Consider the following 54604-nt stretch of genomic DNA (forward strand, 5'->3'; position numbering starts at 1 on the left):
TAGCGCAGGGGTCCCACCTCTTCCCATCCCGAACAGAGAAGTTAAGCCCTGCAGCGCCGATGGTACTGGGGTTACTCCCGGGAGAGTAGGTCGCCGCCACATTATTCAAAGCCTTCAGATCATACCTGAAGGCTTTTTTGTTTTAAGGACCTTTTCGTTTTATGGTTTATGATAGCGTACATAAGCTATCCAATTGCCCTCAGGACTCCAACTATGGACATTAATCGTGCCTTGGCCACCATAAAAAACACGTGTAAGATCTTTTATTTCTTTCGTGGCCATATCCATAATTCTTAGCTTTACATCTTTCCCAAAAGGATGAGCCCCCTTTTGATCTTCCAGATAGGAGATGTATACTATTGATCGATTGTCTGGTGATGGATGAGGGAACCAATTGTCGTATTCATCAAAAGTCAGCTGTTCTTGGCCACTTCCATCTGGTTTCATTCGATAGACTTGCATTCGGCCTGTTCGGTGTGAATTAAAATAAATCCATTGGCCATCATAGGAATATTCGGGTCCGTCATCAAGGCCATCTGAATTGGTTAGTCTTATTTCTTCACCGCCCGTGCTAGGTATGATGTACACATCCCATTGATCATTCCTTTCGGCACAATAGGCTAGAAATTTCCCATCTGGACTTATCCCATGCCAGTAGCTTGGGTAAAGAGGCGTAATAAGTTCCGGTTTTCCTCCTTCTATTGGAATAGTATAAATTCTTGAGCCTAAGCCTTTGTCGTTTTTGCTAAAAATGAGTGTTTTTCCATCCAAGCTTATTCCGTGATCATTGTTGACAGAGGTGATTAACTCTGGATGTAATTGTCCGAGGTTATTGCCGGCTAGATCAATCTTTTCGAGTAATCCACTGGAATTAATTAATAGGTATTTGCCGTCTCGGGACCAGTTTGGTGCTTCGAAATGTCGTTTCTCCTTCAGGATAGATTTCTCTTCTCCTGTCTTAACATTAAGGATAACGAGCTCGCTAGTCACGTTTTCGGGTGTTTGTGACCATGCCGAATAGCTTATCAAAATGGATAAGCAAGGCATGAAGAGTTTTTTGAAATTCATGGCTTTGGGGGATTGGTTATACCCAATTTACCTTGATTTTCAGCTATTAAGAAACCACCTCTACTACAAACTGGCCTCTAGTGAAAAATTTTCCAATCTCCCAAACAGGCTGCCTGTGTTTCGACATAGTCGTTTCAAACCATTCTTTATTTTCTGGAGAAACGGAAATCAACAGTCCTCCGCTGGTTTGGGGATCACAAAGTTTGACTAGATCCATACCTTTTACTCCAGTGACTTTGGAGTTAAAGGCATTCCAATTACGGTACGTATTGTCAGGGAATATGAACTGATTGATGTAATCCTGGATGCCTTCGATTAAGGGTAATTTGGCTAAGTCAACTTGAGCGGAAAGATTTGCACCTTCTGCCATTTCTATTAAATGACCCAAAAGGCCAAAACCTGTCACGTCGGTCATGGCATGAACTTCCTCATGGTTCCCAAGAATCTCACCAATGGAATTAAGGCTACAAGTGGTATCCAGCAAATTCACATAATCCTTTTCTGAAATTTTCTGACGCTTGAGTGCAGTGGCTAATACTCCAATCCCAATTGGCTTGGTGATATACAATAGATCACCCTCTTTACTTTCTTGGTTGGTCTTTATTTTTTTAGGATGAATTATCCCATTAACCGAAAGTCCAAAAATCGGATCTTTTGCTGCAATAGAATGCCCGCCTGCTAATTCAATTCCCGCCTGTTTGCAGATGCGTTTTGCTCCTTCCAGGACTTTTGCAGCCAATTCTGGTGCTATTTTTTCCACTGGCCAACTCAATATGGCATTTGCGAAAATGGGTTTACCACCCATTGCATACACATCCGAGATTGCATTGGCAGCCGATATTCTTCCAAAATCAAAAGGATCGTCAACGATTGGTGTAAAAAAATCTACTGTATTAATGAATGCCATATCCTCCGAAACCTGATACACTGCGGCATCATCTTTTTGGGAGTTACCAACCAAAAGGTTTGGGTCAATCTGAGAAAATGAACCACTGCCAGATAGTATTTGATCCAAGATAGCAGGAGCAATTTTGCAACCGCAGCCTGAACCTTCGCTCCACTCGGTGAGTCTAATTTGTGGGGATTCCATAAAATTTATTCTTAGTATTCAATAAAAGTTGAACTTGGTTGCCTATCGGGAGACCTGACAGGTCCATATGAACTGTTTTGCTTGCTTCATGTCTATGCAAATCGAAATCATAGGTTTTGTCGTAGTAAACCAACAGATTTGAGATCCAAGAGGAATGATTTTTAGCCTGTATATCCAAAATGGCTTGTTGGGTTCTTAGTCCCCCCAATCGCTTTTGGAGGCGTTTTACTGCAGCGATCAATTCAGATTCAGGAAGCTGTCCGTACTCCTCTGCGATATGTTCGATCCGTTCGTTTTCTGTTTTATGGATTTCCAACAAAGGGGAGTTGATCATTTGCTCATAGAAGCGGTCAGGAATGATTACTCTGCCTATTTTTCTGCTTTCATTTTCTACCCAGATCGGAATGCTTGAGTCGATGATCCGTAATTCCTCAGCCAATAGATTTTCAAATTGCTCCACACTGGGTTGAGGTAATTGGCCGATAGATCCAAAAGAGGAGCCTTTGTGATGGGCTAGATCCTCCAAGTCAATTACCTGTTCTCCGGATTCTTTTAGCTTTTTTAGAAGTATGGTTTTTCCTGTTCCTGTTTTTCCACCCAAAACCAACAAAGGATATATTTCCCTCACTTTTTCAAAGGTGTAGGTTCGATAAGTTTTATATCCACCTTTAAGTCTGAAAATTTCAAAGCCCACCATAGAAAGTAGCCAAGATAGGATCTGACTCCGCATTCCTCCTCTCCAGCAATAAACCATCGCTTTCCGCTCAGGGGATCTTTCCAAGGCTTCTTTTTGAATTTGGTGAAACCTGGGGCCCACAAGTTCAAATCCTTTTAAAGTAGCTTCAAGGGAGCCTTCTTCCTTGTACAAGGTTCCCACTTTTATTCGCTCCTCATTGGTAAGAATGGGTAGGTTGAACGAGCCGGGAATATGACTTTGAGAAAATTCTCCTTCGCTCCTTGCATCGATCAAGGGGAGTTGGTTGCGTAGCTTCCAAAATTCGTCCAGGGAAATAAGTTTCTCAGCCATTTCGGCAGTGAAGATAAAAAAAGCCGCAAAGAGTTCTTTACGGCTTTCGATCTAGGTGTAATTAAGAATTAAAGTTGTGCGTCTAGCTTTTGTGCCAAGACGGCTTTTGGAACAGCGCCCACTTGCTTGTCGACGATTTTTCCATCTTTGAAGAATAGCAAGGTCGGGATAGAGCGGATACCAAATGCCTGCGCAACAGATGGATTGGAATCTACATCTACTTTACCAATTACTGCTTTTCCTTCGTATTCTGCTGCCATTTGCTCTACCACCGGGCCGATCATTTTGCAAGGACCGCACCACTCCGCCCAAAAGTCCACCAATACAGGCTTATCTCCTGATACGATTTCTTCAAAGTTGGCGTCAGTTATTTCAATTGCTTTTCCCATTGTATTCTTGAATTAATAAGGTTCTGTTTTCAAATATATCAGCAAAAGCCGATTGATTTAGAATAAGTTCCTATCCAAATCAATAAATTCTCAATGACTCATCGACTAAATCAATAACTTATCTATCGCTAATTACCGGTCGACCACTTTGTAGACCACCTCAGGCAGCAGCTTGAGTTCTTGGATCATTTCGGCGCTCGGATCTATGGTGTATTTTTTGGAGAACAGCTCCAGCGTGATGTTCTCCCTTTGATCAATTACCTCAATATACAATTTCGCATCTCCTTTATACTTTGTGGTAATGGCTTCCAGCTTTTCCATCAGGTCATAAGTCAAATCGTCCAGATTGATATTGACCTTGAGCCCTTTGATCATCTTTCCTCTGACCTCACTGAGTAGGGAAATGCTGTTGATCTTGAATTCCACCTCGTTTTCATTCCCCCATTTTTTTTGCTCGACTTTTCCTGTTAGAAACAAAAACCATCCAGTCATGAAGTATTGCTTAAACTTCACATAGTCGTCGCCGAAAATGAAAAATGTAAATGACCCATGGTAATCCTCCAAGGTGAGGGTGCCAAAAGGTTTCCCGTTTTTGGTGGTACGATGGGCAAAACTTGAAACCGAACCTGCCATTCTTAATTCATTTCTGCCTTTCAGGCTATCCAAGTCTGCCAAGGCCGTCAGCGGAGTGTTAGTAAATGACTCGATCTCCAACTTGTATTGATCCAAAGGGTGTCCGGAGATGAAAAGTCCTACCACCTCTTTTTCAATATTCAGTTGCTGGATTTGTGAAAAAGGCTCCATTGGAGCTACGGAAGGCAAAGGGATTTCGGCATTTCCACCGCCGCCTCCAAAAAGACTTACCTGTGCGCTTTCTTCTTCCTGCTGAACTTTTTGAGCGTATTTGGTAGCTTTCTCGATCAATGTGACATCGCCTTCCGGTGCTTCCAAATATTGTCTTCGGTGATGCTCTTTGAAGCAGTCAAAACTACCTGCCATGGCCAAGGCTTCCATGGTCTTTTTGTTCAGCGCACGGGAATTAACTCGCTTGGCAAAGTCGAAAATGTTTTTGTAAGGGCCGTTTTTCTCTCTTTCCTTGATGATTTCATCAACTGCAGCGGCTCCAGCACCTTTAATTGCAGCCATTCCAAATCGGATTTCTCCGGCAGCATTTACCGTAAAACCACTTTTGGATTCGTTGACATCCGGTCCCAAAACCGGAATGCCCATTCGCTTACATTCTTCCATGAAAAAGGTCACCTGAGTGATGTCATTCATGTTGTTACTTAGCACAGAGGCCATGTATTCGGCTGGGTAATGTGCCTTCAGATAGGCCGTCTGGTAAGCAATCCAGGCATAGCAAGTAGAGTGGGACTTGTTGAAGGCATACGAAGCAAAGGCTTCCCAGTCGGTCCAGATTTTCTCCAGCTTTTTGGGATCATGGCCTTTGGCAGCTGCCTGATCGACAAACTTAGGCTTCATTTTGTCCAGCACGTCCTTTTGCTTTTTACCCATAGCTTTTCTCAGGACGTCCGCTTCTCCCTTGGTGAATCCCGCCAATTTTTGAGACAAAAGCATCACCTGTTCTTGGTAGACTGTGATCCCATAGGTTTCCTCGAGATACTCTTTCATATCTTCCAAGTCATAGGTAATGGGTTCTTGGCCGTGCTTTCGCTTGATGAAAGAAGGGATGTATGCCAAAGGTCCCGGACGATAAAGGGCGTTCATGGCAATTAAATCTGCAAAAACCGTCGGCTTCAGTTCCCTCATGTATTTCTGCATCCCGGGACTTTCATACTGGAAGATCCCGACCGTTTCGCCGCGCTGGAAGAGTTCGTAGGTCTTGACATCATCGATTGGGAAAACATCCGCATCCAGCAGAATGCCATGCCTCTCTTTGACAATCTTGATCGCATCCTTGATGAGTGTAAGTGTCTTTAAACCCAAAAAGTCCATTTTCAACAGGCCTGCAGATTCCACCACGGAGTTGTCAAATTGGGTACACACCATATCTGAGTCCTTGGCCAATGCTACAGGAACAAAATTGGTGATGTCGGCCGGAGTGATGATAACCCCACAGGCATGAATCCCGGTGTTTCTCACCGATCCTTCCAAAACGGCTGCTTGATTGACTGTTTTGGCAGATTCATCCTGGCCTTGAGCTACTCGAATGAGTTCCTCTGCTTTTTGGAGCAGTTCCCCTTGGCCTTTGAGTTTGTCATGAAGCGCTGGTCGGTTTTTAGCAAGATCAAAAAGCGTTTTGAGCTTGATGTCAGGTACCAAATTAGCTAGTCTGCCGGCCTCGGCGAGAGGTAAATTCAGAACACGTGCCGTATCCCGAATCGCCGATTTGGCCGCCATAGTGCCATAAGTGATGATCTGGGCTACCTGATTGGAACCGTATTTTTTGATCACATAATCGATTACATCCTGACGTCCTTCATCGTCAAAGTCAATGTCAATATCGGGAAGAGAAACCCTGTCCGGATTGAGGAATCTTTCGAAGAGGAGATCGTATTCGATCGGATCTACATTGGTTATTCCTACACAATAGGCTACCGCCGAACCGGCTGCCGAACCACGTCCCGGACCCACCGATACGCCCATATCCCGTGCTGCGCGGGTGAAGTCTTGGACAATCAAAAAGTAACCCGGATAGCCAGTCTTTTCAATGGTAGCCAATTCAAAATCCAATCGCTCTTGGATCTCGGGTGTGATTTCTTTGTATCGTTTTTTGGCTCCCTCGTAGGTCAGGAAGCGTAGATAGGCATTTTCCCCGCGCTTTCCTCCATCCACCTCATCTTCCGGATGCTTGAATTCTTCTGGAATGTCAAATTTGGGAAGAAGTACTTCCCTTGCTAATTTATAAGCCTCGCATTTGTCGACGATCTCCTGGGTACAGATGATGGCTTCGGGCAAATCCGCAAAAAGCTGTTTCATCTCCTCCGGACTTTTGAGGTAGAACTCGTCATTCGGAAAACCAAAACGGAATTCACGTCCACGCTTTCCTATGTATTTCTTGGGCTTTTCTACCAGTTCGCCGTCTTTCACACAGAGCAAAATGTCATGAGCCTTCGCGTCGCCTTTGTCATTGTAGTAGGTGTTATTTGCCGCGAAATATTTAACTCCATATTTGTGGGCAAACTCGAGGAGAACTTCGTTTACTTTTTCTTCTTCAGGGATTCCGTGGCGGTTGAGCTCGACATAAAAGTCGTCTCCAAACTGCTCTTTCCACCATACAAAAGCCTCCTCAGCCTGAGTTTCGCCTACGTTTAGGATTAAATAGGGGATCTCTCCCCAAAGTCCTCCCGTAGTGGCAATCAAGTCACCCTTGTATTGGACAAGGACTTCTTTATCTATTCTGGGTACGTAATAAAAGCCTTCAATATTGGCATAAGAGGCCAATTTGGCTAGATTGTGGTAGCCAGCTTTGTTTTTGGCAATCAAAACGGTTTGATATCCGTCATCCTTATTGGCTTTGTTTTTTCGGTCTCTGCAGAGATAAAACTCACATCCCAAAATGGGTTTGAGTTCTTTTCCCATCGCTTCTTTCACAAAGTGAAAAGCTCCCATCATGTTGCCATGATCTGTCATAGCGATAGCTGACATTCCCAAGGCCTTTGCTCTGGATACAATTGCAGGGATTTCCGAAGTAGCCTGCAAAACGGAATATTGGGTATGGACATGTAGATGGGTGAAAGGGACTTCTGCCAGATCGGAAATGTCTGCCTTCCCTGCTTGCTTGAGTACTTCCTTGGCGGCAGCTTTTTGAATGTCCTTGGCTTGGACAAAATTAGCCTCTGCCAGCTTCGGGGCTTCATAGATGACCTCTTCGAGCAAAATTCCCGGTTCCGGTTTTTGAACTCCCTGAGTGATCAAGCCAAAGAAGCAGCGTGCAGTAGCATCCACGTCATAGGCCGCATCGTGCGCGTCATCAAAGCCGATCCCGAAAAGTTTTTGATGGAGTTCGGTCAGGGTAGGCCACTTGTATTTTCCTCCTTTTCCCCCAGGAAGGGCACAGAAATCCGTAGAAATATCCTTGGTGTCGAGTTCGGCCTTGCCATCAAGTGGCATCACCAGTTCGGCTCGCAAATATTCTGAACCCACCACATTGATATCAAAACCGATGTTGTGACCCACCAGGAATTTGGCCTGAATCACATCTTCACGGAAAACCTGCAGGATTTCTTTCAGGTCGTGACCTTCTGCCAAGGCACGCTTGGTAGAAATACCGTGTACTTTTTCGGCATTATAAGGAATGGTAAATCCCTCTGGGCGGATGATGTAATTGTGGTTGGAGAGCAGTTTGCCTCTGGCGTCATGCAGCTGCCAGGCAATCTGAACCAGTCTCGGCCAATTGTCCACATCAGACATGGGTGCATTGTAATCCCGGGGCAAACCGGTAGTCTCTGTATCAAAAATGATGTACATACTTCTAGGGGAAATGAGGCTTCAAATTAGGGGATTATGCCCAAGCAAAAAATTGATTGGCGGGAATTGTCGCAAATAAAAATCTAAGCCCCTGAGCTTCTTTTGATTGTGTTTAATTTATTAAAAATCAATGATTTACAATATTTGTTTTTGAAATTTTACGAAATTTCGAGGTGATTGATGAGGCTGAAATCCCAGAAAAAATCGGGCCTCGGCTAAGCTAAATTTAAAATTGAGTGAAGGATAGGGAGTGATGAAGTGCATATTGAAAAGTACATTTTTCAACCTTAACTGCACCTTCAAAAATTCAATCTCCTACCTTTGATCCTCCCAAGGCATATAGACCACTTTTTTGGTTTCAAAAAATTCTTCCTTGAAATAATCGCTCAGGTGATAGGTGACATAAGATTTGTCGAGTTCTTCCATTTCCTCATCCACATCTCCGCCTTTTAAGTAAAGAATACCGTTTTGGAATTCGTTGAAGTCCTCGCGCTTTATTTTGCCTTTGACCCAAGGATAAAAATTGATCATACGGGTTACCGCACGGCTGATTACGAAGTCATATTTTCTCACCAAAGATTCTGCTCGAGCTTGCTGTGCTTCCACATTGCTCAACTTGAGTGCTTTGGCGACTTCTTTCACCACAGTGATTTTTTTGCCAATAGAATCTACCAAGTGGAAATGTGTATGGGGAAAGAGAATAGCCAAGGGAATGCCCGGAAAACCACCACCTGTTCCGATGTCCAGTACTTTGGTGCCTGGCTGAAATCGGAGCACTTTTGCAATTCCTAATGAATGAAGGACGTGATGTACATAAAAGTGATCCATGTCTTTACGGCTGATCACATTGATTTTGGCATTCCAGTCCTCATATAGTTCTTGCAAACGGTCAAACTGCTCGATCTGCTTTTCGGTAAGGTCAGGGAAATAGGATAAAATCAACTCGGTGCCGGGATTCATCAGATGTGATTTTCTTTGCCAGAGGCGATTTCAAAAAGAAGTTCCCGCGACCGGTGAAGTTGTGCTTTCACGGTACCGAGAGGTTTGTCAAGTTCTTGGGCTATTTCTTCATAGGAAAGCTCATCAAAGTACCTTAGCTGAACCAGTTTACGGTATTTGGCAGGGAGCTTATCCACAAAGACACGCACCATCTCTATCCGTTGGGATTTGATATACTCGTCTTGTGGATTGTTGTCATCGTCTTCTACGTCGATATTCACCGAATTTCCGCTGTCATCCGAGAGTGTATTGTTCAAGCTCATGGTTTTGAGCTTTTTCTTACGGATAAAGTCAATCGTGTTATTGGTTGCAATCCGGAAAAGCCAAGTAGAAAAAGTGTAGTCTTTTTTGAAGCGCTCCAGATTTCTAAAAGCTTTGGCAAAAGCCTCCATGGTCAGATCTTCGGCATCATCTGCATCTCGGATCATTTTGAGGATCATGAAATAAACGGCCTTTTTGTACCTCTTCATCAGGGTAGCATAGGCTGATTGGTCCTTTTCGTGGACGGCTTTGTCAATTAAGTCAAAGTCTTCCAGAGCTTTATTTGAAAAACCGCGTTCGTTTATTTCCATTGGATGTCTTTTGCCTGATAGGATACAGAGCCCAAAACCCAGAAATAACCTAAATAAAAGAGGTCATTCAGGACAGGATTCATTTTAGGAGCTTTTCCCTGAACGGTTTTGGCAGCAGATCTGAAAATCCCCATCACCAAAAACGATCTCAATAGGATAATACCCAAAACCGCGGAAAATTGTTCCCATTGAAGACTAATTCCGAAATAAATCAACAATCCCAATCCACCAACCCAAAACAAGGCATGTGACATCGAATAAAGACCGATCTTTCTTTTGTCTTCTCCCCGGTAATATTTTCCAGCATGGAGGTGGCGTTTTTTCTGCACCAGGTATTCTTTCCAAGTTTCCTTAGGAACAGAAATAGTGGTGGCATCCGGATCTATCACAATGGAAGAATTTTTTCCAGTCGCGTAGTTATTTACAAAGAGGTCATCGTCTCCACCTTCCAAATGCCAAAGTCCCTTGAAGGCCTTCACGTCCATGAAGAAGCTTTTTCGGTAGCAGAGGTTTCTGCCGATTCCCATAAAAGGAGCCTTCCAAAGAGCAAAAGACAAATAAAACAAGGCCGTCAGAATAGTCTCAAACTGAATCCAGCGGTTTAACGCCCCAGGTTTCTCCTGGTATCCTGAGTATCCAATGGCGAATGTTTTACCTTCCTGTCTTACGGGTGCTGTCATTTTTCTTATCCACTGATCAGAATTTGGAATACAATCCGCATCTGTCAAGAGTATGACGTCATTTTTGGCTACTTTGATACCAAGGGTAATGGCAAATTTTTTGGAAGTAACGTGATTGGGCGTGTATTTAATGGTGACTGACCTCAGTTTTGGGTATTTGGCCATCATTTCTTCCAGCAAACGCTTGGTTCGATCGGTACTCCGATCATTTACGATCATCACGTCAAATTTTGGATAATCCTGTTCAAAAAGCTTGGGGATCAGCACCTTGAGGTTTTGAAATTCGTTATGGGCAGCTACAAGTACAGTCACTCCCTCTTCAGGTTGCTGAGTAGATGAAGACTTGGAAAGAGATTTAAACCAGGCCGTTCGTCCGAAGATCATCAAGAGATAAATTCCCTGAATGATGACGCCGATACCAAAGAAAAACCAGAGTAAAAATAGGCCCATAGGTCGATTTTGCTGGGCAAATATAAAATCAATTTCAGCAAGTCATTTAAGAATAAGTGGATATTTTTGCAGGCTAAACCGGACAGGTTGTAGATCATCTCTACAGCTTCATCATGTAGAAGAATGAAATTCACTTTAGAGAAAAAAGATACCCAAACCAAAGCCAGAACTGGCACTTTGACCACCGATCACGGAGTAATTCAAACTCCGATTTTTATGCCGGTGGGAACAGCAGGCACGGTGAAAGCAGTTCATCAGCGGGAATTAAAAGAAGATGTCAAAGCCCAAATCATTTTGGGCAATACCTACCACCTGTATCTGAGACCTGGCTTGGAAATCTTGGAAAAAGCTGGGGGCCTTCATCAGTTTAATGGTTGGGATCGACCGATTTTGACGGATTCGGGGGGTTATCAGGTGTTTTCTTTGGCAGGTACCCGTAAAATCAATGAAGAAGGAGTAACATTTAAGTCGCATATCGACGGATCCAAACACGTTTTTTCTCCGGAAGGTGTAATGGATATTCAGCGGACCATCGGTGCAGATATTATTATGGCCTTTGATGAATGCACTCCCTATCCGTGCGAATATGGATATGCCAGAAAGTCTATGGAGATGACTCATCGCTGGCTGAAGCGATGCATAGATCGCTTTGACTCTACGGAAGGAAAATATGGATACACTCAGACGCTTTTTCCGATCGTTCAGGGTTCGGTATACAAGGATTTGCGGAAGCAAAGTGCGGAGTTTATCGCCGAACAAGGTCGTGAGGGAAATGCTATAGGAGGACTTTCTGTAGGAGAACCGGCCGAGATGATGTACGAAATGACCGAATTGGTAACGGATATTTTGCCTTCAGACAAGCCACGTTACCTCATGGGGGTAGGCACTCCGGCCAATATTTTGGAATGCATTGCCTTAGGAGTGGATATGTTTGATTGTGTGATGCCGACCCGAAATGCAAGAAATGGGATGCTTTTTACTTCCGAGGGGATCATCAACATCCGTAATGAAAAATGGAAGGAGGATTTTAGTCCCATTGATCCTGCTATCGGAAATTACGTCAGCTCATTTTATTCAAAGGCCTACTTGAGGCATTTGACTATTTCCAAGGAGATCCTTGCAGCTCAAATTGCCAGCATCCACAATCTTTCCTTCTACCTTTGGCTCGTGGGTCAGGCTCGGGAGCATATCCAAGCAGGGGATTTTGCCTTTTGGAAGGATCAAATGGTAAAGAAAGTAAGTGCTAGACTCTAAGTATGAAGATTCTCGACAAACTGATCATTAAGGAATTTTTGAAGACCTACTTTTTCGTAGTGGTCATGCTTATTCTTATTGTATTGGTTTTGGACTTTACCGAAAAAAACGACACCTACATCCGAAATCAGGTGCCTGCCAAGGATATCCTCAAGTATATGGGGAACTATGGCCTCTATCTGAATAATCTGCTTACACCCATTACAGTTTTTATTGCGGTTATTTTCATTACCTCAAAAATGGCAGGCCGCACAGAAATCGTCGCGATTTTGAGTTCGGGAGTAAGCTTTGTCAGGATGCTTCGTCCATTTCTTTTTGGGGCAGCGATGATAGGTGCGGTGAGTTTTTTGTTGAATGGTTGGGTGTTGCCAGGGGCTACTGCAGGAGTTAGTGAATTTAAAATTCGATATCTTGAAAAAGGACAAGCTTCCACTGATCCTAACATTCATATTAAAGTAGGCCCCAATGCCTATGCCTATATGAATCGGTTTTACCGAACCAGCAATACAGGCTATTATTTTACACTCGAGGAAATTCGTGACGGGCAGCTTTGGTCTAAACTCTCTTCCGATCGCATCCAATGGGACACCGCAAAAAACGTTTGGAGATTGGAAAATTGGCGACTTAGGGTGCTGAAGGAATATGGGGAGGAATATACTGTTGGGTCTGAGTTGGACACCATACTTTCAATCTCCCCGGCCGATTTTGATCTTCCAGAGAATCACCACGAAACACTAAAACTGCCCGAATTGAGCAGACAAATTAAAATTTTAGAGGACCGAGGGGCTGACAACGTGAGCTATTATCGTATCGAGCGGTATGTCCGGTTTATGTCTCCTTTCGCTGCCCTTATTTTGACCTTTATTGGAGTCATTATGTCAGCCAGAAAGACCCGCGGTGGTTCAGGATTTCAAATCGCCATGGGATTTTTATTGGCGTTTATCTATATCCTCTTGTTCATTTTATCTAGGACTTTTGCAGAGGCAGGAACACAGTTTCCCATTTTGGCGGTATGGCTTCCCAATATTGTTTTTGCATTGACTGGCCTGATACTTTACAAAACTGTCCCTAGATAGAATGCATTCAGGATCTATCAAAGATTATTTGCTCCTCCATTTTATTGTGCTGATTTGGGGATTTACAGCCATTCTAGGTTTGCTGGTCAGCTTGCCCTCGCTTGAGTTAGTTTTTTACCGAACACTCATAGCCGCTGTGGGAGTGGCAATTCTGATATTTTTCAAAAACGAGTCACTCAGTATTTCCATTCCACAAGTTTTGAAGATTATGGGGGTAGGTATTTTAATCTCCATGCATTGGATTTCCTTTTTTTGGTCTGCAAGATTATCCACGGCTTCAGTTTGTTTGGCAGGAATGGCAACCACTTCGCTTTGGACGGCTTTTATCGAACCTTTGGTCAAGAAGACGAAGGTCAAATGGTATGAAGTACTCTTGGGAGTGGTAGTTATTTCCGGATTGTTAGTCATTTTTCAGTTTGAATCCGGGTATTGGCTGGGTCTTTCTGTGGCCCTGGGTTCGGCGTTTTTAGCGGCTTTGTTTTCGGTGCTCAACGGTCGGCTTTCTCAGAGGTATACCCCATACCAAATCACGTTTTATGAGATGCTTGCTGCCAGTCTTTTTGCCCTTGTAATGTTGCCATTTTACAATGGATTGATGACAGAGGAGCAGGTCATTCAATGGGTATGGACCGATCTGGATTGGCTTTGGCTTTTTATTTTGGGAGTAGTCTGCACGGTCTTTCCTTTTTCACTGACCGTTGACTTGATGAAGCGACTTCCTGTCTTTTCGATCAATCTAACCATGAATTTGGAGCCGGTTTATGGGATTTTGCTGGCAGTGATGGTTTTTGGAGAAAAAGAAAAAATGACCCCGCAATTCTATTTGGGCACTTTGATCATTCTGATCTCAGTACTGATTTATCCTTTATTGAATTACTGGAACAAGCGGAGAAAAAACACCAAAGTGATTAGTTGAACATCAAAGCGTCGTGATATCTTGCAGCGTGGCAAGTGCAGTCTTCAATTCCTCTTTTGAGATTTCTCCGATTTTTTCGATCAAGCGATCTTTGGAAATGGATCGGATATGAAAAACCATCAGTTCAGACTCCAGCTTTAGCCCATTTGAATTTGATGGTTTCAAAACGGGATTTCCCTGATAGTTTTTGATTTTGGAAGTAAGAGGTGCTGTAATCACCACTTGCAGAAATTTATTCATCAAGTTGCCGCTCAGGATGACTACTGGTCCTCTGCCAGCTTGTTCTGATCCGATGACAGGATTCAGATCTGACATCCAGATTTCACCCTGCCTCATCTTCGATCTGCTTCAAGTAGTCGCCCATTCCTTCTTCAGCTACCATCAGGATGTCTTCATCCTGTGCTGCCTGTCGATAAGATTTGGCATACTCGGCCCTCTTGAGGTGATCCAGATAGAGGTTCAGTGCATTCTCCATCAATTTGTTTTTGGGCAGAGAAAGCTTCTTGGCGTATTCAGCAAGTCGCTGAAGGAGATCGTCGGGAAGTGTGCTAGTGAAGGTTGCCATTGTGTTTTATATTTATGATTTACAAATATAATAGTCAATTATCATATCAATTTACCACTAAACTTGAGAAAAAAAATATAATAAAATATATTTTTAATATAAATAAATATGGTTTAATTGAATTAATTTGATTTTAAAAATTATTTTACATTAAAATTTGAAAATGGATTTATTTTAATTAATGTTATAGTGTAACTTTTAAACGAAATTTTTATGAAAACAAATGATCTATTATCAAAATCTCTCTCTCTATTTCTCCTAATTTTTCTTATTGGGATAACTTCTTGTCAAGAAATTCCTGAGGCCCGTCAGATATTTGATGACCAAGGAGAAGAGCTGTTTTTTTCAAAGAATCCTGAATATGAATCTAAATTAAAAAGCTTATCAATTTACATGGGGCAAGTATTTCAAGATCCAAATGCAAGAACTGAATTGTTTGAATTCTCGAAAATTGAAGGCAATCAGGGTGAAATTTCTATTGATTTGTCCAAGCTTTTTGAAACAGAAGTTGATCCTGTCGCAAAAAAAAAATCAGCCATTGTGGACTCATTTAGTAGGCTAAGGACTTCGAAAACCTCTTCGGTACCACTTTATTCGATAGAAGAACTTATTTCGTTTATTAAGGAGAATAAAATAGGGATAGTTGCTCCATACCTTGCAGAAAATCAAATTCAATTGTAATGAAAAAGTCTAAAATTTTTTCATCCCTAATCGTTGTCTGTATTTTTCACTTAAAAGGATTTGCTCAAGAAAATAAATTTGAATTTCAGCTGTCAGGTGGATATTTAAGCCAAATCAATACTCCAAAATCAGCTAGCCCAGTACAACGAGGCGGATTCATGGGGATTGGTGTTTTCAAAGAATTAAAATTAGGGAAACTTAACTTTGATTTAGATCTCAATTATCTTAGTAAAGAATCTACTAAAGATTTAATCATTAATAATTATCAGAGATTTAGTATAAAAGGACAAGCTAATTATTTGGTTAAGACTTTCGTGATTGGAGAAAGCTTTTTGTATTTAGGTCCAGGTGCTGCTATTCATCAACCTTTAAATGCAAACGGGGATTATAATGGACCAAGTTTGGGGGCTAATTTCAAAGTTTTATTCCCCATCAAAATTTCTGATTTTCCCTTTTTTCTAAGCTATGATTTCGATTATATCATCAGCCAAGGATATATCCGAAATGGAATTGGAATAAGCTTTTGGCCCTAAATTTAAAATTTAGAAAGTCAATAGGTAGCCATGAGTCTTGTGGCTACCTCTTATTTTGTTAAAAGAAGATGTTTTATGTTTTTGAATTGGCGATCAAAGTTTGTCTTCAAACACAAAATAACTCTCCGGCAATTCCATCCATTCCGGCTTTTCCTCAAACAGCCCAAACACGCTCGATCCCGATCCGGACATGGCTGCATAATATGCTCCGGCGGAATACATTTTTTGCTTGATCTCGGCGATTTCCGGATGGTTTTTGAAAATGCTGGGCTCAAAGTCATTCACCAGTTCAGCTTTCCAGCGACTTCGGTCTGCCAAAACTTCTTCCAGCTTGACTTTGGGTAGAGCAGGAGTGACGCCGGAGTAGGCTTCTTTGGTGCCGACATGGATCCCCGGATTGATCAAAACGAGATAGCTTCCCTTTAAGGAAAGGTCGATGGGTTCCAGGATTTCCCCTCGGCCTCGGGCGATTTTTGGCGTATTTTCGATGAAAAAAGGACAGTCGCTCCCAAGTTCTGCCGCATATTCTTCCAAAAAGAAATCATCCAAGTGCAAATCAAAGAGATTGTTCATCAGCTTTAAGGCAAAAGCACCATCAGCCGAGCCTCCTCCGAGTCCTGCGCCCATGGGGATGTTTTTGTGCAGATGGATGTTGAGATTAGGCAATCCTTGAAAGTCTTTCTTCATCAACTTTTCAGCCTTTAGAATAAGGTTGTCCTTGGGATCGCCGGGAATGGCAAGTCCTGACGAAGTCCAACTCGATTTTTTGTCGATTATCATTTCCAAGGCATCATACAAAGGAATGGGTACCATACAGGTTTCGATCTCGTGGTATCCGTCTTTTCTTTTGGATGTGATATGAAGGCCCAGGTTGATTTTGGCGTTGGGAAAGCTGATCATAAGAGAGGACTGTTTTGACAAAAGTAAGGCAAAACTTAACAGAAGGTAGAGTGTTGAGTCTGGATTGAATTATTGCTAATCTTTCAATGGAAATTTAGATTTTTGGCATTGTATCATTTTTTTTCTTAAAAAAAAGAAAGTGTTTTCTCGAAAATTTTGAATTTAAGTAAAATCGATACAAAATTTTGGGATTCTCAATAATATGGGGATTTTTTGAAAAATTGATTCTGTAAAATGTTTAAAAAAGAATTAAAATTCTGAAAAAAATATTTTAACCCAATTTTATTATCTGTTCTGTCTGTAAAATGAAGAATTAAATATTGTAAGTCTCAGAATAGAGTTTTAATATTGAAGCGTGATTCGACAACGAAGCATCTATTCTCAAACCACGCTATGTATCCATTGGTCGTCCTGCTAAGCTTTATTATTCTCATCGGATTTTCGAAGTGAGGCACTAGACCATATATAATCCAGCATATAAAATCTAAAGTGCCTCACTGAACTGAGGCACTTTTTTTATTTACCAGACCCATGACCCAGAACAATCTCAAAAAGTACAGTTGGGAAATCAGCGACAACGACGAGCATCCTGCAGGAAAAGCCATGCTTTATGCCACTGGCTTGTCGGACAAAAAAATGAAACAGCCCTTTGTAGGGATAGCGAGCTGCGGCTACGAAAGCAATCCCTGCAATATGCACCTCAATGACTTTGCCGGTCTGATCAAAGCGTCCTCTCAGGAATATGATCTGACCGGTTTGGTTTTTAATACCATCGGCATATCTGACGGCACCTCCATGGGTACGCTTGGGATGCGGTATTCGTTGGTTTCCAGAGATATTATTGCTGACTCGATCGAGTCATTTATTCTGGGACACTCTTTCGACGGATGCGTAGCAGTGGCGGGTTGCGATAAAAATATGCCCGGCGCAGTAATGGGGATGTTGAGAATTAACCGTCCGGCCATTATGGTCTATGGGGGGACCATTGCTTCGGGTAATTACAAGGGAGAAAAGCTCAATATCGTTTCCGCCTTTGAAGCCTTTGGCAAGAAGATCCAAGGGACCATTTCTGATGAAGATTATGACGGAGTAATTCGAAATGCCTGTCCGGGCAAAGGTGCATGCGGCGGGATGTATACCGCCAATACCATGTCCTCCGCGATCGAAGCCATGGGAATGTCTCTACCTTATTCATCCTCCAATCCTGCAAACTCTGCTGAAAAATTGAAGGAGTGTCAGGATGTCAATAAGTACATGCGTATCCTTCTGGAAAAAGACATCAAACCAAAAGATATCGTCACTCGCAAAAGCATCGAAAATGCGGTAACGGTTGCGATTGCCCTTGGTGGAAGTACCAATGCCGTGCTTCATATTTTGGCAATTGCGAGGACAGCGGGTGTAGAATTCACCCTGGAAGATTTCAAAGCAATCAATGCTAAAACTCCCCTTATCGGCGATTTCAAGCCCTCTGGGAAATTCATGATGGAGGACCTATATGAGCAGGGTGGGCTTCCGGCATTTATGAAATACATGCTCAATAATGGATTTCTCCATGGGGATTGCATCACTGTGACCGGCAAGACCTTGGCAGAAAACCTAGAAAACATTGACCCCATCGTTCCATCGGTGGTCAATGTGATTCATCCCCTGGAGACTCCTATCAAAAAGTCAGGTCACCTCTGCATTCTGAAAGGAAATCTCGCCCCAGAAGGTGCGGTATCCAAAATCACAGGAAAAGAGGGGACAGCTTTCACAGGTCCTGCGGTGGTTTTTGATTCCGAATTGGAAGCGAATGAAGCCATACGAGATCATAAAGTAAAAGCGGGCGATGTGGTGGTTATCCGAAATGTCGGTCCAAAAGGAGCGCCGGGGATGCCGGAAATGCTAAAGCCTACTTCGATGATCATTGGTGCAGGGTTGGGTTCGGACGTGGCCTTGATCACAGATGGGCGATTTTCTGGAGGTACTCACGGATTTGTCGTCGGCCACGTGACGCCCGAAGCTTGGTGTGGTGGGCCGATCGGGTTGCTCAAGGACGGTGACATCATCACCATCGATGCGGATAATTTCAATTTATCTGTGAATGTCTCCGAAGAGGAGTTTGCAGAACGCAAAAAATCCTGGTCACCGAAGCCTATTGAAGGACTTCAGGGAACCCTCAAAAAATACAATAAACTCGTCGCTACAGCATCCGAAGGGTGCGTTACCGATAAATTCTAAAGCCTATGAAGGACATGATGAGAGGTGCCGACATCGTCGTGCGCTCGCTGATCGCCGAACAAGCCGAGCTGATCTTCGGATATCCCGGAGGAGCTATTATGCCGGTTTATGATGCCTTATATGACTATCATGAGCAGATCAAACATGTATTGACCCGCCACGAGCAGGGAGCCATTCATGCAGCTCAAGGATATGCACGGGTCTCCGGAAAAGTCGGTGTCTGCCTTGCTACCTCGGGTCCTGGTGCCACCAACCTGATCACTGGATTGGCAGATGCGCAGATTGACAGCACACCTTTGGTTTGCATCACCGGTCAGGTGGCTGCACACTTATTGGGCACCGATGCATTCCAGGAAACGGATGTAGTGGGGATCTCAATGCCCGGAACCAAATGGAATATCCAAGTACGAAGAGTGGAAGATATCGCTCCGGCAATTGCCAAAGGATTTTACATTGCCAGATCCGGTCGTCCCGGACCTGTATTGATCGATATTACCAAAAACGCCCAAGTCGATTTTGGAGAATTTAATTATGTGCCTTGTTTGGGCTTTAGATCGTATAAAACTCATCATCCTATAGATCAATCAGCCATTAAAGAAGCTGCCGAACTGATCAATCAGGCGGAAAGACCTTACCTGCTTTTTGGGCAAGGGGTGGTGTTGGGAAAGGCAGAAACGGAATTGAAGTTCTTTTTGGATAAATCCGGAATTCCAGCTGCTTCTACCCTTTTAGGTTCTGGAGCTCTTTCTGAAGATCACCCTAATTTCGTCGGAAAGCTGGGGATGCATGGCAATTACGCGCCCAATCTTTTAACCAATCAGTGCGATGTATTAATCGCCGTGGGAATGCGGTTTGATGATCGCGTAACCGGTGATTTAAAACGATATGCCAAGCAGGCCAAAGTCATTCACTTAGAACTTGATCCGGCAGAAATCAATAAAAATGTAAAGACTACAGTAGCTGTTCAGGGAGATTGCCGGGAAAGTTTAGCCATGCTGACTGAGGCCATCACTGCCAAAAAGCATGAGGCTTGGATGGGAAAATTCCGTGAACTCGAGCAGCAGGAAAAAGCGGCTGTTGTTCAGCATGATCTTACCCCTACCAAAGTGGGATTGACTATGGGAGAAGTCATCCATCAGATTAATCAGTACAAAGCAGATGATGCAGTGTTAGTAACAGATGTGGGTCAGCATCAGATGATTGCTTGGAGGTATTTCCATTACAAAAAGCCCAGAACTCAGGTGACTTCCGGGGGATTGGGTACGATGGGTTTTGCTTTGCCGGCGGCGCTGGGAGCTCAGATGTACGATTATTCCCGACAGGTGATTTGCGTAGTCGGAGATGGGGGAATCCAGATGACCATTCAAGAGCTCGGTACCATCATGCAGACCAAGGCACCTGTCAAAATCGTCCTGCTCAATAATAATTACCTCGGCATGGTTCGGCAGTGGCAGCAGTTGTTTTTTGACAAGCGCTATTCTTTCACCGAGCTGGATAATCCTGAATTCGTCAAGATCGCTGAGGCCTATCATATCAAGTCTCAAAAAGTCACTGAACGTCAGGATCTTCAGGAAGCCATCGAAGATATGCTGATCCATGATGGCCCATTTTTCCTCGAAGTGGTCGTAGAAAAAGAAGACAATGTATTCCCTATGATCGCCACCGGATGTTCCGTGGAGGAAGTCAGACTTAGCTAATCCAACCCTATGAAGAGATATACTATTTTCGTCATCACTGAGAATTTTATCGGAATTCTTAACCGCATCACGATCATTTTTACCCGTCGTGGAATCAATATCGATGCACTCACGGCCTCTGAAAGTCGAATCCCGGGAATTCACCGGATCACCATCGAGGTAACGGTCAACGAAGACACGGTCATCCAGCTTGTCAATCAGATCGAGAAAATCATCGATGTAATCAAGGCATTTTATCACGAAGATGAAGGCGTGGTTTATCAGGAAATCGCGCTTTACAAGATTCCGGTTTCCCGATTGGATGGAGGCTTGGAAAAAATCATCCGGCAGCACAATGCCAAGATCATCGCGGCTGAGCCGGATTTTGTGGTGCTCGAACTCACCGGACACAAAGAACAAACACAAGAACTACTCGAAATTCTCAAAGGCTATGGTCTGCTGGAATTTGCCCGTTCGGGTCGTGTGGCCGTGGCCAAGCGAATGCTCACCATAGAATCGTTTATTAAATAATTATCTCAAACCTGTTTATACAATCTAATAATCCAACACTATGAAATCGAACCTGTCGAAGTTTTCAGCCGCTAGGTTGATCTTTTGCTAGGCGAGATTCCATAAGGCCTTTAAAAATCAAACTACAGACTTATGAAATTGAAATTTGGAAACGTTGAAGAAAACGTAGTTACACGGGAAGAATTTCCTTTGGAAAAAGCAAGAGAAGTGCTCAAAGACGAAGTCATTGCTGTCATTGGTTACGGTGTACAGGGACCTGGACAAGCACTTAATCTGAAAGACAACGGCTTCAACGTCATCGTGGGACAGCGCAGCGGTTCCAAGACTTGGGACAAAGCTATTGCCGATGGCTGGGTTCCCGGTGAGACGCTTTTTGAAATCGAAGAAGCTTGTCAAAAAGGTACAATTCTTCAGTTTTTGCTCTCTGATGCAGGTCAGATTGCCCTTTGGCCAACGGTAAAAAAACACCTGACTCCAGGCAAAGCACTTTATTTCTCTCACGGTTTTGGAGTGACTTACAAAGAAAAAACAGGCATTATTCCCCCTGCTGATGTGGACGTGATCTTGGTCGCTCCAAAAGGTTCAGGTACTTCATTGAGAAGAATGTTTGTGGAAGGTAGAGGATTGAACTCTTCTTATGCCATCTATCAGGATGCTACCGGCAAAGCCAAAGACCGCGTAGTTGCCTTGGGTATTGGCGTAGGTTCTGGCTACCTATTCGAAACGGATTTCTACCGTGAAGTAACATCGGATTTGACTGGAGAAAGAGGAACCTTGATGGGCGCAATCCAGGGCATTTTCGCAGCTCAATACGAAGTGTTGAGATCAAACGGACATACTCCTTCCGAAGCATTCAATGAGACCGTAGAAGAATTGACCCAGTCTTTGATGCCTTTGGTGGCAGAAAATGGAATGGACTGGATGTATGCCAACTGTTCTACTACCGCGCAGCGTGGTGCGTTGGACTGGTGGAAGCCTTTCCGTGATGCGACCAAGCCGGTTTTCGAAGCACTTTACAATTCGGTAAAAACTGGAGTTGAGGCACAAAAATCCATTGATTCCAACTCCAAGCCGGATTACAGAGAGAAGCTCGAAGCTGAATTGAAAGAATTGCGTGAGTCTGAAATGTGGCAGGCCGGAGCGGTCGTCCGTCAGTTGAGACCAGAGAATAATTAAAACCCCAAACCCGAAAGATTATGAGTGATAAGCTGTGGATATTCGATACGACCCTGCGTGACGGGGAGCAAGTGCCCGGGTGCCAGCTCAATACCCAGGAAAAGATCATCGTAGCCAAAGCCCTCGAGGAGCTGGGCGTGGATATTATCGAGGCAGGATTTCCAATTTCCAGTCCGGGAGATTTCAATTCCGTTCAGGAAATTTCGAAGGCTGTTTCCAATCCGATCATTTGTGCCCTTTCCAGAGCTGTAGAAAAGGACATCGAAGTAGCCGCTGCTGCACTCAAATATGCCAAAAAAGGCCGGATTCACACAGGAATCGGGGTTTCTCCTTATCATATTCAATACAAACTGCGATCTACGCCAGATGAAATTATCCGACGAGGAGTGGCCGCAGTGAAATTTGCCAAGCGCTTTGTGGAGGATGTGGAGTTTTATGCGGAAGATGCCGGACGATCCGAACCCGATTTCCTTTGCAAAATCATCGAGGAAGTCATCAAAGCCGGCGCCACGGTTGTCAATATCCCAGATACCACGGGCTATTGCCTTCCCGAGCAATATGGTGCGATCATCGCTAGTCTGAAAAACAATGTGCCAAACATTGACAAGGCCATCATCGCTACTCACTGCCACAATGACCTCGGAATGGCTACTGCCAATACCGTAGCCGGCGTACAGCATGGGGCCCGCCAGGTCGAAGTGACCATCAACGGAATCGGAGAAAGAGCGGGAAATACTTCCATGGAAGAAGTGGTCATGGCGATCAAATGTCATAAATCAATACCCGTGCATACAGACATCGTCACTCAGAAAATCTATCAAACGAGCCGTTTGGTTTCTAAGCTCATGAACATGCCTGTTCAGCCTAATAAGGCAATCGTAGGACGAAATGCGTTTGCCCACTCTTCCGGTATCCATCAGGATGGCGTATTGAAACATCGAGAAAACTACGAGATCATCGACCCTAAAGAGGTTGGTGTGGAGGAGTCATCCATCGTATTGACAGCGAGATCAGGACGTGCGGCTCTCAAGCATCACTTGGACGCATTGGGAGTAGAATTGGAAGGTGAAGAGCTTCGCAAGGTATATGAGGATTTTCTGGTTTTGGCGGACTCTAAGCGGGATATCGGAAGAAAGGATCTTTTGGAACTCGTTGGAAAGTATCTCGAGGAATCCAATTTTATCGAGTTGGAGGAGGTGACTTATTCATCCAATGGTCAAATCAAAGCCAATGTCAAACTGAAAATCGGCAATGAGTCCCATGAGGCTTCTTCTACAGGTGTTGGACCAGTGGATGCGGTTTTGACTGCTATCGAAAAGATGGTTCAGCCTCAGGTAGAATTGGAAGAATTTCTGATTCAGGCAATGACCCACGGATCCAATGATGTGGCAAAAGTTCACATGCGGGTTATCAAATCAAACAAACCTTATTATGGCTTTGCCTCCAATCAAGACATTGTCTTGGCTTCAGCGCAAGCCTTTGTCGATGCACTCAACAAAATTCCAGTCAAAGAATACGCGACTGCTTAATTATGGAAAAGACAACATTATTTGATAAAATCTGGGATTCCCACGTGGTCAGATCTGTGCCAGCGGGCCCTGATGTATTCTTCATCGATAAGCATTTTATCCATGAGGTGACCTCCCCAGTGGCTTTTCTTAACTTGGAGAAAAGAGGAATTGGCGTAAAATATCCTCACCGAACGATCGCTACCCCTGACCACAATGTGCCTACGGTCGATCAGGATCAGACGATCAAGGACAAGCTTTCCCGCATGCAGGTGGAAAAGCTCCGCGAAAACTGCAAGAAATACGGCATCGAGCTTCACGATTTAGGTACCGCACATCATGGAATCGTGCATGTGATCGGTCCTGAACTGGGAGTAACCCAACCGGGGATGACCATCGTATGCGGCGACTCTCATACTTCTACCCACGGGGCCTTTGGAGCGATTGCCTTCGGAATCGGTACTTCTGAAGTGGAAATGGTGCTTGCGACCCAGTGCATCATGCAGTCCAAGCCCAAGAAAATGAGGATCTCCGTCGAAGGCCAGCTTGGAAAAGGAGTGACTTCCAAAGACATCATCCTGTACATCATTTCCAAAATCTCTGCGGCCGGTGCCACGGGATATTTTGTGGAGTATGCAGGATCTGCTATAAGAAACCTGTCCATGGAAGCCCGGATGACGATCTGCAATATGTCCATCGAAATGGGCGCCCGTGGAGGATTGATCGCTCCGGATGAGACGACTTTTGCTTTCCTGAAAGGAAAACAATACGCTCCGAAAGGAGAGGATTGGGACAAAGCAGTGGCTTATTGGAAAACGCTTAAAACCGACGAGGGAGCAGTTTTTGACAAAGAATTAGTATTCGATGCAGCGGATATCGAGCCGATGATCACTTACGGTACCAACCCTGGAATGGGCATCAAAGTCAAGGATCGTATTCCTACCACAGAGGGTATGGAGGGGTCCAACAAGACTTCCTATCTCAAATCACTCGAATATATGGGCTTCCAACCAGGGGAACCTGTAAAGGGGAAATTGGTGGATTATGTGTTCGTGGGCTCTTGTACCAACGGCCGAATTGAGGATATCCGTGCGGTAGCCAATTTTGTGAAGGGAAAGAAAAAAGCTGATAATATCACCGCCTGGATCGTACCAGGGTCCAGAGAAGTGGAAAAACTGGCACATGAAGAAGGCTTGGTGAAGATCCTTGAGGAGGCGGGTTTCGAACTCCGTCAACCGGGCTGCTCAGCTTGTCTGGCAATGAATGACGATAAGATTCCTTCCGGAAAATATGCAGTCTCTACGTCCAACCGAAACTTCGAAGGCCGTCAAGGTCCCGGAGCGAGAACGATGCTTGCATCGCCATTGACCGTTGCGGCGGTTGCTGTCACCGGAAGAATCACCGACCCAAGGGAAGTCTTTAACAATTAAGAAATCTGAAATCAGAAGGCTGAAAAGGGATGATTGAATATTTCATAGCAATTCAGAAACCAACAAAATCTCAATTGGGCGTCGGAGTTTTCTAATCTTTCAATCCGCCACGGCGGACAAGTCTTTCCAATCTTTCAATCTTTCAATCTGAAAAACCATGGCTTACGATAAATTTACCGTCCTACGCAGTACCGCAGTTCCTTTGCCAACTGAAAATGTGGACACCGATCAGATCATCCCTGCAAGATTCCTGAAGGCAACCGAGCGGGAAGGATTTGGAGACAACCTTTTCCGCGACTGGAGATACGATGTAGAGGGAAATCCCAAAAAGGATTTTGTCCTTAACGATCCCACCTATTCTGGTAAAATACTGGTAGCAGGAAAGAATTTCGGTTCAGGTTCCAGCCGAGAACACGCAGTTTGGGCGATCTATGATTATGGTTTCCGATGTGTGGTGTCCAGCTTTTTCGCAGACATCTTCAAAAATAACTGTCTGAATATCGGAGTTCTTCCTGTGACGGTTTCCCCTGAATTTGCCGAAAAACTCTTCGCTGCCATCGAGGCCGATCCTAAGACCGAAATTGAAGTCAATCTTCCCGAGCAAAAGATCAAGCTCCTCGCTACCGGAGAATCTGAATCTTTTGACATCAATGAATACAAAAAAGACAACATGCAAAATGGCTTCGATGACATCGATTACCTGTTGAACATGTCGTCTGAAATCGATGCATTTGCTGCATCCAGATAAATCAAAAATGGAGGCGAAAAGAAATCATACTGCCCAACCCTCCAAGGGTTCTGAACCCTTGGAGGGTTTCAACCGCCGGCGTATCGAAATCATGGATACCACGCTGAGGGATGGCGAACAGACCTCAGGGGTTTCCTTTTTGCCTTCGGAAAAGCTCCAGATTGCCAAATTACTTCTCGAGGAGCTGAAGGTGGACCGTATTGAGGTTGCCTCGGCCCGTGTATCCGAAGGAGAACTGGAAGGAGTTCAGAAAATCACTACCTGGGCAGCACAAAAAGGATATCTCGACCGCGTGGAGGTATTGGGCTTTGTGGATACCCCGGTCTCAGTCAATTGGATCGTAGAGTCGGGTGCCAAAGTGCTTAACTTGCTGACCAAAGGTTCCCTGAACCATCTGGTTCATCAGCTCAAAAAAACGCCGAAACAACACTTCGCCGAAATTGCCCAAAGCATTGCCTATGCCCAGGAAAAGGGAATCGCAGTCAATGTGTACCTTGAAGACTGGTCCAATGGCATGCGTAATTCTCCGGAATACACACTCAGCCTGATCGAGTTTCTCACTCAGCAGCCCGTGAAGCGAATCATGCTTCCAGACACTTTGGGATTGCTTTCTCCTGAAGAAGTAAAAACTTTCCTGACGCAGATCACGGAAAAATTTCAAGGAGTTCATTTCGATTTCCATGCGCACAATGACTATGATCTATCCGTGGCCAATGTGCTGGAAGCCGTAAATCATGGTGCCGCGGGCATTCACACCACAGTCAACGGCTTGGGTGAGCGGGCAGGAAATGCGCCTTTGGAATCGGTTGTGGCGGTGATCAAGGATTTTACCGATTTGGAAATAGGGATTCAGGAACAGAAAATTTTCCGGGTTTCCAAGCTGGTAGAGCAGTTTTCCGGTCATCATATTCCTTCCAACAAGCCCGTTGTGGGCGAAAACGTCTTTACCCAAACTGCCGGAATTCACGCCGACGGGGATAATAAAAAGAACCTGTATTTCAACGATTTGATGCCGGAGCGATTTGGGCGTCAGCGAAAATATGCCTTGGGCAAAACTTCCGGAAAGGCTAATATCCTTAAGAACTTGGAGGAATTGGGGATTTCTTTGGAAAAAGAAGAACTCACCCGTGTAACCCAGCGAATTATCGAATTAGGAGATAAAAAGGAGCGAGTCACCACAGAGGATTTGCCATACATCATTTCCGATGTGCTCCAAAATAACTCCATAGAAAAAACGATCAGCATCGAAGGCTATCACATGACCCATTCCAAAGGTTTGAAACCGACTGTACAACTTCGGATGAATATCCACGGGAAATTTTATGATGAAAGCGCCACGGGAGACGGGCAGTATGATTCTTTTATGCGAGCACTGAAAAAGATCTACAAATCACTCGGTCGGGAACTTCCCAAATTGACCGATTACCATGTGTCTATTCCTCCGGGAGGTAAAACCGACGCCTTTGTAGAGACGGTAATTACTTGGGATTATGGCAAAATCTTCAAAACCAAAGGGCTTGACCCTGACCAAACCGTGGCGGCGATGATGGCCACTGAGAAAATGCTCAACATCATCGAAAACATGACTTACCAACCAGAAAAAGAAGAATCCACCTATTATGGAAATGAATATCGCGTTATTGCCGGGTGACGGCATAGGTCCTGAGGTCATCGCCCAGGCGGTCAAAGTAGTGAAAGCTGTAGGACAAAAGTTTGGTCATACGATTACTTTCAAAGAAGGACTAGTCGGCGCCTGTGCCATCGATGCCACGGGAGATCCCTACCCGGATGCTACCCATGAGATTTGCGCAGGGTCGGATGCGGTCCTTTTTGGAGCGATAGGTGACCCGAAATATGACAATGACCCAAAAGCCAAAGTCCGACCGGAGCAAGGTTTGCTCAGAATGAGACAAAAATTGGGTCTTTTCGCCAATGTTCGTCCGACCTTTACTTTTCCCTCTCTGGTGCATAAGTCCCCATTGAAGCTCGACCGTGTGGATGGCGTGGATTTGGTGTTTTTTAGAGAGTTGACCGGAGGAGTGTATTTTGGGGAACCCAGAGGCCGAAATGAGCAGGGTACCAAAGCCTTCGATACCAATGTCTATAGCAAGGAAGAGATCGTCCGCTTGGCGAGAATGGGCTTTGAAGCTGCGCAAAAAAGAAGAAAACTCCTGACTTGTGTGGATAAGGCCAACGTGATGGCTACATCCAGACTATGGAGAGAAACTGTGCAGGAATTGGCGCCGGAATATCCTGATGTCAAAGTGGAATATGAATTTGTGGATGCAGTTGCGATGCGACTGATCCAATGGCCAAAGGCATACGATGTCCTCATTACCGAAAACCTGTTTGGAGATATCTTGACAGATGAAGCCTCCGTGATTTCAGGATCTATGGGCTTAATGCCTTCCGCATCCTTGGGTTCCAAAGTGAAGCTCTTCGAACCCATCCACGGTTCCTATCCTCAGGCAGCAGGAAAAGACATCGCCAATCCGCTTGGAACGGTTCTTTCGGCTTCCATGATGTTTGATTATGCCTTTGGATTGGCTGAGGAAGCCAAATTGATCAGTGATGTGGTTAATCTTTCATTGGCAGAAGGAGTGGTGACAGAAGATATCGCAGAAGGCGGCAAAGCTTACAAGACTTCTGAGGTGGGAGACTGGCTGGCAGCGAAGATTTTGGGATAATATTTCCTGTTATAAAAATGAAACCACCTCAGGAATGGGGTGGTTTTTTTATTGATTTGATGATCGTTTCAATTTGCATTAATCGATCATTAGAATATCTCGTTCGCTTAGCTTTCTTTATTAAATAGTAGACATAGATTCCAATTATCAAGCAAAAAATTATATAAAAAAATAAACCACCTGTGGAACACCTTCAACATGATGAGGACGAGATGCCCAGCTTTTGCTGGGATTTAAGTTACTTATTAGGATCATTCTCCTTTTGTATAAATCCTTTTATAGACAAATCCTCATCGATCAGTGGCCAATGAATTCCATAGCCTGAAGGAGAAATTTTGTATGAAGCTCTTTCTACGTCAGATGCTAAAAGAAGCTTGGAAGAAACTTCCTTTAAATTTACTTCTAACTCCCTGTCATCCAGTATAATAATCATTTTGTCTTCTTCAAACTTTATTTCGGAAATTTGATGCAAATCCACCATATTTTTCAGCTTTTAAAGTATTCTTTCCAGGATTGAACGATTAAATCGAAGTTTTGGAAGATGATTTTTCTAATTTCTTTTCTGGCCTTTGGTGTCAAATTATAACCAAAATCCTCACTAATATCCATAATTTCTTCATCAATCCAGAACTTACATTCCATATCACCTTTTTCTGCGTGAATATGGATTGGCTCATTTCCCTCATTTGAATAGAAGAAAAGTCTCCAGCCGAGGATGTAAAGTATGGTAGGCATCAATCCCTCGCCGGATTGATCATGATATGCGCCCGATGTGTACCCGGATCCATAATCCAAGGTAAACCGGGACCGGCTGGTTTCAGTGGCAATCCGGTGCTTTCGGCCGTGGCCCATGGGATATAGACGACCGAGCGGGTGTAGGTGTTTTTGGCTTCACCGGTAGTCCAGTTGACATCGGTCTCCTCAGCAGTCAAGGCATTGAGCAAGCTTCCCTGATCGGGGAGTTTGAGTTTGCCAGCTTTGGATTCCGCTTCCCGAATCTTGAAAATCTCATCCGCAGTTTTCCCTTCTTTACGAAGCGCCCAACCTCGCTCCATAAAGGGCTGTGCGCTGCTATGGTAGCAGGAAACCGAAAGACCTTCCCGATTGGGGTCATCTCCCAAGCATACTGTCTGATTAGTTCCTTTTCGAAGCAAGGTGCCGTCAAAAGCATACACTGTGGCACTGGCCCGCTGATCTTCCGGAGCTGCCAGGACAGCCAGTTTGATTTGGATTTCTTTACTTGAGGTGGTTTGAGTAAAAGCTGAAAAACCGATAAAAAGGAGCAGGAGGCTGATAAATGTTTTCATAGCGCGTATTTTTGGGTTTGTTCCAAGTTACCCAAGATCAGGGGGAAATAAAATTCTCCACCCAAATCATCTCATTATCTCAAATGCTTTCTCGTCCTTTATCCTACCTTTTTTCCATTTCGTACTACGGTGCCCGATTCAAGGGGTGGACCAAGCAGAAAGGGCAGCCTACAGTGGAGGGGAAATTGGAGCGGGTTTTCCGCTTTGTGTTGGGTCATGAGGATTTCCGCTTGATCGGATCGAGTCGGACCGATTCAGGAGTGAGTTGTCGGCAGGGTTTTGTTCAGATTTTCCTTCGGGAAGAGGTGGACTTTGAATCGATCTTGGAAGCCTTAAACCTGAATTTGAATGGAGAAATCCGACTCAATTCAGTTCGGCCAATTCCCAGAGACTTCAATCTGATCAACTCGGTCAAACAGAAAACGTATCGTTACTTTTTCTCAGATTCTGAATCTTTTCATCCATTTGCATCGGCTTTTTTGACTTCGGTTTCCCAGATCAATTCGTTGGAACAAATGAAGGAAAATGCTTTGATTTTTGTGGGAAGGCATGATTTCAGAGCTTTTTGCAGGATATCGGGCAATAAGACCGATTTCACCAGAGAAATCTTAGAAGCTAAATTCTTCGAGACCGAAGCCTTTTCTACTGAGTTTTCACCCGAAAAAACCTATTGCTTTGAAGTGACTGGAACGGGTTTTCTGTATCACCAAGTCCGAAAAATGGTCCATGCGATTTGGTACTTTTCCCCTGAACAAATCAAGGAAAGGCTGGAAAATCCCATCCACGAATGGGAGACGGTTCCTACTGCTTCCGCGAATGGTTTGGTGCTTTGGGAGACGGTATTGGATTTGGATAGTTAAAGATTCAATTTAGGGGGATCATTTTCCCAAAATAACCTTCAGAATTTATGCTTTCATGGATCAGAAAAAGCTTGTCTCCTGCTCTTATTTTTTTCTTTATTCTAGTCATCCAAACTAATGCCCAGCAAAAACCAAACATTGTGTTGATCTACCTCGACGACCTTGGCTATGGCGATGTCAGCGCCTATGGAGTAGGCACACTTCAAACTCCTAATATGGACCGCTTGGCTAATGGAGGGGTGAGATTTACCAATGGCTATGCTTCATCCGCAACCTGTACGCCCAGCCGTTATGCGCTGCTGACTGGCACTTATCCATGGAGAAATCAAAATGCCAAAATTCTCCCCGGAACAGCCCCTTTGATCATCGATACGGCTCAGATGACTCTTCCAAAAATGCTAAAAGAACAGGGCTATGAAACTGCTGTGATCGGAAAGTGGCACTTGGGTTTGGGGACTGGTTTTGTGAATTGGAACCAGGAGATCGCTCCAAATCCGAATCATGTTGGATTTAACCATTCCCATATTTTGGCAGCGACTCAGGATCGGGTTCCTACCGTGTATATCGAAAATGGGCATGTGGTCAATCTCGACCCTAATGATCCGATTCAGGTAGATTACGACAAAAATTTTGAAGGCGAGCCAACTGCCATCTCCAATCCAGAAATGCTTACCATGAAGTGGCATCATGGGCATAACAACAGCATCGTGAATGGTATCCCAAGAATCGGATTTATGAAAGGAGGCAAAAGTGCCCTTTGGAGCGATGTGGACATGGCGGACCATTTTCTTGAAAAAGGAAAGACATATATCCAAGAAAAGTCAAAGTCAGACAAACCGTTTTTCCTGTTTTTCCCGATGCAGCAGCCACATGTACCACGTACGCCGCATCCGAGATTTGAAGGTAAATCAGGCATGGGACCTAGAGGGGATGCATTGTTGGAGGCAGATTGGGTGATCGGAGAGATACTGAAGACGCTGGAAGAAGAAGGGATTCTGGAAAATACGCTCATCTTTTTCTCCAGCGACAATGGGCCTGTATTGAATGACGGGTACTATGACGATGCCGTGGAAAAATTGGGCGACCATACTCCTGCAGGGCCACTTCGGGGCGGAAAATATTCTCTGTTTGAAGCAGGTACTAAAGTACCTTTTGTGACGTATTGGAAAGGCAAAATCCAGCCAGGAGTATCGGATGCTTTGGTCACTCAGATTGATTTGCTGAGCTCTTTAGCAGCTTTGGTCGGGAGTTCTGTAACCGGACCCGATAGCGAAAACTTGCTGGATGCTTTCTTGGGGAAGAGTCAGAAAGGTCGGGAAACAGTGATTTTGGAGGCAAGTACGAAAACAGCCCTTCGAGCAGGAGATTGGGCCATGATTCCACCCTACCCAGGTCCTGCAGTACAAAATCAAGTAAATATTGAGTTGGGCAATTCTTCCGAATATCAATTGTATAATCTGAAGGATGATCCGGGTCAACGGAATAATTTGGCAGCTTCCAATCCTGAAAAGCTGGAAGAAATGAAAAAAATCTATCTGGAGCTCAGAGGAAGTGGAAGTAAAATCGAGCAGCTGGAGTTGAAGTAAAAATGCAAAAGCCCGAGAGTTGAAGTTCTCGGGCTATTTTTTCCTAAATGCACTGTTTTGGTTTTTTGCCCACGTGAGTTTCCTCACTCACGTGAAAAGGTTGTTTTTGGCCGACCTGCTTCTGGATAATCAGGACTTAGCCTAAGATTCCATTGGCTATTTATTACAGATCGTGCCTTCAGCACTCCAAATAACTTTGAAAATTCTTTCAAACCTAGGATTGAATTCTGAGCTTGTAAAAATTGTGCCGTTGGCACTTGATTGTCATCTATCGATACTTGCACTGAAGGTGCAAAATGTAAAAGCCCCAAATTGAATTTGGGGCTTTTACGTTCATAACAAACAATTTAGCCCTGAAGGGGCGATCTGTAAAGTGATGAAGTTTAATGGGTTTTGATTATCAATAGGTTGATGTTTGTTGTGTGAAAAATGCTGCTTTCGGAAAAGCAGCATAACTAAGTGCCTTAAAGATCAAGCTCCATCACCACATCGTCCATGACGTAGCCGTTTCCAATGTCGATGACCTCCTTGTAGATCTCCTGAAAACCCATTTTCAAGTAAAAATCAATGGCTTTTTGATTGTATTTATTGACATTAAGCAGAAGGCTTTTTTGATTGGCCTTTTTGGCTCGGTCGGCAACTTCGAGGATCAAGGCTTTTCCAACACCTTTTCCCTGAGCTTCAGGCAAAAGGTAGATTTTATGCAGTTTCGCTTTTGGACCTTCGGAATAATTCAGTTCAAATCCTGCAAATCCAAGCTCTTTCCCGTTTTCTTCAGCTAACAAAAATGTATGCCCTTTTTCTAGTTGTGATTCCAGCATCCTGAGATCATACATCCAATTGAGCATGTACTCGATTTGCTCCGGACTCAGGATATTGGCAAACGTGGATGGCCAAGTTCGATGAGCAATGGATTGAACTTTGTTGAGTTCTTCTTTGGCGAGCTGTCTGATTATCATGTACGATTTTTGATTTACGATTTACGAGCTGACTGTGCCTGAAAATGGTTGTCACCAATCTGTCAATTATCGAGTTTGAATTTCTGTTTTGAATGTATTCTTTTTCTTTGGTTGTTCTGGTATTCTAGGTTTCAATTCCAATGTATAACCGGTGAAGTGCTTTTCTTTTTGCAGCATTGTCCTAAACTGTATCGGTGAGATATTCCCCAAAGCTACTTTCCTTCTATTGGTGTTGTGATCCCTGACGGCTTTGCTTTGACACGCTTTCAATTCGTTGAGCGTTCTTGGCTTCCAACTGTTCAGGTAACCATTATTGACCAGATCATTTGTCTTTTCTGCATAGGGGTTTTCATAGGAGTACATGCACATGCTTTGCTGGATTTTATTCTTCGCACAAAGAGATCTATAGATATCACTCTCATACTGTTTTCCCCCGTCACTGTGGTGGATCAATCCTTTTAGGCTTTTACCTCGCTTTGATTTACTGATAGCCTGCTCCAGTACTTCTGCGTAATTCTCGGCAATGTTTGAATCATAAGCTCCGAATCCTACAATTTCCTGGCTGTACACATCAGTGATGTAAATCGTATAAAGCTTGCTGTCACCATAGAGATAATGGTCCATATCCGCTTGCCAGACTTGATTGACCCCGTTGACATCTTTATGCTCCAACAGGTTTGAAAACGCTCTGGTCCCCGACTGAGTGGCTTTGCCGTACCGCTTGGGATACTTGACCCTAAAACCCAGATCCATGAACAGCTCAATGCTTTTATCCCTGCCTATGGGCAACTGATCCCCAAAATCACCATACATGCTCCTACAGCCCAAGGTGGGACAACGCTTACGCGAGGTAACCAATTTATCGGTTACAAAAGCGATCAACTGATTATCCAGCTCCGGCTTTTCTTTCCGCTTCTTATAATACGCCTGACGGGTAAAGCCCAGGATCTCACAGGCCGATTCGACCGTGAATGGATAAGGATGCCTCATTTCACCGGTGAGTTGGACGCTTGATCGCCAAAAGTTTTTTTTAGATCCGTTTTGTACTCCTCCGAGGCCAGATCCACAATCACACGAAACAGATCCGCTTCCAATGATTTTCTGCCTAATGCCGCTTCCAGCTCCTTGATCCGCTTTTTTAGCTCCTGGGTACTCTTTTCTTGACTGTCTTTTTCCATAACCATTCGTGTTCCCTTCTTCAAGGTAGTGGAATATCGATAGAGCCAGCTATAAATCGCCGTCCTGGATACTTCATATTCCCGACATATTTGCGAAATACTGAACTCTTTCCGCTCTATCTGACCCACGATCTGTCTGCGAAGCTCTTCACTGAAAGAACGACTACGCCTAAATTTCTCACTGCTTTTCATCTTTTATTGGGTTTGGGATAACCAACAAAATGTAACAACTTTATTTAGGCATTATCAAGCGGCAGATGAGCTTAGATCGGGTTTTCAGATGGATAACTTTTTTGAAACATCTATTCATCCAAGCTTCCAAACTTCCCCGCCTCCAAATCCAATCTTCCAATTTTCAAATCTTTCGATATTTCAATCAAGAATTAGAAATCAATCAGCTCCTTCAACTTCCCCTTAAATCGCTCCGCCGGCAAAAACTGCTTTTCCAAACTCGGTGCAAAAGGAACCGGTGTATCCAAACTACCTTCCCGCATCACAGGCGCGTCTAGGTCTTTGAAGCAATGCTCGGAAATCCAGGCGCAGATCTCCGCGCCGATCCCTCCGGTCAGCGTATCCTCGTGGAGGAAAATGACTTTCCCAGTTTTTTTCACCGTCGCTGCCACTGCTTCTTGATCCCAAGGCAGGAGGGTTCTCAAGTCAAGAATATCTGCTGAAATCCCGAGTTCCTCGACGGCCTTGATCGCCCAATGTACGCCCATGCCATAGGTGATGATGGAGACTTGGGTGCCCTCTTGTGCCAAAGCTGCCTTTCCTACTTCCACGGTGTAGTAGCTGTCTGGCACAGGGCCCGAGATGGAACGATAAAGCAATTTGTTCTCGAAGTAGAGGTAGGGGTTGGGATCTTCCAAAGCAGCGTTTAGCAGGCCTTTCGCATCATGGGGATTGGATGGATAGACGATTTTCAGGCCCGGAGTATGGAAAAACCAAGCCTCGTTCGACTGGGAGTGAAATGGTCCTGCCGCTGTTCCGGCACCGGTTGGCATCCGAACCACAACATCCGCATTTTGGCCCCAACGGTAGTGGATTTTGGCCAGGTTGTTCACGATTTGGTTGAAACCCACGCTCACAAAGTCTGCAAACTGCATCTCGACCATGGCTTTGTAGCCTTTGATCGAGAGCCCGAGTCCTGCACCGATAATGGCGCTTTCGCAAAGTGGGGTATTGCGCACCCGATCGCCTCCGAATTGGGCTTTGAAGCCATCGGTAATTTTGAAAACTCCTCCATATTCTCCGATGTCCTGACCCATGAGGATCAGATTGGGATATTTTTCCATGGATTGACGAAGTCCGTCGCTGATGGCGTCGATAAAACGCTTTTCGGTACGCTGTCCCTCCGGAGCGATGACTTTTTGGGAAAATGGGGCATAGACGTCTGCCAGTTCTTCTTCCAAATTTGGAGTGATGGCTTCTTCAGCAAAAGCGATTTCCAAGCCATCGTTGATCGCCGTTTTGACTTTTTTGTTGAGTTTTTCTTTGGTCGCCGCATCGAGAACCCCGATGGATTCCAAATAGGCTTCGTAATTGTCCACAGGATCGAGTTGAGCCCATTCTTCCATGAGGTGCTTGGGAACGTACTTGGTGCCTGATGCTTCTTCATGACCCCGCATTCGGAAGGTAATCGCTTCTACCAAAACAGGTCTTGGGTTTTCGCGGATATCTTCGGCTAGTCTCAGAATGGTGTCATATACATCCAGGACATTGTTTCCCTGCACCCGAACTGCTTCCATACCGTAGCCGGGTCCTTTTTCGGTGAAATATTTGAAGGCAAACTGCTCTTCACTCGGCGTTGAAAGTCCATAGCCATTGTGCTCGACGACAAAAATCACCGGCAATTTCCAGACTGCCGCCACATTCAATCCTTCGTGAAAATCTCCCTCCGAACTCGCTCCGTCTCCGGAGAAAACCAACGTTACTTTCTTCTCCTCGGAAAGTTTATGCGCCAAACCGATCCCATCTGCTATAGCCAGTTGAGGACCAAGGTGAGAGATCATGCCGACAATGTGGTGCTCGATACTTCCGAAGTGGAACGAGCGATCCCGGCCTTTGGTGAAGCCGGACTTTTTCCCCTGAAACTGGGCGAAGAGTCGCTCCAAAGGCATATCCCGACCCGTGAAAATTCCTAAGTTTCGGTGCATGGGCAGGATAAATTCATCCGGGGCTAAGGCATTGACCGCCCCGATTGAGATGGCTTCCTGTCCCCATCCGCTAAACCACTTACTTATTCTTCCCTGACGGAGGAGAATAAGCATTTTCTCCTCGATCCGACGGGGCATAATCAGCGATTCGTAGAGCTTGAGGAGGGTTTGATCGGAGTAGTTTTTTCTGTCAAAAGTTAATGTTTGGGCATTTGGGGCGGTGAATTCCATACGATTCGATTTGGGAATCTAAGGTACAGGAAGCCCCGAAATCGGCAAAAGATTTTTCGAAGTGAAGAAAATGGAAGGGTTGATTTAGCCAATATTCAAGTTCCCACAGAAATTCGCAGAAAAAGTCGCAGAGAGACGCTGATTTAAATTTGATCGACAGGCTTTTGAGAAAATCCGAAATCTGAAATCTAAAATCCGAAATCCAAACTCCCTTGCATAGCGCCCCGATTCACATCGGGGCAAAAAGTAAATGCAAGGAGTTAAAAAGTATTTGCTGTACGATTCAAAATTAGACAAAGCTTTTCCCCGAGTACGACATCTTGCGTTAAGCTTGTTTTATCAAAGTGTTAAGTGGGAGGATTTGAAGATTGAAAAATTGAAATATTGGAAAATTGCTATGCTCTGAGGACGAAGCAACTTCAGAACTTTTGAACCAGCGAACCTTTTCAACCCTTTTTTAATTACCTTTGCCCACCCAATTCGAAGCGAATTCTGTGAAAGCGAGAACATTAAAGAAAGACAAAGTCAATATCATCACCATGGGTTGCTCCAAAAATCTGGTGGATTCCGAAGTCCTGCTGACCCAACTCAGAGGAAACGGCATCAACGCCAGCCACGAGTCCAACTCCGATGACAACAACATCATTATTATCAACACCTGCGGATTCATCGACAATGCCAAGCAGGAGTCGATCGATACCATCCTCCAGTATGTGGATGCCAAGGAGCAGGGTTTGGTGGACAAGGTATATGTGACCGGCTGTCTTTCCCAGCGCTACAAGGACGATTTGGAAAAGGAAATCCCTCAAGTGGATGCATTTTTTGGTACTCGGGACTTGCCTGCGATTTTGAAAAAATTCAAAGCTGACTACAAACATGAGTTGGTCGGGGAGCGTCTGCTGACGCACTCAGCCCACTATGCGTATATGAAGATTTCCGAGGGCTGCGATCGGCCGTGTTCCTTCTGTGCGATTCCGCTTATGCGTGGAGGCCATATCTCCAGACCGATTGAAGAATTAGTCAAAGAAGCCCAGCACAAAGCCGCCAACGGAACCAAAGAATTGCTTTTGATCGCCCAGGATTCGACCTATTACGGGTTGGATATCTATAAAAAGCGTAACCTTGCTGAGCTACTTCGCAACCTCTCCGACGTGGAGGGAATCGACTGGATTCGATTGCATTACGCTTATCCGACCGGTTTCCCAATGGACGTGATCGAGGTGATGAAGGAGCGTCCGAATATCTGCAAGTACTTGGATATTCCTCTACAGCACGGTTCGACCGATGTGCTGAAGGCTATGCGTCGAGGCACCACCCGTGAGAAGCAGGAAGAACTCATCCACAGCATCCGCGAGATGATTCCTGAGATTGCGATCCGGACTACCCTGATCGCTGGACACCCTGGTGAGGGTGAAAAAGAATTCCAGGAAATGGTGGACTTTATGGAGCGGATGAAATTTGAGCGCTTGGGTGTGTTTACTTATTCTCATGAGGAAAATACCCATGCCTTCACGATGGAAGACAAACTATCTCAGGAAGAAAAGCAGGACCGAGCCAATCACCTGATGGAAGTGCAGGAGCAGATAAGCTATGACCTCAATCAGGAGAAAATCGGCAAAACCTACAAAGTGATGATCGATAAGAAAGAAGGAGGGTACTTCGTGGGCCGAACTGAATTTGACTCAGTAGAAGTAGACAATGAAGTGCTGATCGATGCCTCCAAGTTTTACTGCCGAGTGGGGGATTTTGTTCAGGCCAAGGTCTTTGACGCGACGGAGTTTGATTTGTATGCGACTGTGGAAGAATAATAAAAAAGAAAAGGGAGAATTGGGAGATGAATTCTCCCTTTTTTCGTTTTAGGACTATAAAGCAAAATTGCTAACTTTCATTATGCTGACTATCAATCCAAAATATATCACTGACCAAAAAGGCAAAAAGCTTTCCGTAGTTTTGTCTATCGAAGAGTTTGAGTCTATGCTAGAGCATCTTGAAGAATTGGAAGATGTTCGACTTTACGATCAGGTGAAGGAATCCAATGAACCTTCCATTCCAATAGATGAGGCATTTGAATTAATTGAATCACTTCGTAAAGGGAGATAATGGCATATCGAATTGCCATTAAAAACTCAGCCATAAAATCGCTAGCAAAGATTCCTGAGCCTTATTTTTCTGCTTTGAAAAAATCAATCTATGCTTTAGCGGATAATCCTCGGCCGACAGGATGTAAAAAACTAAAAGGGAGAGACTCATATCGCATTCGTGTAGCTGATTACCGAGTGATCTACGAAATCGTAGACAGCATTCTTTTCATCGAGGTAATTGCAATTGGACATCGAAAGGATATTTATGAATGATCTTTCTGTTTTTTAAAAATTTTAATTGGATTAGTTCTTTTCGGCTTGGGTTATTATCGGTATCAAAGGGTCATAAAGCCCGATAAAGTAGGATTTCACAAGTTTAATTTTGAATGGAAATTTAAAAGGAATGCTTTTATCTATGCATTGATGGTGTGTGGTGTGATTATGGTATTGAGAGAATTGGTTATTTTGATTTGGTTTTAGAACTCAGTCGGATCGTTGATTTTTTTGAAGCCCGATGAATACTTTTTCAGTTCAGCGAGGAATTTTGCAGGTAAGAAAGGACTCGTGAAGGTCGAGATTTATTGAAATGGGGTGATCCTGCTTCTGAAGAAGCAGGATAACAAAGGCAGTCTTTTTTGCTGCTTTTCCGAAAGCAGCACTGTCCGATTCCTGAATGGTCCAGCTTCAGGAGAAGTAGGACAACTCTGTGGGTTATGCTGCTTTTCCAAAATCAGCTCAGTCCAATCTCGGAATGTTCCGGCTTCTGGAGAAGCAGGACAACAAAAATCCATCATAACCATTCCTTCTTATTTCCATAAGAAAATTATATCTAAACTATTAGAAGATCAGCCCGTTTTGATCACAAGAAACCACAAGGTTTTCTTCTAATCTCCACTAAATCAATATTTATGAAAGCGTTATTGATTATCCTGCTTGGACTGGGTCTCACTCAGTATGCACCTGAAAATGACACTCAGGAGTACTTCTATTTTGGAAATACCAATCTGGTTGGTTTTGGACCAATTGAGGAAGGAAAGAAGTCTGGAACTTGGAAGATTTATAAGCGGGTAAATGAGCTAAAAGATCCACAAGTCAGTTTGGATGCCGTGAGGGGAGTGGAGATTGAAGAGACGTTTGATTTGTCGATTCCTGTTTTTCAGATTGCTTTCAAGGACAATGTGCCTGATGGATTGATGGAGGAGTTTTACCCTACCGGAGCGATCAAAAAGCTGGTTAATTTTTCAAGTGGCAGGCTTAACGGAGAGTTTTTTGAATTCAGCGAAAGTGGAGAAGTGTTGCTGTCGGGTAGTTACCTAGATGATTTAAAAGAAGGCGATTGGAACTCCTACTACCGTGACGGGTCTAAAAAATCCGAATATTCCTACTCCAAAAATCTGCTTCAAGGCACTACAAAAAATTACTTTCCCAATGGAAATCTTGCTGAAATCATTCCTTTTGAAGCAGGCAAACTCGAGGGTACTTACCAGGCTTTTTTTCCAAATGGAAATCTTCAAAAATCAATTGAATTCGCCAATGACCAAGAAAATGGGGCTTACGAGCGATTCTATGAGGATGGTCAGCAGGAGATCAGAGGTTCATTTGCCAATGGTGAATTAGATGGGATTTGGGAAAATTTTGACAATCTCGGAACTCTGATCAGTAAAGGAGAATACCAAGCTGGAATCCGCGTTGGAACTTGGCAGGAGCAAATTGCAGAAGTACAGGGATTTTACCGACTGGGAGAATACAAGGATGGAAGTAAAGAAGGAATGTGGAAGGTGATAGATGAAAAAGGGGTTGTATTTCAAGAGGAGCAGTTTGTCCTAGGTAGATTGGTAGCCATAGGTGAGTTTAAGACTTCAGGCGGAAGAGTTTTAGATGCTGGAAAACTAGTCAATGGGACAGGAAAAAGACTTGTCTATGACCGGGAAGGAAATTTGCTCGAAAAGGGACGCTATACCAAAGGAGTCCGAACCGGCGTTTGGTTGACCTATTATCCAAAAAGTACAGCAGTAGCTAGCTCGGGATCATATAGTGGAGGAGAGAAGATCGGAATTTGGAGATATTTTGGTCTGAATGGAGAATCCCTTGGTGAGGAAATTTTTGATCCTCATAGTCCCACTGGATCAAGAGAGGAAGATCCAATAGAGAAACATAATTTGGCGCGTCGCGACTTTGGAAGAAATCTTGCCGCAGAACCTACAAGTTCGAATGATATGCGGTTTTTGGAGCGATATCACATGAGGAATTTCCAAAGTTTGGAAAACTGGTAAGGTATTAAGAGGCTATTTTTGTTATGCTGCTTCTTCGGAGGCAGCATTTTCTGTATTGTGGTGCTTTTCCGAAAGCAGCACTATGATTAGAGTAAAGTCCAGCTTCTGGAGAAGCAGGACAGCCAACCGTTGGAGTTATGCTGCTTTTCCGAAAGCAGCACTAAAACTTTGGAAGGGCCCAACTTCAAGAAAAGTAGGGTGGATAAAAAAGATTTTGAAATCGTTTTCGTTACCTCAACCGATAAGCAAGCCCAAAAGAATACCTTCCAACAGGGCCGTAACCAAGTTCTGTAAATACCCCCAGATTTTTGGCAGGGAAATATCGGATGACCGCATTCAAACCAGCGACGTAATTCATGTCTTCTTCCACAGGGTACTCCGAATCGTCATAAACTTTCCCAGGTACTCGGGGAGTTTTAATTTCTAAAGATTGAACGGTCACGCCTCCATAGCCCAAGAGAAGAATTTCCCATTTTGATTCATTTTTGACCCAGCCTAATTGGCTAGAAAAAAATGAGCTTAGGTCAAACCCAAAGCGAATTCCTAAAGGAACATATTGCTTCTCAAAGTCAATCTCTGCGAATTCGGACGGTGCCGCTATATTCCTAGCCTGGTAACTTGATCTTCTGTTTTGAGTACCCAGGTAGCCTCCCAGGATCAAATATTCGGTCAAATGTCGGTCAAATGAAAATTGATAGTAAAGACCGTTTTGTTTTGCCTGTGCATAGCGATAGCTGTCAGGGGAAATAGATAGCCCGATGGTCCAATTAGACAATTCATTTTTGATTTGACCGAATGAGGTGAGAGTTACTCCGAGTAAAAGGAAAAGGGTTAGTAGCTTTCTCATAAAAGTATGATTTAGTCGCTCCTAATATTAAAAGATTAATCGAAGTTGTCAATAGTGCAAAAGTTTCAAGAACAAATTTCAATTCTTTGGGATGAGCGAAACTTCAACTATTCAACGACTTTTTGCCCTTTCCCCCCGATCCCCTAATTTAGCCGACTAAAATCTCCCGAATGAAGCTGATTGAAGTCACCACTCCTGCCCATCAGAAAGAATTTATTGAGATGGCGGTCCGGCTGTATAAAAATGAAAAAAACTGGATCCGACCGCTCGATAAAGACATCGAGGGACTTTTTCACCCTGATACTAACAAACTTTTCCGAAACGGGGCAAAAGCCAAGCGATGGTTACTTCAGGATGACAAAGGAAAAACCATAGGAAGAATTGCAGCCTTTATCAATCCTAAAATGAAAGAGAAGCAACCTACTGGAGGGGTAGGTTTTTTTGAATGCATCGATAATAAAGAGGCAGCATTCAAGCTGTTCGATGTCGCAAAGGAATGGCTCCAAAGTGAAGGAATGGAGGCTATGGACGGTCCCATCAACTTCGGCGAGCGGGATAAGTGGTGGGGGCTGTTGGTCGATGGATTTTCCGAGCCGAACTACAACATGCCCTGGAACTTTAAATATTACCAGAAGTTCTTCGAGGACTATGGGTTTCAGCTCTATTTCAAACAGTACACCTACATGCGTCCGGTGCAGGATTTGGGTTTTGATGAGAAAATGATCCAGCGGGCCAATGCCATCATCGCTAATCCGGATTACTCCTTTCGGTACATCCAAGGCAAAGAACTTCAGGAAAAGGCTCCGGAGTACTTCATGACGGTGTACAACAAAGCCTGGGCCCGTCATATGGGCAAGTCCATTGCTTTGAAGGAAGCCCAACTCATGTTTGGCAAAATGAAGCCGATCATCGATCCGAGGTTGATTTATTTCACGTTTTACAAGGGAGAGCCTGTTGGATTTTTCATCCAAATCCCAGAAATCAATCAGATCTTCAAGCATGTGAATGGAAAAATGGATCTGATCGGTAAGTTGAAATTTCTATGGTACAAGACCTTCTTTCCACCCAATAAAATGCTCGGGTTGGTCTTTGGTGTAGTGCCGGAGCATCAGGGTAAGGGGGTAGAAAGCGCCATGATCATCAGCTATGACAAGATGAGCGGGAAACCATCATTCCCATATAAAACCATCGAGATGAACTGGATCGGGGACTTCAATCCGAAGATGATGCGGGTGTGTGAGCAGCTGCTGGCAACGATTTATAAAACACACCATACGTATCGCTACCTGTTTGACCGGGAAAAACCATTCGAGAGACATCCTATTTTCGATTGACGAGTTACGAACGACGATTTACGACACAATTTCGAATCTCAAACCTGATTCTCCCAATTGAGCTTACCAAGATTAATGTCGAATACCGATCATCGAATTTCGAATAATGAAGTAAAACCCAGCTTTCTGACCAATCTTCCAATTTTGAAATCTTTCAATTTTCCAATAATTCATAAATGAAAAAATACGACGTAACAGGCATCGGAAATGCCCTAGTAGATATTGAATTCAAAGTAACCGATCAGTTCTTCTTTGACAATGGAGTGGAAAAAGGCCTGATGACCTTGGTAGATGAAGACCGTCAAAACCATCTGATGAGAGTGATCAATCATTCGGAGGCGAAAAAACAGGCAGGTGGTTCGGCGGCCAACTCGGTAGTAGCGGTCAGTCAATTTGGAGGGAAATCGTTTTATTGTTTCAGAGTTGCCAATGACGAACTCGGGCATTTCTATCTGAAAGACTTGAATGATTCAGGAGTTGACATTGCGCTTGTTCCAGAAATCTTGGAGAACGGTGTGACCGGGAAATGTTTGGTAATGGTGACGGAAGACTCTGAGCGTACCATGAATACTTTTCTAGGGATTACCCAAAATTTTTCCGTGAAGGATATTCATGAATCAGCCATCAAGGATTCCAAATACCTCTTCATCGAAGGGTACTTGGTGACATCTCCCAATGGAAAAGATGCCATGCTTCACGCCAAAAAAGTGGCCGAAGAGGCAGGGACCAAAGTAGCCTTGACATTCTCTGATCCTGCCATGGTGAAGTATTTCAAAGCCAACTTTGATGATGTAATTGGCCCAAGTGTAGATCTGCTTTTTGCCAATGAGGAAGAAGCCATGCTTTATACTGGAAAAGATAACTTGGCAGAAGCTCGAGAGGAAATGAAAAAAGCCGCACAGCACTTTGTGATCACCATGGGCAAAAATGGAGCAATGATTTTCGATGGGGACACCTTCATCGATATAGAGCCATACAAGACCACTGCCATTGACAGCAATGGTGCCGGCGATATGTTCGCAGGAGCCTTTCTTTATGGAATTACGAATGGACATAGCTACGCTTCTAGCGGGAAGTTGGCATCTATGGCAAGTTCTAAAATTGTCAGCCAGTTTGGTCCAAGACTTAAATGGCACGAGGCCAAAGAGATTTTGGCCCGTTTGAATCCTTGATTTTCTGAGGCTGCCCTGACAAAGCAGCCTCTTCGCTTGTCCTTAGAATCCTGCAATGATGGATTTTGAGCTTACATTGAAATAAGTTTTGTTAAAATTGAAAGCAAATCTCGGCAATAATCTTTAGTTGAGATAAAACAAAATATTCCTACTTGCAGTAATATCTCTTTAGTAAAAAACTAACCCAATCTTTTTACCATGAAAAAAACGATACTTCTGGGATGGATGGTAGGGCTTTTTGCCTTCCCTTCTTTTTCCCAAAACAAAATTGAGTTCAAGGAATTTACCTTGGACAATGGCTTGCATGTGATCATGCATCAGGATAACACCACCCCTATTGTGGTGACTTCTGTCTTGTATCACGTTGGTTCCAAAAATGAAAACCCTGAAAGAACGGGTTTTGCGCACTTTTTTGAGCATCTGATGTTTGAAGGTTCTGAAAATATCGATCGTGGCCAGTACATGAATATTATTCAAAGCCGTGGAGGAACCCTAAATGCTTACACCTCCAATGACATCACGTACTATTATGAGCTGCTTCCTTCGAATGAACTGGAACTTGCGCTTTACATGGAAAGTGAGCGAATGCTGCACTCCAAAGTGGATATCACTGGGGTGGAAACTCAGCGTGAAGTGGTGAAAGAAGAAAGACGTCAGCGATACGAAAATCAACCATATGGTACCATTCTCCCGGAAACGTTGAAAAGAGCCTATCAGGTTCATCCTTATCAGTGGGCGCCTATCGGATCCATGGACCACTTGAATGCTGCCACGATCGAAGAATTCCAGCAGTTTTACAAGGATTTCTATGTGCCCAATAATGCGACTCTGACCATTGCAGGTGACATTGACTATGCAACCACAGAATCTTTGGTGAGAAAATATTTCTCAGAAATCCCAAAGGGAGCTAAGCCAATCTATCGTCCGAATGTAGTCGAACCAAAAAAGACAGCCGAGATTCGTGACGTCATTTATGACAATATCCAGATTCCTGCGGTGATTCAAGCCTACAATTTGCCTCCAAGAAATCACCCGGACAGTTATGCACTATCTATGCTTTCTACCTATTTGACAGGCGGAAATTCATCTTTGATGACCAAAGAGCTGGTAGATAAGCAGCAAAAAGCATTGGTTGTAGCTGCTATTCCTTTGGAACTGGAAGACGGGGGTGTCTTTCTCATGTACGGAATCACCAACATGGGCGTGGAACCCAAAGATCTGGAATCTGAAGTGGATCGATTGATCAAACTGGTTCAGGATCAGGGAATCAGCGATGAAGATTTTGCGAAGTTGAAAAATCAAATGGAAAATGATATCGTCAGCGGCAACTCTACCGTGGCAGGGATTGCTGAAAATTTAGCTGAAGCCAAAGTGATCTTCGGAAATACCAATTACATCAACCAAGTGATGGATGCCTATTCCAAAGTGACCAAAGCAGATATCCAGCGTGTAGCCAAGGAATACATGAACCTCAACGGACGGGTGGTACTTTATTATTTGCCTAAATCTGCTCAGCCTGCTACTGAATAATTGTTTTACCTTATCGAACTAGAAAAATGAAAAAATTAGCAATAGCATTTGTATTGACGCTTTTGGTAGCTGTGGGCGGTTTCGCTCAAGTGGACCGAAGCAAACTGCCCTCATCAGGGCCAGCACCGGAGATCAAAATCAATGAGGCAGAGACATTCACTTTACCCAACGGACTGAAAGTATTTGTGGTAAAAAACACCAAGCTTCCTAGAGTTTCTTTTACTCTTGTTTTGGAGCGTGATCCAATTTTGGAAGGAGATAAAGCTGGTTTGACTGGATTTGTTGGCGAAATGATGATGGGAGGAACCAAGAACCGAACCAAAGACCAGCTGGATCAGGAAGTGGATTTTATCGGGGCAAGCTTGAGCGCTTCTTCGACTTCTATTTTTGCATCTTCCTTAAAGAAGCATCAAGGTAAAGTCCTGGATTTGATGGCAGACGTACTTTTCAATCCGGTTTTTCCTCAGGAAGAATTGGATAAACTGAAGAAGCAGTCTTTGACCAACTTGGCTCAAAGCAAAGACAACCCCAATGCGATTTCTTCCAGACTTTCCAGAGCAGTTCTCTATGGAAAAAATCACCCTTACGGAGAGTCTCAAACCGAGCAGACAACAAACAACATTACGGTAGAAGATATCAAAGCTTACTATCAAACCTATTTCAAACCAAATATCGCCTATTTAGCGATTGTAGGGGATATGGACAAAGCTGAAGCTCAAAAAGTGGTCACTCAATATTTTGGAGCATGGCAAAAAGGAGAAGTGCCTAAGTTCACTTACCCAATGCCTGTAAGAGCGGCCAAGCAAGCAGTTGCTTTAGTGGATAGGAGTTCATCCGTTCAGTCGGTGATCAACGTAACTCAGCCTGTTCAGATGAAAATCGGTGATTCGGATTACATTTCAAGCCGGGTATTGAATCAGATTTTGGGTGGAGGGTCTGCTTCACGTTTGTTTATGAACCTTCGTGAAGACAAAGGGTATACTTATGGGGCTTATTCCTCCATTGGCGCTGATAAGTTGGTTGCTACCATCTCTGCCAATGCCTCTGTAAGAACAGAAGTGACTGACTCTGCAGTGTATGAGTTCATTTATGAAATAAAGAACCTAGTTGAAAACGGCGTTACGGAAGAGGAATTGGCCAAAGCCAAGGCGGAACTTTCAGGAAGCTTTGGAAGATCCTTGGAGCAGCCTGCCACAGTAGCCAATTTCGCTTTAAACATTGATCGCTACAATCTGCCAAAGGATTACTATGCTACCTACCTTCAAAAGCTCAATGCCCTGACGGTAGCTGATATCAATGCTACCGCAAAAAGGCTCATCGAGCCTGACAAATTCATCATTACGACTGTAGGTAACGGTGCCGAGATCAAGGAAAAATTGGCCAAGTTTGGTGAAGTCATCGAATATGACAACATGGGCGAGCCAGCCAAGCAATTGGTGGCAGATGCGGATATGACCGCAGAAAAGGTAATTGAAAACTACCTTAAGGCTATCGGAGGCAAGGATAAAGTATCTCAGATTAAAACCGCCAAAATCTCCATGGATGCCAGTGTGATGGGGACAGCACTCAATATCTCTTTTGTGTATGATCAGGAAAATAAGCGATATGCACAAAAGCAGTCGGTAGGTGGAAACGTTCTGATCAAAACCAAGATTGAAAATGGAAAAGGATCACTGACTATGCAGGGGCAAAATCAGGAAATGCAACCTGCTCAATATGAGGAGGCTGTGTTGAATTCTTTCCTTTTCCCAGAGGCAGTGTACCAAGCCATGGGATACACTTTAACTTTTGATGGGCTAAAAGACGTCGACGGAACACCGGCTTATAAGGTGATAATAGCCAGTGCTTCCGGTGCCAAATTGACCAATTATTATGCGCAGGAATCAGGTTTGAAGATCAAGTATGAAAATCCGGCTTCGGGTGACACATTCTACTCCGATTATCAGGAAAAAGAAGGAGTCCTTTTGCCGATGACTTGGACGATCAAATCTCCAATGATCCCTGTTCCATTGGAAGCCAAAGTGACCACTATGGAACTTAATGTGCCTGTCGCTGATAGCGATATCAATTAATTTAACTTCAAAAAAGAGAGGAATTCCCTCTCTTTTTGTTTTTATTCCACAACTAATTTAAACTCTTATGAAAATCAAATCACTTTTAGTCTCGGTCTTACTGACCTCAGCATTTTATGGAGACCTTTTCGCGAAAGATTCAAGTTCAATAAATGGGATTGAGCAGCTCGCGTTGGAAAACGATCCTGAAATCATCATTGCTAATTACATCAAGGCAGTGGGTGGAAAGGAGAAAGTGGAGTCCATAAAAAATGCTTCTATGACAGGAGAGGCTTCCTTCATGGGACAATCTATTACCATTAAAACTGTCGCAGACAGTGAGAATGAAAGATTGCTCCAGTCAACCTCTGTCGGGGGTAATGTCATGCAGCAGACCGTGTTGAAAAATGGTAAAGCTCAGATCATGGCCATGGGGCAAGTACAGGAGGTGCCAGATGAAATGACTACCTTACTCAAGACCCAAACCTTTGTTTTTCCTGAACCAAGATATCAGGAAATGGGATATGCCTTATCTTATGAAGGTACGGAGGAGATCGAAGGCGAATCGACACACAAGATCAAAATTTCAGCCCCGAACGGCATGATAACCTTTGAATATTATTCCGTGGCAAGTTCCCTGAAAGTGCGCACAAGTTCTGATGCTACCGGTGATGTGACTTACAGTGACTATCAGGAGGTGGACGGGGTTAAATTCCCAATGACTCTGAAAATCAAAAACCCTATGCTCCCGGAAGCCTTGGTGACCAAAATGACCTCTGTGAAATTTAACCAATCGCTTACTGAGGCCGATTTCCAATAAGTTAAATTGATCGAGCAAATCTAAAGCCTCCCTTAGGGAGGCTTTTTTTTTATGTTCTCCAGGCTATCTGAAGAGAACTTTCTTTTTTGACTGCTATCTGATATATGGGGAAAAATGGCTGCTTTTCTTTGGAAATAGTAAGTCCAAGAAGCCTTCCATTTCGGTTGACTTGAATCCGAATACTTTCTGGATGGAGCATTTCGGAATTTAAAACTTCATCGCCAATCATCAAGAATTGCAATGCAGAACTCTCAGGGTGAATTTGAGTGATGAGGCGTTGAGGTGTGGTTCGAACGCCAAATTGGTGGAGTAGGAAGTCATCTGACCAGGTTTTGGTTAGCTCCAAACCCAAAATGCCTAATTTTTCCTCAAGAACTTGGAATACATCCTCATTTCCCTCTACATAGCGGCAGAAGAATTCCTGGATTTGGTTTGGCATTTTGCTTTCCTTCTGGATAATGGATTTAAAGTGTTCAAGAGTATATCCATCCATAGGCTTTCCAAATCTTTCCCACATCAGCCGCATGACCTTCGAGAGGCTACTTCCATTCTCTAGGAGCATGATATCAAGACAAAAATTCAGAAGTGCGCCATGAGTATAGATGTTGACTTTTCGGTCCGGGATTCCCGGTTGGTAGCCATCTAGCCAAAGATCAAAGGAGGATTCTAGTATGCTGTGATTTTTCCATCCAAATGAATTAGCCTCCCGATTGATCAGTTTTTCAAAATGACGGAGGTAAGTGGGTAAATCATATACGCCAGATTTGAGCAAATAGAGATCCCCCATATAAGTGGTCACTCCCTCCAAGATAAGGCCCGCCTTGGTGTAGATCTCTTTCGAAAAATCATAAGGTAACAGTTCTTTTGGACGAATTCGGCACACATTCCAGGCATGGTAAAGTTCATGGCAGCTGATTCCCAAAAGCTCCTCCATTTCAGCTGCATCTGTAAGTTTTTCTGCCGGTCCAAAAGTAATAACGGTGCCTTTTCGGTGTTCTACTCCGTGATAATGCGGGTAGGTAAGTAGTTGAAAAATAAAATGGTATTCCGGCTCAGGAAATTCACCAAAATCTCTGATAAGTTTTTCGCTAAAGTCTTGAAAGCGCTTGATGAATAGGTCCTTTTCAAAATGGACTTCACCTTGGATCCAGATTTGAAAAACAGTTTCTCCGGCTTGGTAATTCCAATTAGTTAAACCTTTTGAGGCTAAAATGGTCGAGTCAGCCAGCATTTCAAAATTATCTGCAATCCAAACATCTTTTCCGTTCGGACGCAGTGTACTCATCTTGACTGGAAATTCCGGTAAATCAAGACGGACTTCAACGGGCGATTGCTCCTGACCGATAACCTCAAAGCAGCAGTTTACCAAATTGAAATAGACTTGTTGATCGTCTGCCCAAGCACTTCCCGCATCCATTTTTCCCGCCCAATATTCATAGGAAACGGTGATTTGCCCTTGTCCATCGATAGTCCAGCGGTCTTTGCTGATCTTGGTGAGGGGTAAAATTCTTTGATTTTTATCCCATGCTTTCAGAGCGCGAATATTTTGAGCGTAGTTCGCTAGCTGATATCGACCAGCTCGCCACGCCGGAAGTTGAAGTTCCAGTTTAGTTTCTCCTGGATTTTCTACTTGAAATTGGATGGCCAAAAATTGGGAAGTTGGAATCGGACAGGAAATCTTATAGTAGATCATAGTTTTCTGCTTGAGGCTCCAAACAAATGTAGAGAGCTGATTTGTATTTAAGAAAATGGTGCATATCTTTGCAGTCCTTTTTGGGGCCAAACTCAATTAGGACAGTCAAGGGAGCAATTAGATAAAGATATTCGATCATGAAAAGAACATTCCAGCCTTCTCGCAGAAAAAGAAAAAACAAGCACGGCTTCAGAGAAAGAATGGCTACTGCAAATGGTAGAAGAGTATTGAGAGCCAGAAGAGCAAAAGGCAGACATAAGTTGACCGTGTCTGACGAAAAGACGTTGAAGAAGTAATTCTTTGGATTGCATTTCGTATGTTCACATACGAGTCTAGTCCTTGCGATGAATTACAAACTTCCAAAATCTGAGCGGCTGCACGCCGAAAAGCTTATCAAGGAACTTTTTAACGAAGGTTCCTCTTTTTTTTTGTATCCATTTAAAGTCCTTTTTTTGGTTAAAAAAGAAATGGATGGCCAAACTAATCAGGTGCTCTTTTCCGTTTCGAAGAAGAAAATAAAAAAGGCCAGCGGTAGAAATTTCATAAAAAGAAGAATTCGTGAAGCTTACCGTCTTAATAAATCAATACTACCTCCCAACGGGATTTTGTTGGGCTTTATATTTGTTGGAAACCCTGAAATGAGTTTTTCTGAAATTGAGCCAAAAATGAAAGTGGCTCTTGAAAAACTGATAAAGGAATTACCCCAAAATCATTCTGAGCATGATTCAAAAAATTAAGAGACCGGCTGTTTGGATTCCGGTTGTTTTACTTCTGTTTTCCGGGATTTTGGCTTTTCAAGTCAAGAATGACAAGCTTTTTGCCTTGGCGAAGAACATTGACATTTTTGCCACGCTCATTCGGGAGCTTGATTCCTATTACGTGGATGAAATAAATCCGGATGAATTGGTAACCATCGGAATCAACGCCATGCTGGAAGAATTGGATCCCTACACGGAATATATTCCTGAAGAAGAATCAGATGATTTTCGCATGCTTACTACTGGTGAGTATGCGGGGGTAGGAGCCTTGATCGGAAACCGAGGTGGAGGTAATATGATTTTAATGCCATACACGGGTTTCCCGGCCCAAAATGCAGGATTGAAGATTGCTGATTACATTATTAAAATCGACAGCGTCGATGTTTCTGGGAAAAACACTTCTGAGGTATCCGAACTATTGAAAGGACCTGCAAATACATCTGTGAAAGTGACTGTCAAAAGAGATCGTGATACTTTGGAATTTTCACTAATCCGGAAAAAAATCAGCCTGAAGAATGTTCCCTTTTACGGCAAACTTGACGAGAAGACCGGATATATCAAATTGGCTGATTTTACGACCAATGCCTCTTCTGAGGTCCGAAATGCCTTGGTTGCCCTTAAAGCACAAGGCGCTGATCGACTGATTTTGGATTTGAGGGATAATCCAGGAGGATTGCTTAACGAAGCGGTGGAAATTGTCAATCTTTTTATTCCTAAGGGTAAAGAGGTAGTAAAAACTATAGGTAAGCTTCAAAATGTAAATTACACCTACAAAACGACCAAGACTCCAATAGATAAAGAAATACCCCTGGTCGTTTTAATCAATGAGCGAAGTGCTTCGGCTGCAGAGATTGTCGCAGGAGCACTGCAGGATTACGACCGTGCGGTTTTGGTAGGAAGAAAATCTTTTGGAAAGGGTCTTGTGCAGACGACCATACCTTTAACTTACAATGCTCAGGCAAAAATCACCACTGCAAAATATTATATTCCAAGCGGACGGTGCATCCAAGCAATTGATTATGCCCAGACTAGAGAAAATGGCTCTGTGACCACAGTACCGGATTCACTTAGGAAAGCATTCAAGACAGCCAATGGTAGAACTGTCTTGGATGGGGCTGGAATTGAACCGGACGAAAAGATAGAAGAAGTTACTTACGCTCCGATTTCTTATACTCTGGTAGCTGGTAACCATATCTTTGACTTTGCCACCCAGTACTTTTATAAAAATAAGGCCATTTCTAACCCAATGACTTTTCAGATCTCTGATCAGGATTATGAAGAGTTTAAGAAGTTCCTTGTGGGCAAAGATTATGATTATACTACCTACACCGAGAAATCCTTAAGTGATTTGGAAAAGTATGTGGAAAAGGAGACTTACTATCAGGAAATAAAAGCCCAGTTGGAAGCCATCAAGGCGAAGGTCAACCATAGTAAAGAGAATGATCTGGATACTCACAAAAAGGAGATTAGAAAAATCCTTAGTGAGGAGATAGTTTCCAGGTATTATTTCCAGGAAGGGATGATTGAGGCCGGTTTGGATGAAGACCCAGCAGTAGAATTAGCTAAAAGCTATTTAAATACGTCTTCAAAATACGTAAAGACCCTAACGGCATCTGCAAAGTAAAGATGGGAAAAATCCTTTCCATAGAGACTTCAACCTCCGTTTGCTCAGTTGCTGTTCATGAGTTCGGAAATTTGATTGCTTTAGAGGAGTTAAATGAATCCGGAGCTCATGCTGAGAAGCTGATGGGATTGATTGATCTAGTCCTTTATGAAGCGGGGCTTAGTTATAAGGAATTGGATGCTATCGCTGTATCTGAAGGTCCGGGGTCATATACAGGATTGAGGATAGGGGTTTCTACTGCAAAAGGTTTGGCTTTTGCGTTGGATAGGCCCCTCATTGGAATAAACACCTTACAAGCAATAGCCTCTTGTTATCCCTACAGTGAAGGAGAAATTAGGATTGCCGTTTTGGATGCGCGTAGGATGGAGGTTTATAGCCAGGCATTTGGAGAGAATTTACAAGAATTGAGTGCCATTGAGTCCATAATTCTTGAAGAAGGCGCTTATCGTGATTACTTGGAAAAGGGCAAAGTCTACTTTTCAGGAGATGCAGTGTCCAAAGTGAAAAGTGTTTTAACTCATCAAAATGCTGTTTTTTTAGAGAATCCAGTTGTGTCCGCAAAGAATCTCGGAAAATTGGCTTACGGTAAATTATTGACCCAATCTTTTGAGGATATCGCCTACTTTGTTCCAAACTACCTTAAAGAATTTAAAGCACTCCATTCTAAAAAGAATCCCTTGTTAAGCCTATGAGTGATATTATAAATCGAGTTGCAAGCAGTCCGATCATATCTCTTAATATGGAGGAATTTTACCCGCAAGATGAGAGGGTCGTATTTGATTTAAAGAATTTTCTTTTTCAGGAGTTGGTTTTACGTGAGAAGGATTTTAGGCAGGCTTTAAAGGAGTTTGATTGGTCTGTTTATTCCGATAAATGGGTTGCAGTGACCTGTTCAGCAGATGCCATCGTTCCTACTTGGGCCTATATGTTGGTTTGTACTTATCTGGAAGGTGTTGCCAAAGGGTATTGTGTTGGGGACTTAAATAATCTCGAGCAACATATTGCTGAACTTACCTTAAGTGCTATTGATGCAAATGACTTCAAAGATCGGCCAGTTGTGATCAAGGGCTGTTCTAAATTCCCTATTCCACTTTTTGCCTATGGGCGCTTGATTTCTCTCCTTCAGCAAGAAGCTAAAAGTTTAATGTTTGGAGAACCCTGCAGTACAGTTCCCCTTTTCAAAAAAGGAAAGTCCTGATTTTTAAATGATAAAATCTCAATCAAAAAAAGTTTGGAATTTTTGTTTGAGAAAGGCTTGCGTAATCCATTCTGCTCTTCTATGTTTGCACTCCCATTCAGGAACAAGGCCTGAAACAAATTGAAAAAAGAGAGTAAAGCGAAGAAAAAAACGAGAAAATTTTCTCGATGATTTTTGGAAAGAAAAAACAAAATCCGATCTTTGCACTCGCTTTCGGAATAACGGTTCCGACAATCTTTCGAAAAGAGAAAGACAAGTTCTTTGAAGTGATGTAAGGCGAAAAAGAAATAACCTGAGGAGAGGGGTTTTACCGATATGCTTTATTGGTAGAACGGCTTA

50 protein-coding genes and 1 rRNA gene are annotated in these 54604 nt (G+C 43.6%); 31 read left to right on the forward strand and 20 right to left on the reverse strand.

Annotated features, from left to right (window positions below; all coding sequences use genetic code 11):
- Window positions 1–102, forward strand: a 5S ribosomal RNA gene (gene rrf / locus DDT91_RS18730); the annotation flags it as partial.
- Between the two features lie 57 nt (window positions 103–159).
- Here rrf and DDT91_RS18735 read toward each other — a convergent pair.
- From DDT91_RS18735 to DDT91_RS18770, 8 genes are all read right to left on the reverse strand, one after another.
- A complete protein-coding gene (locus tag DDT91_RS18735) occupies window positions 160–1068 on the reverse strand; it encodes a PD40 domain-containing protein (RefSeq protein WP_187177731.1) in 909 nt (302 codons plus the stop codon).
- A gap of 46 nt (window positions 1069–1114) precedes the next feature.
- On the reverse strand, window positions 1115–2158 hold the full coding sequence (gene selD, locus DDT91_RS18740) for a selenide, water dikinase SelD (protein WP_187177732.1): 1044 nt from the start codon (window positions 2156–2158) through the stop codon (window positions 1115–1117).
- The gene (gene mnmH, locus DDT91_RS18745) at window positions 2139–3185 is read right to left on the reverse strand and encodes a tRNA 2-selenouridine(34) synthase MnmH (protein ID WP_187177733.1); all 1047 of its coding nucleotides are present in this window, start codon (window positions 3183–3185) and stop codon (window positions 2139–2141) included. The genes selD and mnmH overlap by 20 nt, the downstream gene beginning before the upstream one ends.
- A gap of 68 nt (window positions 3186–3253) precedes the next feature.
- Window positions 3254–3574 carry a thioredoxin gene (gene trxA, locus DDT91_RS18750; RefSeq protein ID WP_187177734.1) on the reverse strand — a complete coding sequence of 107 codons (321 nt, stop codon included), beginning with the start codon at window positions 3572–3574 and terminating at the stop codon, window positions 3254–3256.
- 132 nt (window positions 3575–3706) lie between these two features.
- A complete protein-coding gene (dnaE, locus tag DDT91_RS18755) occupies window positions 3707–8005 on the reverse strand; it encodes a DNA polymerase III subunit alpha (RefSeq protein ID WP_187177735.1) in 4299 nt (1432 codons plus the stop codon).
- A 315-nt stretch (window positions 8006–8320) separates the two neighbouring features.
- Window positions 8321–8965 carry a 16S rRNA (guanine(527)-N(7))-methyltransferase RsmG gene (gene rsmG / locus DDT91_RS18760; RefSeq protein ID WP_187177736.1) on the reverse strand — a complete coding sequence of 215 codons (645 nt, stop codon included), beginning with the start codon at window positions 8963–8965 and terminating at the stop codon, window positions 8321–8323.
- A complete protein-coding gene (locus DDT91_RS18765) occupies window positions 8965–9576 on the reverse strand; it encodes an RNA polymerase sigma factor (RefSeq protein ID WP_187177737.1) in 612 nt (203 codons plus the stop codon). Before DDT91_RS18765 ends, rsmG begins: the two co-directional genes overlap by 1 nt.
- Window positions 9567–10706, reverse strand: coding sequence for a glycosyltransferase (locus DDT91_RS18770; RefSeq protein ID WP_187177738.1), 1140 nt, complete (start codon window positions 10704–10706; stop codon window positions 9567–9569). The genes DDT91_RS18765 and DDT91_RS18770 overlap by 10 nt, the downstream gene beginning before the upstream one ends.
- A 123-nt stretch (window positions 10707–10829) precedes the next feature.
- Here DDT91_RS18770 and tgt point away from each other — a divergent pair, with 123 nt between their 5' ends.
- Genes tgt through DDT91_RS18785 form a run of 3 tightly spaced genes read left to right on the forward strand, consistent with a single transcriptional unit; the run spans window position 10830 to window position 13952 of the window.
- The gene (gene tgt / locus DDT91_RS18775; RefSeq protein WP_187177739.1) at window positions 10830–11960 is read left to right on the forward strand and encodes a tRNA guanosine(34) transglycosylase Tgt; all 1131 of its coding nucleotides are present in this window, start codon (window positions 10830–10832) and stop codon (window positions 11958–11960) included.
- A 2-nt stretch (window positions 11961–11962) separates the two neighbouring features.
- A complete protein-coding gene (locus DDT91_RS18780) occupies window positions 11963–13036 on the forward strand; it encodes an LptF/LptG family permease (RefSeq protein WP_187177740.1) in 1074 nt (357 codons plus the stop codon).
- A 1-nt stretch (window position 13037) separates the two neighbouring features.
- On the forward strand, window positions 13038–13952 hold the full coding sequence (locus tag DDT91_RS18785; protein WP_187177741.1) for a DMT family transporter: 915 nt from the start codon (window positions 13038–13040) through the stop codon (window positions 13950–13952).
- Window positions 13953–13955: 3 nt separating this feature from the next.
- Here the strand turns inward: DDT91_RS18785 and DDT91_RS18790 are convergent, their stop codons facing one another.
- Window positions 13956–14288 carry a type II toxin-antitoxin system PemK/MazF family toxin gene (locus tag DDT91_RS18790; RefSeq protein WP_187177742.1) on the reverse strand — a complete coding sequence of 111 codons (333 nt, stop codon included), beginning with the start codon at window positions 14286–14288 and terminating at the stop codon, window positions 13956–13958.
- The gene (locus tag DDT91_RS18795) at window positions 14275–14517 is read right to left on the reverse strand and encodes a ribbon-helix-helix domain-containing protein (protein ID WP_187177743.1); all 243 of its coding nucleotides are present in this window, start codon (window positions 14515–14517) and stop codon (window positions 14275–14277) included. The genes DDT91_RS18790 and DDT91_RS18795 overlap by 14 nt, the downstream gene beginning before the upstream one ends.
- A gap of 213 nt (window positions 14518–14730) precedes the next feature.
- On the opposite strand from DDT91_RS18795, the gene DDT91_RS18800 reads away from it, so the two are divergent.
- Together DDT91_RS18800 and DDT91_RS18805 are read left to right on the forward strand one after the other, a co-directional pair.
- The gene (locus DDT91_RS18800; protein ID WP_187177744.1) at window positions 14731–15198 is read left to right on the forward strand and encodes a hypothetical protein; all 468 of its coding nucleotides are present in this window, start codon (window positions 14731–14733) and stop codon (window positions 15196–15198) included.
- Window positions 15198–15731 carry a hypothetical protein gene (locus tag DDT91_RS18805; protein ID WP_187177745.1) on the forward strand — a complete coding sequence of 178 codons (534 nt, stop codon included), beginning with the start codon at window positions 15198–15200 and terminating at the stop codon, window positions 15729–15731. The genes DDT91_RS18800 and DDT91_RS18805 overlap by 1 nt, the downstream gene beginning before the upstream one ends.
- Before the next feature lie 93 nt (window positions 15732–15824).
- Here DDT91_RS18805 and ispE read toward each other — a convergent pair whose 3' ends face one another.
- Window positions 15825–16631 carry a 4-(cytidine 5'-diphospho)-2-C-methyl-D-erythritol kinase gene (gene ispE / locus DDT91_RS18810; RefSeq protein WP_187177746.1) on the reverse strand — a complete coding sequence of 269 codons (807 nt, stop codon included), beginning with the start codon at window positions 16629–16631 and terminating at the stop codon, window positions 15825–15827.
- Between the two features lie 531 nt (window positions 16632–17162).
- On the opposite strand from ispE, the gene ilvD reads away from it, so the two are divergent.
- The 9 genes from ilvD (at window position 17163) to leuB (ending at window position 28607) form a co-directional block, all read left to right on the forward strand.
- On the forward strand, window positions 17163–18851 hold the full coding sequence (ilvD, locus tag DDT91_RS18815) for a dihydroxy-acid dehydratase (RefSeq protein ID WP_187177747.1): 1689 nt from the start codon (window positions 17163–17165) through the stop codon (window positions 18849–18851).
- Between the two features lie 14 nt (window positions 18852–18865).
- Window positions 18866–20548, forward strand: coding sequence for a biosynthetic-type acetolactate synthase large subunit (gene ilvB / locus DDT91_RS18820; RefSeq protein ID WP_187177776.1), 1683 nt, complete (start codon window positions 18866–18868; stop codon window positions 20546–20548).
- A 9-nt stretch (window positions 20549–20557) separates the two neighbouring features.
- Window positions 20558–21058 (forward strand): acetolactate synthase small subunit, encoded by a 501-nt coding sequence (gene ilvN / locus DDT91_RS18825; RefSeq protein ID WP_111394888.1) that lies wholly within the window; start codon window positions 20558–20560, stop codon window positions 21056–21058.
- A gap of 132 nt (window positions 21059–21190) precedes the next feature.
- Window positions 21191–22234, forward strand: a complete 1044-nt coding sequence (gene ilvC, locus DDT91_RS18830; protein ID WP_111394887.1) for a ketol-acid reductoisomerase — start codon at window positions 21191–21193, stop codon at window positions 22232–22234.
- A 20-nt stretch (window positions 22235–22254) separates the two neighbouring features.
- Entirely contained in the window at window positions 22255–23763 is a 1509-nt protein-coding gene (locus DDT91_RS18835) for a 2-isopropylmalate synthase (RefSeq protein ID WP_187177748.1), read from the forward strand.
- Between the two features lie 2 nt (window positions 23764–23765).
- Window positions 23766–25172, forward strand: coding sequence for a 3-isopropylmalate dehydratase large subunit (gene leuC, locus DDT91_RS18840; protein WP_187177749.1), 1407 nt, complete (start codon window positions 23766–23768; stop codon window positions 25170–25172).
- Between the two features lie 157 nt (window positions 25173–25329).
- A complete protein-coding gene (gene leuD, locus DDT91_RS18845) occupies window positions 25330–25920 on the forward strand; it encodes a 3-isopropylmalate dehydratase small subunit (protein ID WP_187177750.1) in 591 nt (196 codons plus the stop codon).
- 91 nt (window positions 25921–26011) lie between these two features.
- Window positions 26012–27571: an alpha-isopropylmalate synthase regulatory domain-containing protein gene (locus tag DDT91_RS18850; protein WP_187177777.1), complete on the forward strand. Its 1560-nt coding sequence runs from the start codon at window positions 26012–26014 to the stop codon at window positions 27569–27571.
- Window positions 27540–28607, forward strand: coding sequence for a 3-isopropylmalate dehydrogenase (gene leuB / locus DDT91_RS18855; RefSeq protein ID WP_187177751.1), 1068 nt, complete (start codon window positions 27540–27542; stop codon window positions 28605–28607). The genes DDT91_RS18850 and leuB overlap by 32 nt, the downstream gene beginning before the upstream one ends.
- A 238-nt stretch (window positions 28608–28845) precedes the next feature.
- Here the strand turns inward: leuB and DDT91_RS18860 are convergent, their stop codons facing one another.
- The 3 genes from DDT91_RS18860 to DDT91_RS18870 are packed head-to-tail and all read right to left on the reverse strand — an operon-like array spanning window position 28846 to window position 29914.
- Window positions 28846–29079, reverse strand: coding sequence for a DUF2442 domain-containing protein (locus DDT91_RS18860; RefSeq protein WP_222718686.1), 234 nt, complete (start codon window positions 29077–29079; stop codon window positions 28846–28848).
- Window positions 29080–29093: 14 nt separating this feature from the next.
- Window positions 29094–29342 (reverse strand): DUF4160 domain-containing protein, encoded by a 249-nt coding sequence (locus DDT91_RS18865; RefSeq protein ID WP_187177753.1) that lies wholly within the window; start codon window positions 29340–29342, stop codon window positions 29094–29096.
- Window positions 29342–29914, reverse strand: coding sequence for a hypothetical protein (locus DDT91_RS18870; protein WP_187177754.1), 573 nt, complete (start codon window positions 29912–29914; stop codon window positions 29342–29344). Before DDT91_RS18870 ends, DDT91_RS18865 begins: the two co-directional genes overlap by 1 nt.
- An 83-nt stretch (window positions 29915–29997) precedes the next feature.
- Between DDT91_RS18870 and DDT91_RS18875 the strand changes: the two genes are divergently transcribed.
- Window positions 29998–30774 (forward strand): tRNA pseudouridine(38-40) synthase TruA, encoded by a 777-nt coding sequence (locus tag DDT91_RS18875; RefSeq protein WP_187177755.1) that lies wholly within the window; start codon window positions 29998–30000, stop codon window positions 30772–30774.
- 47 nt (window positions 30775–30821) lie between these two features.
- Complete coding sequence (locus tag DDT91_RS18880; protein WP_187177756.1) at window positions 30822–32360, forward strand: arylsulfatase; 1539 nt, start codon at window positions 30822–30824, stop codon at window positions 32358–32360.
- Window positions 32361–32824: 464 nt separating this feature from the next.
- Here DDT91_RS18880 and DDT91_RS18885 read toward each other — a convergent pair whose 3' ends face one another.
- The 4 genes from DDT91_RS18885 to DDT91_RS18900 form a co-directional block, all read right to left on the reverse strand.
- The gene (locus DDT91_RS18885) at window positions 32825–33319 is read right to left on the reverse strand and encodes a GNAT family N-acetyltransferase (protein ID WP_187177757.1); all 495 of its coding nucleotides are present in this window, start codon (window positions 33317–33319) and stop codon (window positions 32825–32827) included.
- Between the two features lie 66 nt (window positions 33320–33385).
- A complete protein-coding gene (locus DDT91_RS18890) occupies window positions 33386–34309 on the reverse strand; it encodes a DDE-type integrase/transposase/recombinase (RefSeq protein ID WP_187177758.1) in 924 nt (307 codons plus the stop codon).
- Window positions 34306–34689 (reverse strand): transposase, encoded by a 384-nt coding sequence (locus DDT91_RS18895; RefSeq protein WP_187177759.1) that lies wholly within the window; start codon window positions 34687–34689, stop codon window positions 34306–34308. Before DDT91_RS18895 ends, DDT91_RS18890 begins: the two co-directional genes overlap by 4 nt.
- A gap of 191 nt (window positions 34690–34880) precedes the next feature.
- Window positions 34881–36884 carry a thiamine pyrophosphate-dependent enzyme gene (locus DDT91_RS18900; RefSeq protein WP_187177760.1) on the reverse strand — a complete coding sequence of 668 codons (2004 nt, stop codon included), beginning with the start codon at window positions 36882–36884 and terminating at the stop codon, window positions 34881–34883.
- 494 nt (window positions 36885–37378) lie between these two features.
- On the opposite strand from DDT91_RS18900, the gene rimO reads away from it, so the two are divergent.
- The 4 genes from rimO (at window position 37379) to DDT91_RS18920 (ending at window position 41238) form a co-directional block, all read left to right on the forward strand.
- Window positions 37379–38692 carry a 30S ribosomal protein S12 methylthiotransferase RimO gene (rimO, locus tag DDT91_RS18905; protein WP_187177761.1) on the forward strand — a complete coding sequence of 438 codons (1314 nt, stop codon included), beginning with the start codon at window positions 37379–37381 and terminating at the stop codon, window positions 38690–38692.
- A gap of 82 nt (window positions 38693–38774) precedes the next feature.
- Window positions 38775–38984 carry a hypothetical protein gene (locus DDT91_RS18910; RefSeq protein ID WP_187177762.1) on the forward strand — a complete coding sequence of 70 codons (210 nt, stop codon included), beginning with the start codon at window positions 38775–38777 and terminating at the stop codon, window positions 38982–38984.
- The gene (locus DDT91_RS18915; RefSeq protein WP_187177763.1) at window positions 38984–39238 is read left to right on the forward strand and encodes a type II toxin-antitoxin system RelE/ParE family toxin; all 255 of its coding nucleotides are present in this window, start codon (window positions 38984–38986) and stop codon (window positions 39236–39238) included. The genes DDT91_RS18910 and DDT91_RS18915 overlap by 1 nt, the downstream gene beginning before the upstream one ends.
- 635 nt (window positions 39239–39873) lie before the next feature.
- Window positions 39874–41238, forward strand: a complete 1365-nt coding sequence (locus DDT91_RS18920; RefSeq protein WP_187177764.1) for a toxin-antitoxin system YwqK family antitoxin — start codon at window positions 39874–39876, stop codon at window positions 41236–41238.
- Window positions 41239–41467: 229 nt separating this feature from the next.
- Here the strand turns inward: DDT91_RS18920 and DDT91_RS18925 are convergent, their stop codons facing one another.
- Complete coding sequence (locus DDT91_RS18925; protein WP_187177765.1) at window positions 41468–42085, reverse strand: hypothetical protein; 618 nt, start codon at window positions 42083–42085, stop codon at window positions 41468–41470.
- Between the two features lie 170 nt (window positions 42086–42255).
- On the opposite strand from DDT91_RS18925, the gene DDT91_RS18930 reads away from it, so the two are divergent.
- The 5 genes from DDT91_RS18930 (at window position 42256) to DDT91_RS18950 (ending at window position 48992) form a co-directional block, all read left to right on the forward strand.
- Complete coding sequence (locus tag DDT91_RS18930) at window positions 42256–43419, forward strand: hypothetical protein (RefSeq protein ID WP_187177766.1); 1164 nt, start codon at window positions 42256–42258, stop codon at window positions 43417–43419.
- Window positions 43420–43595: 176 nt separating this feature from the next.
- Entirely contained in the window at window positions 43596–44591 is a 996-nt protein-coding gene (locus DDT91_RS18935; RefSeq protein WP_187177767.1) for an adenosine kinase, read from the forward strand.
- Between the two features lie 198 nt (window positions 44592–44789).
- The gene (locus DDT91_RS18940) at window positions 44790–46121 is read left to right on the forward strand and encodes a pitrilysin family protein (protein ID WP_187177768.1); all 1332 of its coding nucleotides are present in this window, start codon (window positions 44790–44792) and stop codon (window positions 46119–46121) included.
- A 26-nt stretch (window positions 46122–46147) separates the two neighbouring features.
- Window positions 46148–48193: a pitrilysin family protein gene (locus tag DDT91_RS18945; RefSeq protein WP_187177769.1), complete on the forward strand. Its 2046-nt coding sequence runs from the start codon at window positions 46148–46150 to the stop codon at window positions 48191–48193.
- 67 nt (window positions 48194–48260) lie between these two features.
- Window positions 48261–48992: a peptidase, M16 family protein gene (locus DDT91_RS18950; RefSeq protein WP_187177770.1), complete on the forward strand. Its 732-nt coding sequence runs from the start codon at window positions 48261–48263 to the stop codon at window positions 48990–48992.
- 49 nt (window positions 48993–49041) lie between these two features.
- Here the strand turns inward: DDT91_RS18950 and DDT91_RS18955 are convergent, their stop codons facing one another.
- Window positions 49042–50685 (reverse strand): M61 family metallopeptidase, encoded by a 1644-nt coding sequence (locus DDT91_RS18955; RefSeq protein ID WP_187177771.1) that lies wholly within the window; start codon window positions 50683–50685, stop codon window positions 49042–49044.
- Between the two features lie 137 nt (window positions 50686–50822).
- Here DDT91_RS18955 and rpmH point away from each other — a divergent pair, with 137 nt between their 5' ends.
- The 5 genes from rpmH to DDT91_RS18980 are packed head-to-tail and all read left to right on the forward strand — an operon-like array spanning window position 50823 to window position 54265.
- A complete protein-coding gene (gene rpmH, locus DDT91_RS18960) occupies window positions 50823–50981 on the forward strand; it encodes a 50S ribosomal protein L34 (RefSeq protein ID WP_082792274.1) in 159 nt (52 codons plus the stop codon).
- Between the two features lie 48 nt (window positions 50982–51029).
- Entirely contained in the window at window positions 51030–51422 is a 393-nt protein-coding gene (gene rnpA, locus DDT91_RS18965) for a ribonuclease P protein component (RefSeq protein WP_187177772.1), read from the forward strand.
- A complete protein-coding gene (locus DDT91_RS18970; protein WP_187177773.1) occupies window positions 51406–53067 on the forward strand; it encodes a S41 family peptidase in 1662 nt (553 codons plus the stop codon). The genes rnpA and DDT91_RS18970 overlap by 17 nt, the downstream gene beginning before the upstream one ends.
- 2 nt (window positions 53068–53069) lie before the next feature.
- Complete coding sequence (gene tsaB / locus DDT91_RS18975; protein WP_187177774.1) at window positions 53070–53759, forward strand: tRNA (adenosine(37)-N6)-threonylcarbamoyltransferase complex dimerization subunit type 1 TsaB; 690 nt, start codon at window positions 53070–53072, stop codon at window positions 53757–53759.
- Window positions 53756–54265 (forward strand): DUF2480 family protein, encoded by a 510-nt coding sequence (locus tag DDT91_RS18980; RefSeq protein WP_187177775.1) that lies wholly within the window; start codon window positions 53756–53758, stop codon window positions 54263–54265. Before tsaB ends, DDT91_RS18980 begins: the two co-directional genes overlap by 4 nt.
- Window positions 54266–54604 lie beyond the last annotated feature (339 nt).

Source organism: Algoriphagus sp. AK58 (genome assembly GCF_014324365.1).
Classification (GTDB): Bacteria; Bacteroidota; Bacteroidia; order Cytophagales; family Cyclobacteriaceae; genus Algoriphagus.

What these genes read in the sequence shown, in the direction of transcription:
- DDT91_RS18785 (WP_187177741.1), top strand. Translation starts at nt 13,038, where the DNA reads ATGCATTCAGGATCTATCAAAGATTATTTGCTCCTCCATTTTATTGTG.
- DDT91_RS18925 (WP_187177765.1), bottom strand. Translation starts at nt 42,085, where the DNA reads ATGAGAAAGCTACTAACCCTTTTCCTTTTACTCGGAGTAACTCTCACC.
- tgt (WP_187177739.1), top strand. Translation starts at nt 10,830, where the DNA reads ATGAAATTCACTTTAGAGAAAAAAGATACCCAAACCAAAGCCAGAACT.
- DDT91_RS18950 (WP_187177770.1), top strand. Translation starts at nt 48,261, where the DNA reads ATGAAAATCAAATCACTTTTAGTCTCGGTCTTACTGACCTCAGCATTT.
- rnpA (WP_187177772.1), top strand. Translation starts at nt 51,030, where the DNA reads ATGAATTACAAACTTCCAAAATCTGAGCGGCTGCACGCCGAAAAGCTT.
- tsaB (WP_187177774.1), top strand. Translation starts at nt 53,070, where the DNA reads ATGGGAAAAATCCTTTCCATAGAGACTTCAACCTCCGTTTGCTCAGTT.
- DDT91_RS18795 (WP_187177743.1), bottom strand. Translation starts at nt 14,517, where the DNA reads ATGGCAACCTTCACTAGCACACTTCCCGACGATCTCCTTCAGCGACTT.
- ilvC (WP_111394887.1), top strand. Translation starts at nt 21,191, where the DNA reads ATGAAATTGAAATTTGGAAACGTTGAAGAAAACGTAGTTACACGGGAA.
- DDT91_RS18920 (WP_187177764.1), top strand. Translation starts at nt 39,874, where the DNA reads ATGAAAGCGTTATTGATTATCCTGCTTGGACTGGGTCTCACTCAGTAT.
- DDT91_RS18980 (WP_187177775.1), top strand. Translation starts at nt 53,756, where the DNA reads ATGAGTGATATTATAAATCGAGTTGCAAGCAGTCCGATCATATCTCTT.
- trxA (WP_187177734.1), bottom strand. Translation starts at nt 3,574, where the DNA reads ATGGGAAAAGCAATTGAAATAACTGACGCCAACTTTGAAGAAATCGTA.
- leuC (WP_187177749.1), top strand. Translation starts at nt 23,766, where the DNA reads ATGGAAAAGACAACATTATTTGATAAAATCTGGGATTCCCACGTGGTC.
- DDT91_RS18900 (WP_187177760.1), bottom strand. Translation starts at nt 36,884, where the DNA reads ATGGAATTCACCGCCCCAAATGCCCAAACATTAACTTTTGACAGAAAA.
- DDT91_RS18915 (WP_187177763.1), top strand. Translation starts at nt 38,984, where the DNA reads ATGGCATATCGAATTGCCATTAAAAACTCAGCCATAAAATCGCTAGCA.
- leuD (WP_187177750.1), top strand. Translation starts at nt 25,330, where the DNA reads ATGGCTTACGATAAATTTACCGTCCTACGCAGTACCGCAGTTCCTTTG.
- DDT91_RS18875 (WP_187177755.1), top strand. Translation starts at nt 29,998, where the DNA reads ATGCTTTCTCGTCCTTTATCCTACCTTTTTTCCATTTCGTACTACGGT.
- DDT91_RS18895 (WP_187177759.1), bottom strand. Translation starts at nt 34,689, where the DNA reads ATGAAAAGCAGTGAGAAATTTAGGCGTAGTCGTTCTTTCAGTGAAGAG.
- DDT91_RS18865 (WP_187177753.1), bottom strand. Translation starts at nt 29,342, where the DNA reads ATGCCTACCATACTTTACATCCTCGGCTGGAGACTTTTCTTCTATTCA.
- DDT91_RS18735 (WP_187177731.1), bottom strand. Translation starts at nt 1,068, where the DNA reads ATGAATTTCAAAAAACTCTTCATGCCTTGCTTATCCATTTTGATAAGC.
- ispE (WP_187177746.1), bottom strand. Translation starts at nt 16,631, where the DNA reads ATGATCAGCTTTCCCAACGCCAAAATCAACCTGGGCCTTCATATCACA.
- DDT91_RS18910 (WP_187177762.1), top strand. Translation starts at nt 38,775, where the DNA reads ATGCTGACTATCAATCCAAAATATATCACTGACCAAAAAGGCAAAAAG.
- DDT91_RS18970 (WP_187177773.1), top strand. Translation starts at nt 51,406, where the DNA reads ATGATTCAAAAAATTAAGAGACCGGCTGTTTGGATTCCGGTTGTTTTA.
- DDT91_RS18835 (WP_187177748.1), top strand. Translation starts at nt 22,255, where the DNA reads ATGAGTGATAAGCTGTGGATATTCGATACGACCCTGCGTGACGGGGAG.
- DDT91_RS18870 (WP_187177754.1), bottom strand. Translation starts at nt 29,914, where the DNA reads ATGAAAACATTTATCAGCCTCCTGCTCCTTTTTATCGGTTTTTCAGCT.
- DDT91_RS18770 (WP_187177738.1), bottom strand. Translation starts at nt 10,706, where the DNA reads ATGGGCCTATTTTTACTCTGGTTTTTCTTTGGTATCGGCGTCATCATT.
- mnmH (WP_187177733.1), bottom strand. Translation starts at nt 3,185, where the DNA reads ATGGCTGAGAAACTTATTTCCCTGGACGAATTTTGGAAGCTACGCAAC.
- DDT91_RS18885 (WP_187177757.1), bottom strand. Translation starts at nt 33,319, where the DNA reads ATGATAATCAGACAGCTCGCCAAAGAAGAACTCAACAAAGTTCAATCC.
- rsmG (WP_187177736.1), bottom strand. Translation starts at nt 8,965, where the DNA reads ATGAATCCCGGCACCGAGTTGATTTTATCCTATTTCCCTGACCTTACC.
- DDT91_RS18780 (WP_187177740.1), top strand. Translation starts at nt 11,963, where the DNA reads ATGAAGATTCTCGACAAACTGATCATTAAGGAATTTTTGAAGACCTAC.
- DDT91_RS18800 (WP_187177744.1), top strand. Translation starts at nt 14,731, where the DNA reads ATGAAAACAAATGATCTATTATCAAAATCTCTCTCTCTATTTCTCCTA.
- DDT91_RS18930 (WP_187177766.1), top strand. Translation starts at nt 42,256, where the DNA reads ATGAAGCTGATTGAAGTCACCACTCCTGCCCATCAGAAAGAATTTATT.
- DDT91_RS18945 (WP_187177769.1), top strand. Translation starts at nt 46,148, where the DNA reads ATGAAAAAATTAGCAATAGCATTTGTATTGACGCTTTTGGTAGCTGTG.
- DDT91_RS18940 (WP_187177768.1), top strand. Translation starts at nt 44,790, where the DNA reads ATGAAAAAAACGATACTTCTGGGATGGATGGTAGGGCTTTTTGCCTTC.
- DDT91_RS18880 (WP_187177756.1), top strand. Translation starts at nt 30,822, where the DNA reads ATGCTTTCATGGATCAGAAAAAGCTTGTCTCCTGCTCTTATTTTTTTC.
- DDT91_RS18765 (WP_187177737.1), bottom strand. Translation starts at nt 9,576, where the DNA reads ATGGAAATAAACGAACGCGGTTTTTCAAATAAAGCTCTGGAAGACTTT.
- rpmH (WP_082792274.1), top strand. Translation starts at nt 50,823, where the DNA reads ATGAAAAGAACATTCCAGCCTTCTCGCAGAAAAAGAAAAAACAAGCAC.
- DDT91_RS18805 (WP_187177745.1), top strand. Translation starts at nt 15,198, where the DNA reads ATGAAAAAGTCTAAAATTTTTTCATCCCTAATCGTTGTCTGTATTTTT.
- DDT91_RS18955 (WP_187177771.1), bottom strand. Translation starts at nt 50,685, where the DNA reads ATGATCTACTATAAGATTTCCTGTCCGATTCCAACTTCCCAATTTTTG.
- selD (WP_187177732.1), bottom strand. Translation starts at nt 2,158, where the DNA reads ATGGAATCCCCACAAATTAGACTCACCGAGTGGAGCGAAGGTTCAGGC.
- ilvD (WP_187177747.1), top strand. Translation starts at nt 17,163, where the DNA reads ATGACCCAGAACAATCTCAAAAAGTACAGTTGGGAAATCAGCGACAAC.
- ilvB (WP_187177776.1), top strand. Translation starts at nt 18,866, where the DNA reads ATGATGAGAGGTGCCGACATCGTCGTGCGCTCGCTGATCGCCGAACAA.
- ilvN (WP_111394888.1), top strand. Translation starts at nt 20,558, where the DNA reads ATGAAGAGATATACTATTTTCGTCATCACTGAGAATTTTATCGGAATT.
- DDT91_RS18790 (WP_187177742.1), bottom strand. Translation starts at nt 14,288, where the DNA reads ATGAGGCAGGGTGAAATCTGGATGTCAGATCTGAATCCTGTCATCGGA.
- DDT91_RS18935 (WP_187177767.1), top strand. Translation starts at nt 43,596, where the DNA reads ATGAAAAAATACGACGTAACAGGCATCGGAAATGCCCTAGTAGATATT.
- dnaE (WP_187177735.1), bottom strand. Translation starts at nt 8,005, where the DNA reads ATGTACATCATTTTTGATACAGAGACTACCGGTTTGCCCCGGGATTAC.
- DDT91_RS18890 (WP_187177758.1), bottom strand. Translation starts at nt 34,309, where the DNA reads ATGAGGCATCCTTATCCATTCACGGTCGAATCGGCCTGTGAGATCCTG.
- DDT91_RS18850 (WP_187177777.1), top strand. Translation starts at nt 26,012, where the DNA reads ATGGATACCACGCTGAGGGATGGCGAACAGACCTCAGGGGTTTCCTTT.
- leuB (WP_187177751.1), top strand. Translation starts at nt 27,540, where the DNA reads ATGGAAATGAATATCGCGTTATTGCCGGGTGACGGCATAGGTCCTGAG.